Source organism: Brachybacterium sp. 107, assembly GCF_052379725.1.
In the GTDB taxonomy this organism is placed as follows: domain Bacteria; phylum Actinomycetota; class Actinomycetes; order Actinomycetales; family Dermabacteraceae; genus Brachybacterium.
On the sequence record NZ_JBQSYW010000002.1, the window covers coordinates 57,672 to 115,342 of the forward strand.

The following is a 57,671-nucleotide window of genomic DNA, read 5'->3' on the forward strand; positions in this document are numbered from 1 at the left end:
TGTCTCCATGTCCACCACCGTCGGAGGCTGCCGACGCGTCGGATGTCTGAGCGATGTCAGATCCGCTGTCGGTGCAGCCGGCAAGAGCTGTCCCACCGGTGAGGATGACGGCTGCGAGTCCAACGAAAGAACGGCGAGTCTGCATCATCTCTCCTAGTCAGAGGCTGTTTACGACCAGCCTAGGACCCGCATGTCAAGGCCTCCTCAAGATCAGATCTGGACGTCACGAACACTGTGCGGGACTGACGTTCCGCGCTGTCGTGACTGGACGCCGAGCCGTTGCACGAGGTCGGACATGATCGTTCTCTCTCCGTGGTCCCGGTGATCCGCGACGGTGCGAGCAGACCGGCACGGACCCTGGTGGGACGCCTCACAGAGAGGGAGGTCGGGAGTGAGTCCGATGGCGGGACGGCGCCGCATCGGGCCGTGACCAGCGGCGCGCTGCCGGCGCAGGGTCTGGTCTGCGCAGGGGATCTGCGCTCACACATCGAGCTCGGAGCGCTCCGATGTGGGCGGTTCTGCACGCATCGCGGCAGGTCATCGGTCACTGAAGGGGTACCGGGTGCGGGACTCGAACCCGCACGCCCAAAGGACAGCGCATTTTGAGTGCGCCGCGTCTACCATTCCGCCAACCCGGCTCGCACCCACGGAGGAGCGCTGGACTAGGATAACGCTGATGACCACCGGCCTCGACCGTGCGGGTGCACAGCACCCCGCGTCAGGCACTTCCCGAGATACAGGGCGACATGACTGACGACACCACCCCCCTTCCCGACGATCAGCAGGACTTCTCCACCGCGGAGGAGGAGACCCCGCGGCGCACAGCCGTCGTGGCCGAGGACGAGAGCCTCATCCGTATGGACATCGTGGAGACCCTCACCGAGGCAGGCTTCGAGGTCGTCGCCGCGGTCGGTGACGGCGAGAGCGCCGTGACCAAGGCCCGAGAGCTGCGACCCGACGTGGTCGTGATGGACGTGAAGATGCCCCAGGTCGACGGCGTGACCGCCGCCGAGCGCATCGGCGAGGACAACCTCGCCCCCGTGGTGATGCTCACGGCGTTCTCGCAGGCCGAGCTCGTCGAGCGCGCCCGCGATGCCGGCGCGATGGCCTACGTCGTCAAGCCCTTCACGCCGGCGGATCTGCTGCCCGCGATCGAGATCGCGATCTCCCGGTTCCAGCAGATCACCCAGCTCGAGTCCGAGATCGCCGACCTCGGTGAGCGTTTCGAGACTCGCAAGCGCGTGGATCGTGCCAAGGGCCTGCTGCAGACCAACATGGGCCTGTCCGAGCCGGAGGCCTTCCGCTGGATCCAGAAGACGTCGATGGATCGCCGCCTCACGATGCGTGAGGTCGCCGACGCCGTCGTCGACCAGCTCGGCGGGTCCGGCAAGGACTGACCGGAGACACCGGTCCGGCGTGGCATATGCCGGACCAGAGGGGATGCGCGGGCTCGATGTCGATCACACGGCGGTCGCTGGTGCGCGGGCTCGCCCCGGCGATCGTCGGTGCCGCGGCAGGTGCCGGTGTGCTGACCTCCTGCAGCCGCGACGCTGATCCCGGCACCTCGGGCGGGGACGCCGGGACGCTCGGCGCTGCGCCGCCCACGCCGGACACGCCGCTCGTCCTCGGATCGATCGGGGCCTCCTACGGCCGGGCCGCGGCCTTCGAGACGCCGATCTCGATCGCGATCACCGAGGCGATGATCGATCTCAACGCCCGCTGGGGCGGCGTTCTCGGCCACGAGGTGACGATGCACCAGCGGCACGTCGCCGCCGCTGCGGGGGAGGACCTCTCCGCGGTGATCGCGACGATGGCCGATGCCGGGGTGAGCGCCGTGATCACCTCCCTGGACGAGGAGTCGCTCGTGGCGGTGATCCCCGCCCTCGTCGACGCGCAGATCGCCGTGATCGATGTCCTCACCTCCGGGATGAGCGTGCGGGAGCCCGAGGTGGCCAGTGCCAACATGCTGATACGGCTCGCACCCGACGACGTCGCGATCGCGACCCTCTACGCCGAGCAGGCGTGGACGTCTGGATCGGACGGGAGCGGGCCTCCCGGCACGGTCGCCTACGTCTCGGAGGACACAGCGCAGGGGCGCAGCCTGGTGGGCGAGCTCACGCGCATCCTGGCCCCTCGGGGCGGGAAGATCCTCACACAGCAGTTCTATCCCGCCGGGGACGCGCCGGACCTCGACGCCGTGATCGAGGCCGTCCTGGCGGAGCCTCCTGCCCTGCTCGTCGTGAACGGCGGTCCGGAGGTGGGACCTCTCCTGTCCGCCCTGCACGACGCCACGCGGGACGGATCGCAGCAGCCCGCCGTGACGATCCCCTCCCGGCTGGGCCCGGCGGCGAGCGTGGACTACTCCGAGGACGCACTGACGCCGGAGTGCCTCGCCTCCGCCACGGGATATCTGCCCGGCGACGCGCTGGACGACACGCACGTCAACATGATGCTCAACGTCGACTCGACCCTGCTGGCCACCGGGTTCGGGTATTCGCAGCAGGCCTACGACGCGGTCCTGCTCGCCGGTCTCGCGGCGGAGGACGCCGTGTCTGTCGGTGGCGTGGACATCGCCGGCTCGCTGGAAAGGGTGCTCTCGGGAACCCAGGAGTGCGCCGAGTTCGGGGACTGCTCGGCGCTGCTCCGCGACGCACGCGCTGCCGGGCAGCGCACCACGATCTCCTTCACCGGGCGGTCCGGCCCGCTCGAGCTGGGCTCGGACAACGATCTCCGGACGGGGAAGATCCGCAGCCGGACCTGGGATGCTGAGAATTCGCTCGACTCGGAGCCGGCCATCGGGTCCGCTCCCACCACGGTGTTCGACACCGGCGGCTGAGGCGCTGGCGGCCGAGGCGCCGCCATCGGGGGTGCGTCAGCGCGGCGGGAGGAGCATCGTCTGGACGGTGATGGTGCTCAGCAGCGTCCCGTCCTCGTCGTGCACGTCCACGAGATAGCTCGCGATCTGCCGTCCCGCGTGCCGGATCGTGCAGGTGGCCGTGACGATCCCGGAACGGGCCGAGCGGTGGTGGAGCGCCGAGACCGAGGTGCCGACCGCCTGGGCGCCGTCGCCGTGGACCTCCCGGGCGTGGACGATCGCGGCGAAGGAGGCGACGGACTCGGCCAGGGCGATCGTCGCGCCGCCGTGCAGGAGTCCTGCCGGCTGCGTGTTCCCCGCCACCGGCATCGTCATGAGACCGCCGTCGGCGGACAGGCTCAGCAGCTCCATCCCGCATCGTTCCACGAGGGTCCCGCGGATCATGGGGGCGATGAGCTCCCGCAGCTCCTCCCCGGACAGCGGGGCGTGGACGGTCTCACTGCGCTCAGGTGCATCACTCATGCCCTGAGGGTGCCACAGGCGGAGCCTTCGGCGCCTCTGGCGGGACCGTCTGCACGGCGGTCGACGGCGCGGCATGCGAGACTTCTCCTCATGAGTGCCAGCGACACCGGTGACCAGCGAATCCTCCTCATCGACGGGCACGCCATGGCGTTCCGCGCGTTCTTCGCGCTGCCTGCCGACGGGTTCAGCGACGGGCGGGGGCAGGCGACCAATGCCGTCTACGGCTTCACGCGGATGATCATCAACGTCGTCGCCTCCGAGAAGCCGACCCATGTGGCCGTCGCCTTTGACCTGCCCGGCGGCACCTTCCGCGACCGCATCTACGACCAGTACAAGGGCGGTCGCGACGAGACCCCGCCCGAGTTCGTGGGCCAGATCGACCTGATCATGCAGGTCCTGGATGCGCTCGGGGTGCGCTGGCTGACGGTCGAGGACTACGAGGCCGACGACATCATCGCCACCCTCGCCCACCGCACCGCGACCGAGGGCGGCGAGGCGCTGATCGTCACGAGCGACCGTGACGCCATCCAGCTGGTGGGGGAGAACGTGACCCTGCTGCAGCCCGTCAAGGGCGTCACCGAGATGCGCCGTATGACTCCCACCGCCATCGAGGAGAAGTACGGGATCCCGCCCGAGCGCTACTCGGACCTCGCCGCGCTCGTCGGGGAGTCGGCGGACAACCTCCCCGGGGTCCCCGGCGTCGGCCCGAAGACCGCCGCGAAGTGGATCGTGCAGTACGGCGACCTGCCCGGGATCATCGCCCACGCCGACGAGATCAAGGGCAAGGCCGGGCAGTCCCTGCGCGACCACATCGCGGACGTCGAGCGCAACCGCCTGATGAACGCCGCCGTCCTCGACCTCGAGCTGCCCACGGACCCCGAGCACTACACCCTGGGCCGCGGCGACGGGACCGCGCTCAACGCGCTCTTCGACGAGCTCGCCTTCGGCCCCACGATCCGCAAGGACGTCCCCGCGGACTTCCTCGCCGGCGGCGTGGACGTGCCCCAGGCGCCCGCTCGCGAGCTGCCCCCGCTGCAGCGTCCCTCCTCCGCCGAGCTCCCCGAGCTGCTGGCCTCCGCCTTCGGCGAGGGCGCCGCGCTCGCGAGCGAGGGGAGCTGGGCGCTCGGGCAGGGAGACCTGCGTCGTCTCGCGCTGGCCACCGATGACGCGCTCGCGGTGCTCACGCTTGCCGACCTCGACGACACTGCGGAGCGCGCCCTCGCCACGTGGCTCGAGGACCCCGAGATCCCCAAGGTCGCGCACGACACCAAGAACCTCTCCCATCAGGCTCGTGGCCGCGGGCTGAGCATCGCCGGCTGGCGCACCGACCTCGCGATCGCGGAGTTCCTGTGCCGCCCCGATCAGCGGCCCACCGACCTCGCCGGGCTGACCCTGCGCCACCTGCAGGAGGACCTCCAGGTGGAGGCCGCCGCGGCCCAGCAGGAGCTGGGTCTCGGGGCCGACGACGACACGGACGCCGAGGCCGAGCAGCTCGGCCTCGCCGCCGATGCGGTGCTGCGACTGGAGCGGCTGCTGCGCACGGAGCTCGAAGAGCACGCCGCGCTGTCCTTGCACGACGACCTCGAGCTGCCGCTGTCCGCCGTGATCGGGGAGCTGGAGGCCACCGGCATCGCAGTCTCCGACGAGGTGCTCGGAGGCCTGGACCAGGAGCATGCGACCAAGCAGACCGAGGTCGCCGAGTCGGCGTTCTCCCACATCGACGGCGATCGCATCAACCTCGGCTCGCCCAAGCAGCTCCAGGAGGTCCTCTACGAGCGCCTGGGCCTCCCCAAGGGCCGTCGGACGAAGACCGGCTACAGCACGAACGCCGAGACCCTCGTGGACCTGTTCGAGAAGACCCAGCACCCCTTCCTCGCGGATCTGCTCGCGCACCGCGACGTGACGAAGATGCGGCAGATCATCGAGACCCTGCGGCGCTTCATCTCCCCGGAGGGGCGCATCCACACCACCTTCCACCAGAACATCGCCGCGACCGGACGGCTCTCCTCGAACAACCCGAACCTGCAGAACATCCCGACCCGCACCGAGGAGGGTCGCCGGATCCGGTCCGCCTTCGTCACGTCCACCGGCTACCGCTCGCTGCTCACCGCCGACTACTCGCAGATCGAGATGCGCATCATGGCGCACCTCTCGGAGGACGCCGGCCTGATCGAGGCGTTCCGCTCGGGAGAGGACCTGCACCGCTTCGTGGCCTCGCGCGTCTTCGACGTCGAGCCGGAGGAGGTCGACGGCGCGATGCGGTCCAAGACCAAGGCCATCAGCTACGGGCTGGCCTACGGGCTGAGCGCCTTCGGCCTTGCCCGCCAGCTGCACATCTCCCAGGGGGAGGCGACCGCCCTGCGCGACGGCTACTTCGAGCGGTTCGGCGGGGTGCAGGACTACCTCCGCGAGAGCGTCGAGAAGGCCCGGTCGACGGGGTACACCGAGACCATCCTCGGTCGCCGCCGCTACCTGCCGGATCTGACCTCCGACAACCGCCAGCGCCGCGAGAACGCCGAGCGGGTAGCGCTGAACTCGCCGATCCAGGGCAGTGCGGCGGACATCATCAAGCTCGCGATGCTCCGGGTCGACGACCTGCTGCGCGCGAAGGAGCTGACCTCGCGGGTCCTGCTCCAGGTCCATGACGAACTGGTGATGGACGTCGCCGAGGGCGAGGAGCAGCAGGTGCGCGAGGCCGTCACCGAGGGCATGGGCTCCGCCTTCGAGCTGTCGGTGCCCCTCGAGGTCGGCATCGGCGTCGGCGCGAACTGGCTCGAGGCCGCACACTGACCCGGGGCCGCCCACTGACACGGGGCCGCCCACCGAGCCGACGGCGGGCCGATGTGCAGGCGGCGGGCCGCAGAGGGACTGAACTCACATCGGCGCGCGACGTCGGAGCCGGGTTCTCCCTCGCGCAGGAATCCTCAGGCTGGTAACCTGGTCAAGGTCTGCGCGCGGGCCCGCCCCTCGGGGGATGCATGCGGTGAACACCCATGGATCCTCGAACGTGGTCGGGTGCGTGCGGATGTGCCCCTGAGCAGGGGCACTGCACGTCCATCGTTCCTACTCAAACCTGTCCCGACGGAGTCCTTACCTACATGACCGACACCACGACCCCCCAGATCGCCATCAACGACATCGGCGGCGCCGACGAACTCATGGCAGCCATCGATGCGACCATCAAGTACTTCAACGATGGCGACATCGTCGAAGGCACTGTGGTGAAGGTCGATCACGATGAGGTCCTCCTGGACATCGGCTACAAGACCGAGGGCGTCATCCCCTCGCGCGAGCTGTCCATCAAGCACGACGTCGACCCCGGTGAGGTCGTCGAGGTCGGCGACGAGATCGAGGCCCTGGTCCTCCAGAAGGAGGACAAGGAAGGCCGTCTGATCCTGTCCAAGAAGCGCGCACAGTACGAGCGCGCCTGGGGCACGATCGAGCAGATCAAGGAAGACGAGGGCGTCGTCACCGGCCGCGTCATCGAGGTCGTCAAGGGCGGCCTCATCGTCGACATCGGCCTGCGCGGCTTCCTCCCCGCCTCCCTCGTCGAGATGCGTCGCGTCCGCGACCTGCAGCCGTACGTCGGCCAGGAGATCGAGGCGAAGATCATCGAGCTCGACAAGAACCGCAACAACGTGGTCCTGTCGCGCCGTGCCTACCTCGAGGAGACCCAGTCCGCGGTCCGCTCGGACTTCCTGCAGACCCTGCAGAAGGGCCAGGTCCGCGAGGGCGCAGTGTCCTCCATCGTCAACTTCGGCGCCTTCGTCGATCTCGGCGGCGTCGACGGCCTGGTGCACGTCTCCGAGCTGTCCTGGAAGCACATCGATCACCCGTCCGAGGTCGTCGAGGTCGGCCAGAAGGTCTCCGTCGAGGTTCTCGACGTGGACATGGATCGCGAGCGCGTCTCCCTGTCGCTGAAGGCGACGCAGGAGGATCCGTGGCAGCTCTTCGCCCGCACCCACGCCATCGGCGAGGTCGTTCCGGGCAAGGTCACCAAGCTGGTTCCCTTCGGTGCGTTCGTGCGCGTCGAGGACGGCATCGAGGGCCTCGTGCACATCTCCGAGCTGGCTCAGCGCCACGTGGACCTGCCCGAGCAGGTCGTCACCGTCGACCAGGACGTCTTCGTCAAGGTCATCGACATCGACCTCGAGCGTCGCCGGATCTCGCTGTCGCTCAAGCAGGCCAACGAGGGCGTCGACCCCGAGGGTGACGACACCACCTTCGACCCGGCCCTGTACGGCATGGCGGCGGAGTACGACGCCAACGGCGAGTACAAGTACCCCGAGGGCTTCGACCCGGAGACCAACGAGTGGCTCGAGGGCTACGACGCCCAGCGCGAGGTGTGGGAGGCCCAGTACGGCGCCGCCTACGAGCGCTGGACCGCTCACAAGGCTCAGGTCGCCGAGGCCATCAAGGCCGACGAGGAGTCCGCGAACGCACCGGCCACCGAGACGTCCACCTCGACGCCGTCGGCCGCTCCGGCCACGCAGGCTTCCTCCTACCAGTCGAGCACCACGGACGAGGGCACGCTGGCCTCCGACGAGGCACTGGCCGCCCTGCGCGCCAAGCTCACCGGCAACTGATCCTCGGATCGTTCTGCGGAACGCCCCGGTCCCCTCACGGGGGCCGGGGCGTTCCGGCGTCCGGGGGACGCGCACGGGGGATCCGCGGAGAAGTGATCTGCAGGTCATCGGGATGGCCTCCTGCAGGCGAGGGCGTTCTCGGTGCACACTGGAGGCATGACCACCGCGCTCGATGACCATCCGATCCACTCCTGGCTGACCGATATGGACGGCGTGCTCGTCCATGAGCAGTCCGCTCTGCCCGGCGCCGCCGACTTCATCGCGGCCCTGCAGCGTTTCGGCCGTCCGTTCCTGGTTCTCACGAACAACTCGATCTTCACGCCCCGGGACCTGCGAGCCCGCCTCTCGCGCAGCGGCATCGACATCCCCGAGGAGTCGATCTGGACGAGCGCGATGGCCACGGCACGCTTCCTCGCGGAGCAGGCACCCGGCTCGTCGGCCTACGTGATCGGTGAGGCGGGCCTGACCAGCGCGATGCACGAGGAGGGGTTCATCCTCGCCGACTCCGATGTGGAGTTCGTGGTGCTGGGGGAGACCCGCACCTACTCCTTCGAGTCGATCACCCGGGCGATCCGCCTGATCACCAAGGGCGCGAAGTTCATCGCCACCAATCCGGACGTCAGCGGCCCCAGCGCGGAGGGCCCGCTGCCCGCCACCGGGTCCGTCGCGGCCATGATCACCGCGGCCACCGGGATCCAGCCGTACTACATCGGCAAGCCGAACCCGCTCATGATGCGCACCGCGCTGAACCGCATCGGCGCACATTCCGAGACGTCCGTGATGATCGGTGACCGGATGGACACCGACGTGAAGTCGGGCCTCGAGGCCGGCATGCGGTCCGTGCTGGTGCTGACCGGATCCACCACGGAGGACGAGATCCCTCTGTACCCGTTCCGGCCCACCGCGATCATGGACGGCATCGCGGATGTCGTCCCCCTGGTGGAGGAGCTGATGCCGTCCGAGGCGGTGGAGCTGGGGGAGGACTGAACCGGAGCGCACTGCGCGAGGTGACGAGGACCTCCAGGATCGTCGTCCGTGCGGCGCGGACGACCGTCCGTGCGCCCAGCGCATCATGAGAGGATCAGCGGTATGTTGCGCTGGCTCACGGCCGGGGAATCCCATGGCCCTTCCCTCATCTCCCTGCTCGACGGCGTTCCCGCCGGGATCGAGCTGACCAGTGACGATCTGAAGACGGCTCTCGCCCGTCGGCGGCTCGGCCACGGCCGCGGCAGTCGGCAGAAGTTCGAGCAGGACGTCCTGACGGTCCACAGCGGGCTCCGGCACGGGCTCACCCTCGGCTCGCCGCTCGCGATCGAGATCGCGAACTCCGAGTGGCCGAAGTGGGAGAAGGTCATGAGCGCCGATCCCGTGCAGCCTGAGGACCTCCTCGTCGATGCCGGGACCGGTGACCAGCGGGAGATCGCCCGCAATCGCCCGCTGACCCGCCCGCGACCCGGGCACGCCGATCTCTCCGGGATGCTCAAGTACGGGTTCGACGAAGCACGCCCGATCCTCGAGCGGGCCAGCGCCCGCGAGACCGCCGCCCGGGTGGTGGCGGGCCGCGTCGCCGCCGCGATCCTGGAGCAGACCGCCGGTATCCGGCTGGTCTCCCACACCCTGTCCGTCGGCCCGGTGCGCGTCCCGGAGGACGCCCCCCTGCCGACGCCGGACGACGATCAGGCTCTGGACGCCGATCCGCTGCGCTGCTTCCACCCGGAGACCTCCGCCGCGATGGTCGCCGAGGTCGATTCCGCGAAGGCGGACGGCGACACCCTCGGCGGCGTCGTCGAGGTCCTCGCCTACGGCCTCCCGGTCGGTCTGGGATCCCACACGCAGTGGGATCGGAAGCTCGACGGTCGCCTCGCCCAGGCGATCATGTCGATCCAGGCGATGAAGGCCGTGGAGATCGGTGACGGGTTCGCGACCGCCGCCCGGCGCGGTTCCGCCGCCCATGACGAGATCCTCGCGGCCGGTGAGGCCGACAGCCGCACGGCCATCCCGCGCGCCAGCAACCGCGCGGGCGGGCTCGAGGGCGGCATGACCAACGGCCAGGTGCTGCGCGTGCGCGGCGCCCTGAAGCCGATCTCGACGGTGCCGCGCGCCCTGCGCACGATCGATGTCGCCACCGGTGAGCAGTCCAGCGCCAACCACCAGCGCTCCGACACCTGTGCGGTCGCGCCCGCCGCGGTGATCGCGGAGGCCGTCGTCGCGCTGACCCTCGTGGACGCCCTGCTGGAGAAGACCGGCGGCGACAGCGTCGAGGAGATCCGGGCGCACCTGGCAGGGACGGTCGAGCTGCAGTCCCGCATCGTGGGCGGTGGCTCGGGCGCCGCCTCGTGAGCGGACCCGCTGTCATCCTGCTGGGCCCGATGGGTGCCGGCAAGACCAGCGTCGGGCGGGAGCTCGCGACCCGTCTGGACGTGCCCTTCGACGACCTGGACGCGATGATCGTCGCCGAGGCGGGACGCCCGATCCCGGCCATCTTCGAGACCGAGGGCGAAGCAGGCTTCCGGGAGCTCGAGGCCGCGGTGCTGGAGCGGGCCCTCGCCTCCTGCCGCGGTGTGCTCTCTCTCGGCGGGGGCGCGCCCCTGCACCCCGCCTCGCGCGAGCGGCTGCGGGGCGGGCCCGTCGTGCTGCTCGAGATCGATGAGCGCACGGCGACCAGCCGCATCGGCCGGGGCCATGGGCGCCCGATGCTCGCCGGCGGCGCGGACCCCATGGTCCGTTGGCGCGAGCTCGCCCGTGCCCGAGGGCCCGTCTACCGCGAGCTCGCCCGCTGGAGCGTCGACACCGGCCGCGGCAGCGCCGCCTCCGTGGCGCGCGCCATCACCGACATGATGGGCAGGGACCTGCTGTCCCTGCCCGAGGAGGAGAATCCATGAGCACCACCGTGATCCCCGTGACCACCCCCGTCGGCAGCTACGACGTCCTCGTCGGCCGCGGCATCATGCACGACGTCGGCGACCTGATCCCGGGGCGCACCCGCCGCGTCGTCATCGTCCATCAGCCCAGTCTCCGCGATGTCGCCGAGGAGATCCGCGCGACCATCGCCGGCACCGGTCGCGACGCCTTCGCCGCAGAGATCCCCGACGGGGAGGAGGCCAAGACCGCCCAGGTCGCCGGCTTCCTCTGGGGCGTGTGCGGGCAGGCGGAGATCGGCCGTGGCGACCTCATCATCGGCCTCGGCGGCGGCGCCGCGACGGATCTCGCCGGCTTCGTCGCCGCCTCCTGGCTGCGCGGCATCGACGTGCTGCAGATCCCCACCACGGTCGCGGGCATGGTCGATGCCGCCGTGGGCGGGAAGACCGGGATCAACACCACGGAGGGCAAGAACCTCGTCGGCGCCTTCCATCCGCCGATCGCGGTGCTCGCCGACCTCGACGTCCTCGAGTCCCTCGGTGCCCACGACATCGCCGCCGGGCTCGCCGAGGTCGTCAAGGGAGGGTTCATCGCCGATGAGCGCATCCTGGAGATCATCGAGGCGGACCCCGCCGCGGTGCTCGACGTGACCACCGACGCCTTCCGCGAAGTCGTCGAGCGCAAGATCCGCATCAAGGCCGACGTCGTCTCCGAGGACCTCACCGAGCAGGGACGCCGCGAGATCCTCAACTACGGCCACACCCTCGCCCACGCCATCGAGCGCAACGAGCGCTACCAGTGGCGCCATGGCGCGGCGGTCTCCGTCGGCATGATGTTCGCCGCCGAGCTCTCGCACCTTGCGGGCAAGCTCTCCGAGGCCGACGTCGACCGTCATCGCAGCATCCTCACCTCGCTGGGCCTGCCCACGACGTACCGGGACCGGCAGTGGCCCAAGCTCGAGGACGCCATGAAGCGTGACAAGAAGACCCGGGCGGGTCTCCTGCGCTTCGTGGTCCTGGACCGGGTCGGCTCGGTGTCCCGCCTGGAAGGTCCCGACCCCGCCCTGCTGCTGTCCGCCTACGCAGCCATCACCGCAGAATGACGGAGGACACCATGACCGACAGCACCCCGACCGACCCCAGCGCGACCGGCAGCGCCCCGACCGGCCCCGCCGGCATCGAGACCCCGGGCGCCGAGACCACGGGAACCACGATCACTGCGACGGTGCGCGGCATCGAGCTCGGCCGTGCACGGCCCGAGATCATCGTCCCGCTGGTGGGCGACGATCACGACGCCGTGCTCGCCCAGGCCGACGCCGCGCTGAAGACCCCGGCACGCATCATCGAATGGCGCATCGATCGTTTCCGCCCGGACCTGGAGGATTCCGAGGACCACCGCGACGTTGTGCTCGCAACCCTCCCGGCGCTGCGCGCCAAGCTGGGACCCGACAAGGCGCTGCTGGCGACCGTGCGCACCGCAGCGGAGGGCGGAGAGCGGCGGATCCGCGACCTCGATCTCGCCGTGCTGCTGGAGGCGCTCATGGGCTCCCGGCGAGCCGGCACCCAGTCCCAGGTCGACATGATCGACATCGAGACGTCGCGGTCGCCTGAGATCGTCGCGCGCGTGATCACGACCGCGCACCGCAACGGCGTGGTCGTGATCGGCTCCTTCCACGACCTCGAGGGCACACCGGACGAGGCGGAGATCGCCGAGCTGCTGCGCTCCCAGCGCCGCCTCGGCGTCGACGTCCCCAAGATCGCCGTGACCCCGAGGACCGCCCGAGACGTGCTGACGCTGCTCTCCGCGAGCCTGACGGTGGCCTCCGAGCGCACGGGGCCCCACATCGCGATCAGCATGGGAACCCTCGGCGTGGCCAGCCGGGTCTCGGCAGAGTCCTTCGGCAGCGCCGCGACGTTCGCCACGGCCGGGGCGGCCTCCGCCCCGGGCCAGCTCGGGGCCGACGACGTCGCCAGGATGCTCGAGCTCCTGCGCCCCTGAGCCCGGCTGCGTCCCTGAGCCGGTTGCGACCTGGGGACCTGACGTGCGGATCCCTGCTGCCCGCTGAGCGGGTCCGCTCAGCGGGGGTCGTCCGGGTCGTCGCCGAGGTCATCCGCGTCCGAGCTGTCCGCGCTGCCTGCGCGGCGTGCTTCACGAGGGGGGACGTCTCCGGCCCCCTGTTCGTGTCCGTGCCCCCCGTCGAGCCCCGGCTCCGGGAAGCGGATGGCGTCCCCGTCGTGGTCGGCGAACGCCCGTTCGGCGTACTGACCGGCATCGGCGTCCAGGAAGCTGATGTCGTCGGCGAGATCGTCGACCGAGGCGTCGACCACGGGGATCGCACCGGTCTCCATCGCGACCCGCTCGCGCTCGGAGCGCCGCGTGCGCCGCACGAGGGCCTTGACCTGGGAGGCGGACATCGTCACCTGCCACTCGCCATGCGCGGGCAGCGACCAGCGCCGCCAGGCCGCGAGCCCGGCGAGGAGCGCGCCGAGGGCGACGGCCACCAGCACATACGGGGACTGCAGACCCAGGGCGGTCACGCCCCAGGTGCCTATCGCGGTGACCAGGGCGCCCGTCGCATACAGCGGCCCGCCGCCGAAGATCGCGGGGATCCTGCCCACGAGGACATCGCGGATCACGCCGCCGCCCACGGCGCTGGTCACCCCGAGCAGGATCGCCGGCAGCGGATCCAGGCCGTAGCCGATCGACTTCGCCGTGCCGGTCGCCGCCCACAGCGCCATCGCCGCGATGTCCAGCACGGTGACCAGGCCCCGCCACCAGGGCCCGTCGGCCGCGATCACGAAGGTGAACAGCGACCCGGCGAGCGCACAGGTCAGGTACCAGGGGCCGTCGAAGGCGGCCGGCGTGCCGTAATCGAGGATCAGGTCGCGCACGAGGCCCCCGCCGAGACCGGCGACGATGCCGATGATCGCGAAGCCGACGGCATCGAAGTTCAGCCGCGACGCGAGGGCACCTGCGGCAACACCCATCACGAAGACCCCGATGAGGTCCAGCACGCGGAGGAAGTCATTGGTGACGAGCAGTTGGAGAGGGTCCACGCCACGACGGTAGCCCGCCCCGACGCCGCGTGAGGATCCGGCACGACGTGAGAGGGCACCCACCTGCCGACCGAACAGTCGGGGGGCAGGTGCCCCGTACGATCGGCGCATGACGATCTCAGCTCGTGCCACCCTTCCTCGCATCGGCCTGACCGGCGGCATCGGCTCCGGGAAGTCGACGGTCGCGGCGTTCTGGCGGGACGCAGGACACCGCGTGATCGACCTCGATGCGCACTCCCGGGCGGTGCTCGACATCCCCGGTGACGGGGTCGAGGAGGCCGTGGCGCGATTCGGGGAACACTTCCGCACCTCCGGCGGGACGATCGACCGGGCGGCGCTGGCAGGCCTCGTCTTCGCCGATGCCGAGGCCCGGGCCGATCTGGAGGCGATCGTGCTCACCCGCGTCGACCGCGCGGTCGCCGAGGAGGAGCGGGAGGCGGCCGCGGCGGGCGAGGCGCTCGTCGTGCATGACAGCCCCCTGCTGCTGGAGAAGGATCGCGACGCGGAGTACGCCGCCGTCGTCGCCGTGCTCGCCCGCCGGGAGGACCGCATCCGGCGGGTCGTCCGCGACCGCGCCAAGGACCGTGCCTACGTCGAGTCGATCATGGCCGCCCAGGTCACCGACCTCGAACGGATCCGACGGGCGGATCGCCTCGTGCTCAACACGACGGATCGGGAGGCCCTCGCGCAGCGCGCGCAGCACGCCCTGGCCGTCCTCGTCGGCGCCCTCTGACCTCGCGCATCCCCCGCGAGGGGCGGAGGATGCCGGAGGACGCCGGGGGCACGCACGATTCCGCCGTGCGCTGACGCACAGGCCGTCATCTGTCGGGTGTCCGACCCGGGACGTAGGCTCGACCCATGCGTCCCATCACTGATCTGGTCCGCGCCGAGCACCCTTTCGAGGTCGTCTCCGACTACTCGCCCTCGGGCGATCAGCCGAGGGCGATCGCGGACCTCACGCGTCGTATCAACGACGGCGAGCAGGACGTGGTGCTGCTGGGCGCCACCGGTACCGGCAAGTCCGCGACCACGGCCTGGCTGATCGAGCAGGTGCAGCGCCCCACCCTGGTGATGGCCCACAACAAGACCCTCGCCGCGCAGCTGGCCAGCGAGTTCCGGGATCTGCTGCCCAACAACGCGGTGGAGTACTTCGTCTCGTACTACGACTACTACCAGCCCGAGGCGTACGTCCCGCAGTCGGACACCTTCATCGAGAAGGACTCCTCCGTGAACGCCGAGGTGGAGCGGCTGCGGCACAGCGCCACCAACTCCCTGCTCACGCGTCGTGATGTCGTCGTGGTCTCCTCCGTGTCCTGCATCTACGGCCTGGGCACCCCGCAGGAGTACGTGGACCGGATGGTGCAGCTGAAGGTGGGCCAGCAGCTGGACCGCGATGAGCTGCTGCACCGCTTCGTGGACATGCAGTACGACCGCAACGACGTCGCCTTCGAGCGCGGCACCTTCCGCGTGCGCGGCGACACCGTCGAGATCATCCCGATGTACGAGGAGCTCGCGATCCGCATCGAGTTCTTCGGTGACGAGGTCGACGCGCTGTACACGCTGCACCCGATGACGGGTGAGGTCATCCGCGCCGAGGACCACATCCACATCTTCCCCGCCTCCCACTACGTCGCCGGCCCCGAGCGGCTCTCCCGCGCGATCGGCACCATCGAGGTCGAGCTCGCCGAACGGCTCGAGGAGCTCGAGCACCAGAACAAGCTCCTCGAGGCCCAGCGGCTGCGGATGCGCACCACGCACGACCTCGAGATGCTCCGCCAGGTCGGTTCGACCAACGGCGTGGAGAACTACTCCCGGCACCTCGACGGCCGTGACCCCGGCACCGCCCCGAACACCCTCATGGACTACTTCCCCGAGGACTTCCTGCTGGTCATCGACGAGTCCCATGTGACCGTGCCGCAGATCGGTGCGATGTTCGAAGGCGACCGCTCCCGCAAGCGCACGCTCGTCGACTTCGGGTTCCGCCTGCCCAGCGCGTTGGACAACCGGCCGCTCACCTTCTCGGAGTTCACCGAGCGCACGGGCCAGACGGTCTACCTCTCCGCGACCCCCGCGGACTATGAGCTCGGCAAGGCGAACGGCGTGGTCGAACAGATCATCCGGCCGACGGGCCTGGTCGATCCCGAGGTGATCGTGAAGCCGGTCAAGGGCCAGATCGACGATCTGCGCGAGGAGATCGAGAAGCGGGTCCAGCGCGATGAGCGCGTCCTGGTGACCACCTTGACCAAGCGCATGGCCGAGGACCTCACGGACTTCCTGCTCGAGAACGGGGTGCGGGTGCAGTACCTGCATTCGGACGTCGACACCCTGCGCCGCATCGAGCTGCTGCGCCAGCTGCGCAAGGGTGAGTTCGATGTGCTGGTGGGCATCAACCTGCTGCGTGAGGGGCTCGATCTCCCGGAGGTGTCGCTCGTCGCGATCCTCGACGCGGACAAGGAGGGCTTCCTCCGCTCGCGCACCTCGCTCATCCAGACCATCGGCCGCGCCGCCCGCAACGTCTCCGGCCAGGTGCACATGTACGCCGACCGGATCACCGACTCGATGCAGTCCGCGATCGACGAGACCAACCGTCGCCGAGAGATCCAGGTCGCCTACAACACCGAGAACGGCATCGACCCGACGCCGCTGCGCAAGCGCATCGCGGACGTCACCGACATGCTCGCCCGCGAGGACATCGACACCGACACCCTGATGGCCACCGACTACCGCTCCGGCAAGGAGCGGGTCACCCGCGACCGCGCCCGGGCCAATGCGGTCGACGCCGTCAACGGCCGCACGGTCGACCTCGGCGATGATCCCGTCGGCTCCCTGACCGGCATGATCGACGAGATGACGGTGCAGATGCACCAGGCCGCCGAGAACCTCCAGTTCGAGCAGGCCGCACGCCTGCGTGACGAGGTCCAGGAGCTCAAGAAGGAGCTGCGGGCGGTCCAGCGCTCCTAGGCTCCGCCCCCTGGAGCGGTCTCCCCGTTCGGCCCCATCGAGCTGGGTGACGTGGGACGATCGACGAGGCCGCCGGTGGAGGCGACCGGGTCGACGTCGACAGGGGAGTGCCAGTGCGGACCATCGCATGGATCTCTCGGCGCGCCCTGGCTGCTGCTCCGGTCATGGTCGTCTCCACGACGTTGGTGGCGCTCGTGCTCGCCGCGGTTCCTGCGCTGCAGGTGCTTCTCATCGCCGAGCTGATCGCTGCTCTCGGCGACGCGGAGCATCTTCGCGACGTGGCGGGACTACTCCTCGCCATGATCCTGGTGGTCGGACTGACGCCGTCGGCATCTTCGATGTGCGGGATCTTCCAGCACCGCGCTGCACAGCGACTGCAGGCCGATCTGAACTCTGCTCTCGTCCGCGAAGCCTCGAGGATCGCACCGGACGAACTGGTGAACTCCTCCGTCGCCTCACAGGTGGAACGCCACTCCCGCGCCATCGGTGAAGGCATCGCGTGGTCCTTCAAGCAGTTCATGGAAGCGCTGATGGCTCTGCTGTCCTCGATCGGAGTGATCGCAGCCGTCTTCACCTTCAGCCCTCTTGCCGGCGTGCTCACCCTCATCGCACTCATCCCGCCGCTGATCTACTCCAGGTATCTCTCGCGCGTCTGGGAATCTCAGTGGGAGCAGGTCAGCCCGCACTACGACCGGGAACGCTATCTGCGAGAGCTCATCGTCCGGCAACGCTCGGCGACCGAGCTCGCTGGTCTGGGAACCTCGGAGAGAATCGGGGAGATGGTCGCTGATCGGTGGAGGACAGTCGACTCCATCTTGGCCCGAGCCATGCGTCCACAGATCACCGGGAACGTCCTCAGCGGGCTCGTCGCTGCACTGCTCCTCGGAGGCGCAGTCATGTCCGTCGTCGTCGGCGCGCAGTTCGAGTCACCCGCCGTGGCCGGCATCTACGGGGTCATGGCAGCGATGACAGCGTCCGCCGGGGCCGGGTTGAACGCCGGGCTCGCCATAGAGACTCTTCCCCTTGCACGGGGGCTCCATCAGTTCCTCGCCGCCGAGAGACCGAGCAGGAAGCATACGGTTGCTCCTGCGGTTCGTGAGATGCGGGGGGAACATCTCTCGCATCGATACAGCGGACGAGGGGAGAACGCGATCACCGACGTGAGCATCGAGGCTCGACTCGGCGAGGTGGTCGCGCTGGTCGGGGTGAACGGTGCCGGGAAGACGACGACTGTCAACGCACTGCTAGGACTCGTGACACCACAGGAAGGTCGGGTCCTCCTGGACGGGTCGAGCTGCTCGGACCTCAGCGAGGCCGCTCGGCTCGCGAGGTTCGGGTTGCTGACCCAGGAGTTCGGACGTTTCGAGCTGACGGTGCGCGACGCAGTGCGTCTCGGGTCGCCGCGAGAGGACGTGACCGACGAGGAGGTCTGGAACGCGCTGCGATCGGCTCACGCGGAAGGCATGGTCGAGGCCATGCCCGACGGCCTGGATCAGCAGCTCGGTGAGCAGTGGGGAGGGGTGGGCATCTCCGGAGGCCAATGGCAGCGGCTGGCGCTGGCACGCATCTATCTCCGGGATGCCCCGGTCTGGGTGCTGGACGAGCCGACCTCGGCGATCGACGCGGAGGCCGAGCAGGAGATCTTCCACGAGCTGCAGCGGACGAAGCACCACAGGATCACGGTCGTCGTCTCCCACCGTGCCTGGACGCTCAAGGAGATGGACCGGATCTACGTCATCGATGAGGGCCGGGTCGCCGAGCAGGGGACCTACGAGGAGCTGCTCGCCCTCGACGGCAGGTTCGCCGCGATCTTCGCCGAACAGCGGTGACGGACCACGTGCCGAGGGATCATTCCTCGTAGGTGATCGCGTACGTCGTCCCGCCGTCCATGGTCGGGGTCGTGATCTCCAGGGTCTCGCCGACGGCGACGGTGAAGGTCCTCTGCTCCGTGGTCAGGTCGATCCCACCGGTCTCGGAGCGTTCGGACATCGGCCGGCTCGTGCGCAGCGTGAGTTCCTCGTCGTCGACCTCCTTCACCGTGAAGGTGAGCTCGCCGCCGTCGCCCTCACGCGAGAACTCGGATCCCTTCGTGACACTCTCCGTCGCGGATTCCGGCGCGGGCTGATCCGTGCTCCAGCCGGTCCAGCCGCTCGAGACCACGGTGAGCGTGACGGTCGGGGACGGGTCCACAGCCTCGAGGAGCCCGCACCCCGCGATCAGGGTCGTCACCGGCAGGAGGAACAGCACGCCGCGGCGCGTGCTCAGGGTGCTGGGGCTGCGGCGTCCGGTCGCCCGGGTGGTCGTCGTGGTGCTCGTGCTCGTGCTCATGGGTCCTCCTCCTGCTGTGGAATGCCTGTGCTCGGAGGCTATGCGGATCGTGCGCGGAAGCCGATGGGGAAGACTCCCCAGCGCCGCGTCATCTGCCGGCGCGCTCCCAGGACTCGACATCACCCGGCACCTCCACGAACAGCGGATGCAGCTCGGGCCCCGTCCGGGCGGACTCCCGCGCCCATCGCTCGGGATCCCGCGCTGACAGCTTCAGCAGCAGATGATCCCACTCCAGCGCGATCTGTCCCTCGGACACAGGGATGCGTCCGACGGTGGGCTGTTCGCCGAGCCCTGTCGGGTCGACGTCGCCAGATACGACGTCGTCAGGCACCCCATCGCCAGGTGCGCCGTCGGCCGGTCGTCGGTCGATGCGGGTGCGGTCGAAGCGATATCCCCGCTCGGTGGCCTCCGCGGCGAGTGCTTCGAGGTAGACCCCGACCGCGGCGAGCGGATCGACCTGGGCACGGAACCGCTCGAGCTGCGGGTGCGAGCGGTATCCCGTCGTCCGCCCGGCGAGCACCGCCTGCGCGAGCAACGACTCCCGCCAGCAGCCGGTCAGGCCGGGGCGATCGAGGTGACGGGGGTGCAGGGACCACAGACGCATGGACCAAGCATGCGGCATGCGTCATCTGGCTGACGAGGTGATCGGGCGTCGCGGACCAGTATTCGATGGACGTGCCTCGCGGTGACACCGCATGATCGCTGGATGGAGATCACCGTGCAGCCCCTGTCGGTCGAGGACGCCGAGGCCCTGGTCGCGGCGGAGGACGAGGAGACGGTGCGCTGGTTCTCCGGCGGCCGGAGCACCGTCGACGGCACGCGCCGTTACGTCCGGCTCCTGGAGGAGCGCGCGGCCGCCGGCAGCACCAAGCGTGCCTTCACGATCCGGGCCGACGGGCGCTGCGTCGGTTCCATCGACCACGACGCCGATCCGCAGGACGGCGTCGGCCCCGGAGACGTGAACATCGCCTATGCCCTCGCCCCGTGGATGCGAGGACACGGGATCACGGCGCACGCGGTGAACCTGCTGTGCGCGCAGCTCAGCGCACAAGGGGCGGGGGAGCGCGCCGTGATCCGCTGCGAGGCCGAGAACGTCGCCTCCGTGCGCGTCGCGGAGAAGGCGGGATTCACCATGTCGCATGAGGTGCCGAGCAGCAACGAGCAGGGCGAACCCGTGTCCATGCAGGTGTACGTCCGCGAGCTGTGAGGGCGACGATCCACTCCGGGGGCCCCCTTCGGTGGGTGAGGAGATCCAGCCGATCGTCGGGGTCGTGACGCCGTCCCCTTCGATACCGTCGATCATCACAGCGATGACGACGGCGTGGGATGACGACGGCGCGGATGGCGCAGACATCCCGACGCGGAGGACCACCTCGCAGAAGACAGCACCGCGACGGCGTCGTCCCACGGAACCGACCCCAGGAGTGACCCGAGCGATGCGCGCACCACGACAGACCCAGATCCTTCCCCTCGCCGTCGGAGGTGTGGCGGCGGCGGCACTGGGCACCATCCCGCTCCACCGGTTGCCGCGCCCCCTCCGGATCGCCTATTGCGTCATCCCCGGTGCGCTGACCGCGGTCCTGACCCACGTCGCCTACGGGGCGTCTGACCAGCCTGCGGCCAGCGCTGCTGGCACCGCCCCGTTCGCGGCGGAGGGTGCCGGCGAGGGGGAGGATGCCGCGACGGTGGGGGAGACGGCTGGGGTGAGGGAGACGGTTGGGGTGGGGGAACCGGCAGGACCCACTCGCGGGGACGAGGACGGGGACGGGGAACCCGCCTCGCAGAGCTTCCGGCTCGTGCTGTCCCTCGGCCTCGGCGTTCTCATCGCGGGAGCGAGCGCCGCCGGGATCTGGATGGACCATCGGATCGAGGATGCCCTGCGCTCCCGGGGCGTCCCGGCGCCGCGACTGCTCATGGGGTTGGGCACCGGGCTGATCACCGTCGCGATCACGGCATCGGACACCGACGAGACCGAGCACGCCACGCACGTCGGCAGCTGATCGGCCGGATCGGGCGGCCCACGGGCGTTGCAGATAGTGCGGGGTCACCCGGGGTTCCCCGGGGCGCAGAATTCCTGCGAACCGTCCGCGGAGAGGACGGGGCAGCTCTGCGAAGGACGCGGCCCGTCACTTCGCGGGGGAGCGCTCGGTGATCGTGAGGTCCAACGGGAAGTCGACCGGGCTGCCGGGGAACAGCAGGCGACCAGCGGCATCGGCCGCCTCTCGGATCGCGGTGGCTGCGGCGTCGGCCTGGTGGGCCGGGGCGTGCACGATCACCTCGTCGTGGAGGAAGAACGCGAGGTGTGCGCGGCGGGCGAACACCGGGCCCGACGCGTGCGCCGCGGCCGCGGGGGCCACCGGCTCGAAACGGGCCAGGGCCAGGCGCAGCGCCGCCAGCCACGACAGAGCCCATTCCGCTGCGGTGCCCTGCACGACGAAGTTGCGGGTGAAGCGTCCGCGATCCCGGGCAGAGCGCCTCGCGCGCTCCTGCTCACCGGCCGCCGAATCGGGGAGGTAGGCACTGGTCTGCGCCTGTGTCCACGCGGTCTCGGGTGCGGGGGAGGAGCGTCCCAGCCAGGTCGACACGGTCCCGCCGCGCTCGCCGGTCGCGGCGGCCCCGTCGACGAGGGCCATCGCGTCGGGGAAGTTCTGCCGCAGCCGCGGCACGACGCGGCCGCTGTCCCCGGTGGTGCCGCCGTACAGCGCGCCGAGGACCCCCACCTTCGCCTCCTGCCGAGAAGCGACGATCCCCGCCTCGACGATGCCGGAGTACAGGTCCTTGCCGGCGCCGGCGGTGGCCATCGCCGCGTCGGCGGCCATCGCCGCGAGCGCTCGCGGCTCCAGCTGGGCCACGTCGGCGCTGACCAGACGCCAGCCCTCGTCGGCCCGCAGCGCCGGCCGCAGCTGACGGGGGATCTGCAGGGCCCCGCCGCCGCTGCTGGCCCAGCGCCCGGTGACCACCCCGCCCGGCACGTACACCGGTCGATAACGGCCCTCGTGCACCCATTCGTCGATCCACGCCCAGCCGTTCGCGGTGAGCAGGCGCGACTGCTTCTTGTAGCGCAGCAGCGGCTCGATCGCGGGATGGTCGTAGCGCGTCAGCTCCCACTTCGAGGTGGACTCGACGTCGATCTCCGCCCGATGCAGAGCGCGCAGCAGGCGGGGCGGCGAGTCCAGCGCCAGCTGAGGGTCGCCCAGCGCGGCGCGCACCTCGGCGGCGGAGGCGACCATCTTCGAGGGCGGATGGCCGGGTGCGGGACGCGGCCCCAAGGACTCGGTGAGGATCCGGTCGTGCTCGGCGACGTCCCAGGGGATCCCGGCCGCATGCAGCTCGGCCGCGATCAGACCTCCCGCGGATTCGGCGGCGACCAGCAGTCGCAGTCGGGAAGCAGCCGTGGCGGCGTCGATCGCGGCGAGCTGCCGGGCCAGCTCCGCGAGCGCCGCGTCGATATCGTGCGGGACCCCTCCGCGCCGGGCCGACGACGCATCCAGGTCGAAGAGGGTCGCTCCGACCGTGCGGTCCTCGAGCGGGAGATCGAGGGGAGCGTCCCATGCGGTCGCATCACGGATCTCCTCGGCGTCGCGGACCAGCTGCGAGTGGCGCAGGATCACGTGGATCAGGCGCAGGTCGTGACAGCGGGCGACCGTCACTCCCGCGGCGAGGAGACGGGCGTACCAGGTGGGTGTATCGCTCCAGACCCAGCGGGGGGAGTGCTCGGCCTCGCACCGGGAGACGGCGTCGGCCAGCTGCGCGGGCTCGACCTCGCGGGAGCCCATCCGCTCTCCCTGCGCGTCGAGGTCGACGAGGGCGGTGCGCCCGCCGGTGCCCCGGCCGACGACGCACCAGACGGGGGACGGCTCCGTGCTCACCAGCCCCGCTCGCGCCACTGGGGGAGCGCGGGACGCTGCTCACCGAGCGTGGTGTCGTCGCCATGGCCGGGGTAGACCCAGGTGGAGTCCGGGAGCTCCGCGAAGATCCGCTGTTCGACGTCGTCGAGCAGCTGGGTGAAGCGCTGCGGATCATCACCCGTGTTGCCCACTCCTCCGGGGAAGAGGGAGTCCCCGGTGAAGAGGTGGTGGCTGGGGTCCCCGGCGTCGTCGACCCCGCTCCACAGCACGGCGACCGAGCCCGGGGTGTGGCCCCGCAGGGCGATGATCCGCACCGACTGCTCACCGAACTCGAGCACCTGGCCGTGGGTGAGCGGCAGGTCGATCTTCGCGACGATCTCCTTCGCGTCCTCCGCCCCCGCGGCGGTGCGGGCCCCGGTGGCGGCGGCCAGCTCCTCGAGCGCGCCCACGTGATCGTGATGGCTGTGCGTGGTGACGATGAGATCGAGCCAGTTGTGCTCCGCGCCCTCGGCGACCAGGCGTCGCAGGCGGTCGGGCTCCGCCGCGGCGTCGATCAGGAGCTGCGCCCCCGTCGACCGACAGGTCAGCAGATAGGCGTTGTTGTCCATCGGTCCCACCGACGCCTTGCGGATCTGGAGGCCCTTCAGCGTGCGTACGCCGCTCTCACCATGGGGTTCGACGTGTCCGGTGTATTCGCTCTCGTCCATGGCCCCAGTATGTCGCGTTCGTCTCCGGCGAACAGCTGTTCGAACGTCGTGTCCCGCTCGTAGGATGATCCGGTGACTGAATCCCTCGTCGTCCGCGGTGCGCGCGAGCACAACCTCAAGAACATCGACATCGATATCCCCCGGAACCGGCTGGTGGTCTTCTCCGGGCTCTCCGGCTCGGGCAAGAGCTCCCTGGCGTTCGACACGATCTTCGCCGAAGGTCAGCGTCGGTACGTGGAGTCGCTGTCCGCCTATGCCCGGCAGTTCCTGGGCCAGATGGACAAGCCCTCCGTCGACCTCATCGAAGGCCTGTCCCCGGCGGTCTCGATCGACCAGAAGTCGACCAACCGCAACCCGCGCTCCACCGTCGGCACGATCACCGAGATCTACGACTACCTGCGCCTGCTGTTCTCCCGCACCGGCGTGCAGCACTGTCCGGTGTGCGGCGAGGCCGTCAGCTCCTCTTCGGCGGAGCAGATCGTGGACACGCTGCTCGAGCAGAGCGAGGGCACCCGCTTCCAGCTGCTGGCACCCGTCGTCCAGGGCCGCAAGGGCGAGCACGCGGATCTGCTGAGCTCGCTGCGCTCCCAGGGGTATGCCCGCGCGCGGATCGACGGGACGACGCGTCGGCTCGACGAGGAGATCTCGCTCGACAAGAAGTTCAAGCACACCATCGAGGTCGTCGTGGACCGTCTGGCGGCCAAGCCCGACGCGCGTCGCCGCCTCACGGACTCCGTCGAGACCTCGCTCCGCCTCGCCGAGGGCGTGGTCCTGGTCGACTACGTGGACCTCGAGGAGGAGGACGCGGAGCGCACCCGTCGCTTCTCCGAGAAGCGGGCCTGCCCCAACCTCCACCCCCTCGCGATCGACGACATCGAGCCGCGCACCTTCTCCTTCAACGCCCCCTACGGCGCCTGCCCCGAGTGCACCGGCATCGGCATGCGCCTCGAGGTCGACCCCGAGCTCGTGATCCCCGACGAGGACCTCACCCTCGCGGAGGGCGCCATCGCCCCCTGGACGATGGGCTCCTCCGAGCACCACCAGGAGGTCATGGCGGCGCTCGCCGAGGAGCTCAGCTTCTCGATGGACGTGCCCTGGCGGGCCCTCCCGGAGCGCGCCACCGAGGCGCTGCTGCACGGCAAGGACCACAAGGTCCACGTGAAGTACCGCAATCGCTTCGGCCGCGAGCGCACCTACTCGACCGGCTTCGAGGGCATCATGCACTTCCTCGAGCGCCGTCACTCGGACACCGAGTCGGACTGGGCCAAGGAGCGCTACGAGCAGTTCATGCGCGAGGTTCCCTGCCCCGCCTGCAAGGGGGCGCGGCTGCGCCCCGAGGTCCTCGCGGTCACCGTGGGCGGCCGCTCCATCGCCGAGGTCTGCGCGATGTCGCTGCGCGACGCGCTCACCTTCCACGAGGGGCTCCGGCTCGGCGTGCGCGAGGCCGCGATCGCCGACGAGGTGCTGCGGGAGATCCGCTCGCGCCTGGGCTTCCTGCTCGACGTGGGCCTGGACTACCTCAGCCTCGAGCGCGCCGCCGCGACCCTCTCCGGCGGCGAGGCCCAGCGCATCCGCCTGGCCACCCAGATCGGCTCGGGACTCGTCGGTGTGCTGTACGTGCTCGACGAGCCTTCGATCGGTCTGCACCAGCGTGACAACGCCCGCCTCATCATCACCCTGAACCGGCTCCGCGACCTGGGCAACACCCTCATCGTCGTCGAGCACGACGAGGACACGCTCAACGCCGCCGACTGGGTCGTGGACATCGGTCCTCTGGCCGGTGAGCACGGCGGCAGGGTGGTCCACTCCGGCAGCGTCGAGGACCTCAAGAAGAACCCCGAGAGCCTGACCGGTCGTTACCTCTCCGGCGACCTCGAGATCCCGCTCCCGCTCACGCGGCGGCCGGTCGACAAGGACCGCATGATCAAGGTCATCGGCCCGCGCGCCAACAACCTCAAGGGACAGGACGTCAGCTTCCCGCTGGGCGTGCTGACCGCCATCACCGGAGTCTCCGGCTCCGGCAAGTCGTCCCTGGTCAACGACATCCTCTACTCGGTGCTCGCCAAGGAGCTCAACCGGGCCCGGATCGTCCCCGGCCGGCACAAGCGCGTCACCGGCCTCGAGCATCTCGACAAGGTGGTCCACGTCGACCAGTCGCCGATCGGGCGCACACCGCGCTCGAACCCCGCGACCTACACGGGCGTGTGGGACCGCGTGCGCACCCTGTTCGCCCAGACCAATGAGGCGAAGGTGCGCGGTTACACCGCCGGGCGCTTCTCCTTCAACGTCAAGGGCGGCCGCTGCGAGGCCTGCTCGGGCGACGGCACCTTGAAGATCGAGATGAACTTCCTGCCCGACGTCTACGTCCAGTGCGAGGTCTGCCACGGTCAGCGCTACAACCGCGAGACGCTCGAGGTCAAGTTCAAGGACAAGAACGTCGCCGAGGTGCTGAACCTGTCGATCTCCGAGGCGCTCGAGTTCTTCGACGCGGTCCCCCCGATCCGTCGTCAGATGCAGACCCTCGTGGACGTGGGCCTGGGCTACGTGAAGCTCGGGCAGTCCGCGACGACGCTCTCGGGCGGCGAGGCGCAGCGGGTGAAGCTCTCCTCCGAGCTGCACAAGCGCTCCAACGGTCGCAGCATCTACGTGCTGGACGAGCCCACCACCGGCCTCCACTTCGAGGACGTGCGCAAGCTGCTCGAGGTGCTCGGCGGCCTGGTCGACAAGGGCAACACCGTGCTCGTCATCGAGCACAACCTCGACGTCATCAAGACGGCGGACCATGTCATCGATCTCGGCCCCGAGGGAGGCGCCGGCGGCGGCGAGATCGTCGCCAAGGGCACCCCGGAGCAGGTCGCCGCCGTGGCCGGGTCCTACACGGGGCAGTTCCTCGCCCCGCTGCTCGAGGTCGGGCGCGCGGGCCGGGGCGTGTGAGCGCGAGCCATGGCTGATCCGTCGACCTACCGTCCCGAGCGGGGCACCATCCCCGTCCGCCCGGGGGTGTACCGCTTCCGGGACGAGCACGGGCGCGTCATCTACGTCGGCAAGGCGAAGAACCTCCGCCAGCGGCTCTCGAACTATTTCCAGGACCTCTCGGTGCTCCACGAGCGCACCCGGCGCATGGTCACCACCGCGGCGAGCGTGGAATGGACCGTCGTGGGCACCGAGGTCGAGGCGCTCACCCTCGAGTACACCTGGATCAAGGAGTTCGACCCGCGGTTCAACGTCAAGTTCCGCGACGACAAGTCCTATCCCTACCTGGCTCTCACGATGGGGGAGAAGGTGCCGCGGGTGCACATCACCCGTCGGCCGCGCGCCAAGGGCGATCGCACCTTCGGGCCCTACCCGCAGGTCGGCGCCATCCGCGAGACGCTCGACCTGATGCTGCGGGTGTTCCCGATCCGCTCCTGCACCGCCGGCGTGTACCGGCGGGCGGAGCGGTCCGGCCGGCCGTGCCTGCTGGGGTTCATCGGAAAGTGCTCCGCGCCGTGCGTCGGCGACATCACGCAGGAGGAGCATCGCCGCCTCGCGGAGCAGTTCGCGGACTTCATGGCCGGCAACACTGCGACCTACACCCGGCGCATCGAGAAGCAGATGCGCGACGCGGCCGCCGCCATGGACTACGAGACCGCCGCCGGGCTGCGCGATGACCTCGCGGCGCTGGACAAGGTCATGGAGAAGAACTCGGTGGTGCTCTCCGACGCCACCGACGCGGACCTCATCGGCCTCGCGCAGGATGAGCTCGAGGCGTCCGTGCAGGTCTTCCACGTGCGTGGGGGCCGGATCCGCGGCCAGCGCGGCTGGACCGCGGAGATCCTCGACGAGTCCAGCGCCCCGGACCTCATCGAGCGCGCCCTGACCACGCTGTACACCGAGGGCACCGCGCCGCGGGAGGTGCTGGTCCCGATCCAGCCCACCAACGTCGACCAGGTGCTCGCACTGATCGGGAAGCAGGTGGACCTGCGCATCCCGCAGCGGGGGGAGAAGAAGGACCTCCTGGCCACCGTCACCGACAACGCCGTCGACGCCCTGCGGCTCCACCGCCTCAAGCGCACCGGCGACATCACCGCCCGCACCAAGGCTCTCGAGGATCTGGGGGAGGCGCTCGATCTCGCGGAGCCGCCGCTGCGCATCGAGTGCTACGACATCTCCCACTCCCACGGGACCAACGTCGTCGGCTCGCAGGTCGTCTTCGAGGACGGTCTGCCCAAGAAGAGCGAGTACCGCCGGTACTCGGTCAGCGGCGAGGCGGCGCGCGATGACACCGCGTCGATGTACGACGTCATCTCGAGGCGTCTGAAGCACCACCTGGATCCGCCGGAGAAGTCCGAGGAGGAGTCGCGCCGCTTCGCGTATCCGCCCTCCCTGATCCTCGTCGACGGCGGGGCGCCGCAGGTGGCGGCCGCTCAGCGCGCCTTCGACGATCTCGGGGTCACCGATATCGCCCTGGCCGGCATCGCGAAGCGCCTGGAGGAGATCTGGCTCCCCGGTGACGAGTACCCGGTGATCCTGCCGCGCACCAGCGAGGCGCTCTTCCTCGTGCAGCGGCTGCGGGACGAGGCGCATCGCTTCGCGATCACGTACCACCGCTCCAAGCGCGGCCGGGCGATGCAGTCCAGCGCGCTGGACGGCATCCCGGGGCTCGGCCCGGCGCGTCGGCGCGCCCTGCTCGATCGTTTCGTGACGGTCTCCGCGATCCGCGAGGCGAGCGAGGAGGAGCTGCAGGAGGTCGACGGGGTCGGGCCCGCGTTGGCCGCGCAGATCATGGTCGCGCTACGATCCGAGCAGGCGACCGACACGGACGCCGTGACGGATACTCCACCGGGCGATGAATCGCTCGACGTCGCGGTCGACATGGCCACGGGCGAGATCCTCGACCGCTGACCCGCCCGTCCGCGTCGCCGCGACCCTGGAAGGAGCGTCTCGTGCACGACGAGTCCCCGCTGACCCCTCGCTCCGACACGACGGGCGACGTCGTGATCATCACCGGTCTCGCAGGTGCCGGCCGTGAGACGGCCGCCCATGCCCTCGAGGACATGGGCTGGTACGTGGTGTACAACATCGCGCCCCAGCTGATCGGGACCCTCTACGAGCTCCGTGCGTCGGCCGTGGGACGGGAGAACCGCTTCGCGGTCGTGGTCGATCCCCGCTCCGGACCCTTCTTCTCCGAGCTCGCCGATGTGGTCGCCGAGCTGCGGCGCGCGGACCTCCGGCTGCGCCTGCTGTTCCTCACCGCCGACGAGTCCACGCTCGTGCGGCGCTTCGACTCCGTGCGCCGTCCCCATCCGCTGCAGGGTGAGGAGGGCGTGCTCGAGGGGATCCGTCGCGAGCGCGAGATGCTCGCTCCCTACCGGGCGATGGCCGACCTGGTCGTCGACACCTCCCCGCTGAACGTGCACCAGCTGACGATGAAGATGCGCGCCGTCTTCGGGACCAGCGAGGAGCAGCAGCTGACCGTGACGATGCTGTCCTTCGGGTTCAAGTACGGGATCCCGCTCGAGGCCGATCACGTCAGCGATGTGCGCTTCATCCCCAATCCGTACTGGGTGCCCGAGCTGAAGCCCAAGCGCGGCACGGATCAGGAGGTCGCCGATTTTGTGCTCGGCGATGCCAACGCCGCCGAGTTCGTGGACAAGTACCTCGAGATGATCACGCCGGTGCTGCGCGGCTACAGCGCGGAGAACAAGCACTTCACGACCCTGGCCATCGGGTGCACCGGGGGCAAGCATCGCTCCGTGGCGGTCGCCGAGCGGATCGGCGACCGACTCCGCGGCTCCGGCCATGCGGTACGGATCCGTCACCGTGATCTGGGGCGCGAATGAGCACCATCGCCTCCCGCTCCGGCGGGCATCGCCTGCGCACCGCCGATCGGTCCGGCAGCGCCCGTCGCGGCCGGCGCGGCGACCCGCAGCGGCCCCTGCGCGTGGTCGCCCTGGGCGGCGGCCACGGGCTCGCCGCGAACCTGCGTGCCCTGCGTCTGCTGGCCGACGACATCACCGCCGTGGTCACCGTGGCGGACAACGGCGGCTCCTCCGGCCGGATCCGCACCGAGATGCCGGTGCTGCCGCCCGGCGACCTGAGGATGGCGCTGGCCGCGCTGTGCGAGGACTCCGACTGGGGATCCATCTGGGGCGACGTGATCCAGCACCGCTTCGCGACCGACGGCGAGCTCGACGGCCACGCGCTGGGCAACCTCATGATCGTCTCCCTGTGGCAGATCCTCGGCGACCCGATCGAGGGCCTGGACCAGATGGCCGAGCTGCTCGGGGCACGCGGCCGGGTGCTCCCGATGGCGCTCGAGCCCCTCGACATCGAGGCCGACGTGCGCGGCACCGACGGTCAGCTGCGCACCGTCGCCGGACAGTGGCAGGTCGCGACCGCCGAGGGACGGGTCGAGCAGGTGAGGCTGGACCCGCCGCGGCCGCGTGTGCCCGAGGCCGTGCTCGAGGCGATCGGACGTGCCGACTGGATCATCGTGGGGCCGGGCTCCTGGTACACCTCGGTGCTCCCGCACCTGATGATCCCGGAGATCGCCGAGGCGATCCGCACCAGCCCCGCCCGCCGCTGCATCACCACCAACCTGTCCGTCGGCTCCCAGGAGGCCGAGGGGATGACGAGCCTGGACATGCTGGAGGTCCTGCTCGAGCAGGCCGGGGACTGCCGGTTCGATGCTCTCCTGGCGGACCCCACCACCCTCGACGATGCGCTCGAGCTCTCCGAGGCCGCCGAAGCGCGGGGGATCCACACCCTGCTGCGCCAGGTGAGCGTCGGGGACGGCCAGCCCCACCACGACCCCGTGCGCCTGGCCGCCGCCTATCGTGATCTCTTCGACGACGCCTACGGTGATGTCGAGCCGAATCCGAGCACCCGGGGCGACGCGGCCAGCGCCACCCCGTACAGTGCGACGATGGCGGACGCACCATCGAACGAGGAGGACCTGCATGGCACTGACGGGTGATGCCAAGGAGGAGCTGAGCCACCTCGAGGTGACCCGGCCCTCCGCCCGCAAGGCGGAGGCCGCGGCGATGCTCCGCTTCGCCGGAGGTCTGCACCTGGTCGCCGGTCGGGTCGTGGTCGAGGCGGAGCTGGATTCCGCGGCCGTCGCCCGCCGCCTGCACGCGATCATCGGCGACATGTACGGCCATCGCGCCGATCTCGCGGTGCTCGCCCCGTCGGGAATCCGTCGCACCACGCGCTACATCGTGCGGGTGGACCGGGAGGGCGGGATGCTCGCGCGGCAGACCGGGTTGCTCGACGCCCGGGGCCGGCCCGTGCGCGGCATGCCCCCGTTCGTGGTCGGCGGCGCCGCGGTCGACGCGGAGGCCGCCTGGCGCGGAGCCTTCCTCGCCCGGGGAACGCTCACCGAGCCCGGCAGGTCCTCTGCCCTCGAGCTGTCCTGCCCCGGACCGGAGGTCGCTCTGGCCATGGTCGGCGCAGCCCGCCGCCTCGGAGTCGCCTCCAAGGCCCGTGAGGCACGGGGCGCGGACCGGGTGGTGCTGCGCGACGGCGACGCGATCTCGACGCTCCTGACCCGTATGGGGGCCCAGCAGACCGTGGTGACGTGGGAGGACCGCCGCACCAAGCGCGAGGTGAAGGCGACCGCGCACCGGCTGGCGAACTTCGACGACGCGAACCTCCGACGCAGCGCGCGAGCCGCCGTGGCCGCCGGGCAGCGCGTCCAGCGCGCGCTGGAGATCCTCGGCGACGACGTGCCCGAGCACCTGCAGGCCGCCGGCCAGCTGCGCCTCGAGCATCGCCAGGCCAGCCTCGAGGAGCTCGGACGCCTCGCGGACCCGCAGCTCACGAAGGATGCGGTCGCCGGACGGATCCGTCGGCTGCTCGCCATGGCGGACAAGAAGGCTGACGATCTGGGAATGCCGGGCACCGAGGACGGGGTCAACGAGGAGCAGCTTCCGCCCTCTCCTGATCCGGTCTCCTGATCCCGGGGGATGAACGTCCTGCAGAAGCACTCTGTGACATTGATAGTATCGACGCGGTCGTCGGTCACAGCCGGCGCCGTCCGAGCGTACGAGGGCGTGCGCGCCACTGTCCATATTTCGCAGATCCCCTGCGAATCTAGGAGGAACCGTGACCATTAAGGTCGGAATCAACGGATTCGGTCGTATCGGCCGCAATTTCCTGCGCGCCGCGCTCGAGCAGAAGGCTGACATCCAGATCGTCGGGGTCAACGACCTCACGAGCAATGCCACGCTCGCGAATCTCATCAAGTACGACTCGATCGGTGGCGTGCTCCCGTACGACGTCTCCTTCGACGACGACACCATCACCGTCGGCGAGACCACGATCAAGGCGTTCGCCGAGCGCGATCCCAAGAACATCCCGTGGGGCGAGATCGGCGCGGACGTCGTCATCGAGTCCACCGGCATCTTCACCGACGCCGAGAAGGCCAAGGCCCACCTCGAGGCCGGCGCCAAGAAGGTCATCATCTCCGCTCCGGCGAAGAACGAGGACGCGACCTTCGTGATCGGTGTCAACGAGGGCGACTACGACCCGGAGAAGCACCACATCGTCTCCAACGCGTCCTGCACCACCAACAGCCTCGCTCCCGTGGCCAAGGTGCTGAACGACGAGTTCGGGATCGTCAAGGGCCTCATGACGACCATCCACGCCTACACCTCCGACCAGGTGCTGCAGGATGGCCCCCACAGCGACCCGCGTCGTGCACGCGCCGCCGCCCTGAACATCATCCCGACCACCACGGGCGCGGCCAAGGCCGTCGCACTGGTGCTCCCGGAGCTCAAGGGCAGGCTCGACGGCTACTCGCTGCGCGTGCCGGTCCCGACCGGCTCGATCACCGACCTGACCTTCGAGGCGTCCCGCGAGGTCACCGCCGAAGAGGTCAACGCCGCGGTGAAGAAGGCAGCAGAGGGCCCCCTCAAGGGCATCCTGCGCTACACCGAGGATCCCATCGTGTCCAAGGACATCGAGGGCGACCCGCACAGCTCGATCTTCGACGCGCAGCTGACCAAGGTCAACGGCAACCTGGTGAAGATCTTCTCCTGGTACGACAACGAGTGGGGCTTCTCGAACCGCCTCGTCGAGCTCTCGCAGCTCGTGGGCAAGTCTCTCTGACTTCCCTCTGATCCTCGAGTCGTCCCCGGACGACCAGGACATCTCCGGAGCCCGCCGGTCGCCACCCCGAGGGGTCGGCCTCCGGCGGGCTCCGCTCGTCCCACGGCCATCGCGGCGCCCCGGCGCCGCACGGCCTCGAACCGAAGGAGCACCTATCGTGCTGAAGACCATCGATTCGCTCGGAGAGCTGCGCGGCAAGCGCGTGCTCGTCCGAGCCGATCTCAACGTCCCGCTGGACGGCACCACGATCACCGACGACGGCCGCATCCGCGCCGCTCTGCCCACCCTCACCCGCCTCGTCGAGGCCGGTGCCCGGGTCGTGGTCATCTCCCACCTCGGTCGCCCGAAGGGTGCCCCCGAGGACAAGTACTCCCTCAAGCCCGTCGTGGGTCGCCTCGGCGAGCTGCTGGGCCAGGAGGTCGCCTTCGCGACGGACACCATCGGCGATTCTGCCCTTGGGGTCGTCGCCGCGCTTCAGGACGGCCAGGTCGCCGTGCTCGAGAACCTCCGCTTCAACCCGGGGGAGACGGCGAAGCAGGAGGGTGAGCGCCTCGTGTTCGCCCAGGCCCTCGCCGCCCTCGGCGACGCTTTCGTCTCCGACGGCTTCGGCGTCGTGCACCGCAAGCAGGCGTCCGTCTACGAGCTCGCCTCGCTGCTGCCCTCGGCGGCCGGCGAGCTGGTGCTGCGCGAGGTCGAGTCGCTGCGCAAGGTCACCGACTCGCCCGAGCGTCCGTTCGTCGTGATCCTCGGCGGCGCGAAGATCGCCGACAAGCTCGGGGTCATCGACTCGCTGCTGGGCAAGGCGGACCGCATCCTCATCGGCGGCGGCATGGCCTACACCTTCCAGAAGGCGCTCGGTTACGAGGTCGGTCTGTCGCTCCTTGACGAGAGCAAGCTCGATGTGGTCCGTGAGTACATGGACCGGGCCGAGAAGAACGGCGTCGAGCTGGTGCTGCCGGTCGACACCGTCGTCGCGCCCGAGTTCTCCGCCGACGCCCCGGCCACCGTGGTCAAGGCCAGCGAGATCCCGGCCGACCAGGAGGGCATGGACATCGGCCCGGAGACCGCGAAGCTGTTCGCCGAGAAGGTCTCCGACGCCGCGACCGTGTTCTGGAACGGGCCCATGGGCGTGTTCGAGTTCGAGGCCTTCGCCGAGGGCACCAAGTCCGTCGCCGACGTCCTCGGCACGGCGGACGGCTACACCGTGGTCGGCGGTGGCGATTCCGCCGCAGCCGTCCGCATCCTCGGATTCGACGAATCCGCGTACTCGCACATCTCCACCGGCGGTGGAGCGAGCCTCGAACTCATCGAGGGCAAGGACCTGCCGGGCATTTCGATCCTCGAGGAGGGCACCAAGTGAGCACCCGTACCCCGCTGATGGCGGGCAACTGGAAGATGAACCTCGACTGGAAGCAGGGCCTGGCCCTCGTCGAGGAGCTGGGCGATCAGCTCAAGGGCTTCAACACCGACGCGGTCGAGACCGTCGTGCTTCCCCCGTTCGTCGACCTGCGCACCGTCCAGGTCGCCGTCGACGCCGGCAAGCTGCCGATCGCCTATGGCGCGCAGGACATCTCCGCCTTCGAGTCCGGTGCCTACACCGGTGAGGTCTCCGGCTCCATGCTGGCGGCGCTCGGCGCGACCTATGTCGCGGTGGGCCACTCGGAGCGTCGCCAGTACCACGGCGAGGACGAGCAGGTCACGAACGCCAAGGTGAAGGCCGCCCTCGCGGCGGGCCTCACCCCGATCCTGTGCGTCGGCGAGCCGCTCGAGGAGCGCAAGGCCGGCAACCACGTCGCGTACACCCTGGCCCAGCTGACGGGCGGCCTGGAGGGCCTGGACGCCGAGCAGGCCAAGCAGGTCGTCATCGCCTATGAGCCCGTCTGGGCCATCGGCACCGGCGAGGTCGCCAGCGCGGACGATGCGCAGGAGGTCTGCCAGGCCATCCGCGAGGCGCTGCGCGAGCTCCACGGCGATGTCGTCGCCGATGCCGTGCGCGTCCTGTACGGCGGCAGCGTGAAGTCCTCGAACGTCGTCGAGCTGATGGGCAAGGCCGACGTCGACGGCGCCCTCGTCGGCGGTGCCTCGCTCAAGGCCGAGGAGTTCGCGAAGATCGTGGGCTTCCAGGGCTGACAGCCCTGAGCGCGGCTCCGCCCCGGCGAGAGCCGCGCCACGCGGGCCGGACCTCCTCGGGGTCCGGCCCGTGCCGTATGCTGGATCGGTCCGTCCGACCTCGTGGAAGGTGCTCGCCCTCGTGGATCTGCCCCTCCTGAAGCTCATCCTTCAGATCTCGCTGGCTGTTCTCAGCCTGCTCGCCATCATGTTCGTGCTCCTGCACAAGGGGCGCGGCGGCGGCCTGTCCGACATGTTCGGGGGCGGCGTCTCCTCCTCCGCCAGCGCCTCCGGCGTGGCCGAGCGGAACCTCAACCGGCTGACCGTGACGGTCGCCGTGCTGTGGGGCGCGGCCTGCGTCGGCCTCGGCGTGGTCGAACGCTTCCTCTGAGCGCTCGCTCCTCACACTCCCGCGAAGGGCCGGTCACCGTGAGGTGACCGGCCCTTCGTGCTGTCCCGAGCGTTCGCTGTCCGCGGCGCGGCGCGGCGCGGCGCGTGATCGGGGTCGGGAGCTGGGGGTCTGCTCCGCTCAGACGCGGGCTGTGACCGTCAGGGTGGTGCGGGCGCGATGGGTGAGCTCGGTGGGCAGCTGCCCGCCGGTGAGGTCCGCGCCGGTGGGCACTGCCGTGTAGTAGAGGGAGTAGACGCCGGGGGCCAGCGCGGCGATCGCCTCGGCGTCGTCTGCGTCATCGACCCTCAGCGTGACCTCATTGCGCCCGCCCGGTGCCCCGGAGTTCACGAACTGCGGGGAGTCGTTGACCGAGAGCTGCACGACATGGGCCGACGAGTCGACGGTGACATCGGCGACGAGATCCGTCGCCTCACCCTCGGTCGAGGTCAGGCTCGTGATCCCGCTCAGCGTCGGCATCGCCGCGCGATAGGCCTCGTCCTGGGCCTTCTGGGCGGGGGTCTGCGAGAAGCGCACGTGATCCACGATCATCGACGCGCCGTCCGCGGCGAGATGATCCCCGGCGTCACCGGCCCAGTTGCCTCCGGTGGCGAGGTTCAGCTGCAGATAGGCGGGGCGATCGAGCCCGGCCTTCGCAGCATCCAGGCGGGCCTGGTCGGCCGGGTCCTCGGCGGTGAAGGACATCGTATGGAAGACGACGTCGTCGAGCAGCCATTCGATCTTGGCCGGCGTACGGTTCACGGCGTAGACGTGGAAGACATCCGCCAGATCGGCGGCGGCGGTGGTGGTTCCGCCGAGGCCGGTGGGGGAGTAGCTCCCGTCGCCGTCGGCATCTCCCTGGGAGTACCAGAAGTGCGGTGTGCCGTGCACGACGCGGTTGCTGGTGCCCTCCTTCGCGACCTCGCCCTCGGCGGCGCGCTCGGCGGTGGGAGCGCCGATCATCTCGACGATGTCGATCTCGCCGGTGGCAGGCCAGCCATAGCCCTGGGATGCCGCGATGCGTCCGTCCAGGGGGAAGTCATGGCCGAGGGTCCAGATGGCGGGGAAGGCGCCCTTGCCCCGCGGCAGCTTCGCCCGGACCTCGATCTTCCTGTACAGGAAATCTCGCGCGGCGTGCGTGCGGGCGCTGCCGGAGTTGTACGTGACCACGCGCGCCGCGTCGCCCCACCGCTCGGTGTTGCGGTACTGGTCGGCCTCGGGGCGGTCGGTGACCTGGATGACCAGCTTCCCGTCCTGGACCCGGATGTTCTCCGACGCCGAGGAGTAGTGCTGCTGCTCGTTGCCGCGGATGTTGCCGAGCTCGAGCTCCCAGCTGCGCGGATCCAGCCTCGACCCGGCGAAACCGTCCTCCCGGACCAGGGAGAAGTCGGAACCTCCCGTGTCATCGGTGGGGCCTGAGGAGGCTCGTGCCGCGGCGGGAAGCATCGGCGGTGCGGCGAGACCGGTGGCCGCGGCCGCGGCGGTGGCGAGGCCGAGAACGGTGCGGCGGCTCGGAGCATGGGTCTGTGCCTGTGCCTGTGAACGAGCGTGGGCCGGTGCGGGTGACGTCATCGTCGAAGTCCTGGGTGGGGGTACGGGGACCCGTGAGGGGTCCGCCCGAGGTACGGAGGTGACGATCAGGTGTCAATGTTCATGACACTTGCGGGAAGCGCCGGGTACGGAACGTGTCGAGGCTGCGGGAGATCACCGTCGCGCGGACGGAGGCGTCCTGCCGCAGGCAGAGCAGCCCGGCGTCGAGCACCGTGGCGGAGCGGCGGGAGCCCGTCGCGTTCTCGACCCGCAGGTCGTCCACCGCGAGGGGGAGGGCTCGGTCCGTCAGCGCCCGACGCACCGCGTCGAGGAACGGCTCGCCCGCCGGAGAGAGCATCCCGCCGATCACCAGTGTCGTCGGCTCCAGCAGATTGCACACCGCTACCAGGGCCTCGCCGATCCGTCGGCCGTACGTCCCCAGCAGCTCCACGGATCCGGCATGACCCTCCTGCACGGCGCTGAACAGGTCCGGGACGTCGGTCCCCGCCCCGAGCACCGCCTCGATGTCGGCGATCAGGGCGCTGCGGCCCACGTACTGCATGAGGCAGCCACGACCTGCGCAGGAACAGGGACGGCCCTCCAGATCGATGCTGGTGTGCCCGAGCTCGCCGGCTCCTCTGCGCGAGCCCCCGAGGATCCTGCCGTCCACCACGAGGCCCATGGCGACGCCGTAGCTGAGCTGCACGTAGACGAGGTCGCTGACCTCGGGCCGCTCCAGCTGCTCCGCCAGGGCGAGCAGGCGCACGGTGTTCTCCAGACGCACCGGGCAGCCGAGATCCTCCTCGAGCAGCACCTTGGGGTTGGTCCCGGACCAGGAGGCCGACGCGATCCCGCCCAGCACCTCACCGGTGCGCCGATCGGCCTGGGTGTTGACGGCGAGCTGGGTGTGCACGAGTTCTCCTCCGTCGCCGGACTCCTCGATCAGCTCGCGCACCACGGTGGCCGCGCGGCGCAGCCTCTCCTCGCCGCGGGCCTGGGGGTCGGCCGGGAGGACGCGTGAGGCGAGCAGTCGCCCGTCTAGGGTGCCGATCCCGATGATGGTCTCGGTGAAGTCGACGATGACGGTCCCGATCAGTCCGAACTGCGGGCTCAGGCACACACGGTCCTTGAGGACGGCGCCCTCGGCGCTCCGTCGGAGCGTCACGACCAGTCCGCTGTCCAGGAGGAGATCGACCGCGTTCGTCACGGCGGTGCGGGAGACGGAGAGCTTGCGTGCGAGATCCGCCCGGTGCGCCGGCCCGTCCTGGATCAGGGAGGCGGTGATCCGGGAGGGAGTGGTGGCCAGCATGGTCCGATCCTCCCAGATCGTGGCTGGGATCGGGACCCTTCCCCCGCCGCGACGACGGACCGGCCGCCGCCGATCGAGGATCTGCGGCGGCCGGTCCGGGCTGTCAGCGGGTCAGGCGTCCAGCGAGTCGTGCGACCAGCAGGTCAGCCGTCCAGCCGGGAGGCCGCCGCGGTGTCGAGGAACCAGGTCGTCGACTCCAGGCCGCGCACGGCGGAGGCCGGCACGGGCCACGGGTTGATCTCCCCGTGGGCCGCCGCCACGGCCTCGGCCTTCTCCTCGCCGGCGACCAGCAGGGCCACGTGGCGGGCGGAGTTCAGGACCGGCCAGGTGAGCGAGATCCGCTCCGGCGGCGGCTTCGGCGAGTTCGTCACCGCGATGGCGCTCGCGCTGACCGCCCGCTGATCCGGATGCTCCGGGAACAGGGAGGCGATGTGCCCGTCAGGTCCGACGCCCAGCAGGAGCACGTCGAAGAACGCCCGTCCACGGGTGCGGAAGGGCTCGTCGCCTCCCGAGAGGTCGAGCTGCTGTCCGTACCAGGCCGCAGCATCGTCCAAGGACATGCCGTCGGCGGGCGAGGGCATGACGTGGATGTTGCGCGCGGGCAGTCCGGCCTCCTGGAGGGGCTCCAGCAGGCAGGCGCGCACGCCGACCTCGTTGCGATCGCTCGAGTCGGGGTCGACGAAGCGCTCGTCCCCCCACCAGATGTGCAGGCGGGAGACATCGACGCCGGCGGCGGAGAGCGCGGACGGCAGAGCCTTCGCGGTCGCCGTGCCGACGGTGCCGCCGGTGACCACGAGGTGCGCGGAGGAGCGCTCCTCGAGGGCCGTGGCGAGCTGAGCCGCGGTGGCCTCGGCGGCATCCGCCGCGACGGCCTCCGCGTCGGCGCTGACCGAATCGGTCGGGTCCGGCTTCCCGCTCGCGTAGGTGCTCATGTCGTCGATCCCGCTGAAGGCGGTGGCGAGGACCTCGCCGTAGACCTCATCGGGATCCAGCCGACGCAGCTCCTCGGCGAGCAGCTCGTTCAGGGTGCGTCGCGGCATCGTCACGTGCTGACCGGAATCATCGGTCGGCAGCGTCAGCACGATGGCCTCGTCGCTCACGCGCGTGAGGTCGATCGTGCCGTCCTCGCGGGTCAGTCGCACACCGTGCACTCCGGCGTAGTCGGGGGCATCCTCCGACGGGTCGACGATCTGTGCGTCGACGCCGAGGCTGTGCGAGAGCCAGGCCGCCATGAGCACGACGGACGGGTTCGTCTCGGAGCCGGCGACCTCGACCTTCGAGGGCACCGAGACCGGCGGCACCTCGTAGGCGCTCGCGACCAGCCCGCGCCAGCGGGTCAGGCGCGACCAGGCCAGGTCCGAGTCGCCGTGGGCGTACCCTCGGCGCAGGCGCTTCAGGGTCGCGATGGGGCCGGAGCAGGCCGCGGAATCCGTGATGCGCCGCTGCGACATGGACCCCAGCACGTCATGGACCGGTGAGGACGGAGCGGACTCCGGCCACCAGGTGACGATCGGGGCGTCGGGCAGCAGGAGCGCCATGACCAGCGTGTCCAGGGACGACATGATGTTTCCGCGGGCCCGCAGGATGATGATCTCGCCGGCTCCGGCGTCGCGACCCACGCGGATCTCGGCATCCAGCCCGGAGGTCTCGGCGTCCGGATCGGCATGGACCACGAGGACCCGTGCAGGGTGCTCATGGCTCGCGCTGATCGCGGCGCCCAGGGGCTCCTCGATGTCGCCGGTGGCGATGATGATGAGGGTCAGGACACGGCCGATGGTGTTCGCACCGAAGGTCTCCCGCATCTCGAACATCGTCTTGTCGATGGCCGATGCGGTGGTGTCGGTCAGGGTGGTGATCACGGTCGCCTCCAGGTACGTCCGTCACGGGCGAGCATCTCGTGCGCGGTGTCGGGGCCCCAGGTGCCGGGGCGGTACGGGGCGGGCTTCATGTGCTCGGCCCAGTAGTCGGTGATGGGGTCGAGGATCTTCCAGGAGAGCTCGACCTCCTTCTGGCGGGGGAACAGCGGCGGGTCGCCGAGCAGCATGTCCAGGATCAGGCGCTCGTAGGCCTCCGGCGACTCCTCGGTGAAGTTCATGCCATAGGCGAAGTCCATGGTCACGTCCCGCACCTCCATCTGCGTGCCGGGCACCTTGGAGCCGAAGCGGATGGTCACGCCCTCGTCGGGCTGGACACGGATGACGATCGCGTTCTGGCCGAGATCCGCGGTGTCGGTGGAGCGGAAGGGCAGGAACGGTGCGCGCTTGAACACCAGGGCGATCTCGGTGACCCGTCGACCCAGGCGCTTGCCGGCGCGGAGGTAGAACGGGACGCCCGCCCAGCGGCGCGTCGCGATGTCCAGGCGCATGGCCGCGAACGTCTCGGTGGTGGAATCGGCGGGGATGCCGTCCTCCTCCATGTAGGGACGCACCTCCTCGCCGCCCTGCCAGCCGCCCACGTACTGACCGCGGGCGGTGTGCTCCCCGAGGTCCTCGGGCAGCTCGATCGCGGAGAGCACCTTCTCCTTCTCCGCCCGGAGGTCCGAGGCGCGGAAGGAGACCGGCTCCTCCATCGCTGTCAGGGCGAGCAGCTGCAGCAGGTGGTTCTGGATGACGTCGCGGGCCGTGCCGATGCCGTCGTAATAGCCTGCGCGCGAGCCGATGCCGATGTCCTCGGCCATGGTGATCTGCACGTGATCGACATAGCCGGCGTTCCACACCGGCTCGTAGAGCTGGTTGGCGAAGCGCAGCGCGAGGATGTTCTGCACCGTCTCCTTGCCGAGGTAGTGGTCGATCCGGAAGACGTCCTCGGGGCGGAAGACCTTCTCGACGACGTCGTTGAGCTCGCGGGCGGAGGCGAGGTCGTGACCGAAGGGCTTCTCGATGACGACTCGGCGCCAGGAGCCGTCCCGCGGGGTGTTGAGGCCGGACTCGGCGAGCTGGCCGCACACCTTGGGGAAAGCATCCGGCGGGATCGACAGGTAGAAGGCGTGGTTGCCGCCCGTGCCGCGGGTGCGGTCGAGCTCGCCGACGACCTCGGTGAGCTTCTCGAAGGCGGCGGACTCGTCGAAGGTGCCGGTGACGAAGCGGAGCCCGCCGCGCAGCTGCTCGAACACGCTCTCCGAGAAGCCGGTCCGGGAGTGCTCGGAGACGGACTTCCGCACGTAGTCGGCGAAGTCGTCGTCGGACCAGTCACGACGACCGAAGCCGACGAGACCGAAGCTGGGGGGAAGCAGACCGCGATGCGTCAGGTCGTAGATCGCCGGGAGGAGCTTCTTCCGGGCGAGATCGCCGGTGACACCGAACATCACCATGGAGCTGGGCCCGGCGATGAGGGGGAGTCGGCGATCGCGGGGATCGCGCAGAGGGTTGAGGCGATCCTCGGCGTCGGTCCCGGCAGAGGGAGTGGATGTATCGGTCACGATGGTCCTTTCTCGGACACGGACGGCAAGAGCACGGTCCGCCCCGAGGGGCAGGACCGTGCTCGTGGGGAACTCAGGCGCGGGCGGTGTCCATCGACTCCGACACGGTCGCGAGGAGCTCCTCCCAGGCCTTCTCGAACTTCTCGACACCCTCGCGCTCCAGGAGCGCGAAGACGTCGTCCAGGTCCACCCCTGCACCGGCGACGCGCTCGAGCACGCCCTCGGCGGAGGTGGCGATCTCGGCGTTCAGCGAGGCGGCGGGCTCGGAGTGGTCGGCCGCGGCGTCGAGGGTCTTCTCGGGCATCGTGTTCACGCTCGGATCGGCGACGAGGTTGTCGACGTAGAGGGTGTCGGAGTACTCGGGGTTCTTCACGCCGGTCGACGCCCACAGGGCCCGCTGCACGTTCGCGCCCTTCGCGGACAGCGCCGAGAAGCGCTCCGAGCCGAAGGCCTCGAGGTACTTGCCGAAGGCCACCTGCGCGTTGGCCACACCGGCTGCGCCCTGCAGGGACACGGCCTCTTCGCCCAGATCGGCCAGGCGCTTGTCGATCTCCGCGTCGACGCGGGAGACGAAGAAGGAGGCGACCGAGTGGATCGTCGAGAGGTCCTTGCCGGCCTCGGCGGCCTGCTCGAGACCGGTGAGGTAGGCGTCGATGACCTCGACGTAGCGGGCCACCGAGAAGATGAGCGTCACGTTGACGCTGATGCCCTCGGCGATGGCGGCCGTGATGGCCGGCAGGCCCTCGACGGTCGCAGGGATCTTGATCATGACGTTCTCGCGGCCGACGACCTCGTGCAGGTGCTTGGCCTGCGCGATGGTCTTCTCGGTCTCGTGGGCGAGGCGGGGATCGACCTCGATGCTCACGCGGCCGTCGAAGCCGTGGGAGGTCGTGTACACGTCCGCGAAGAGGTCCGCGGCATGGCGCACGTCATCGGTCGTGACGGTCTCGACGACCGCGTCGACGTCCTTGCCCTCGCCGGCGAGGCGGGTGATGTCGGCGTCGTACTCGGAGCGGCCGGAGATGGCCGCCTGGAAGATCGACGGGTTCGTCGTGACGCCCACGATGTTGCGGGTGTCGATGAGCTCCTGCAGGTTGCCGGAGTCCATGCGCTGGCGCGAGAGGTCGTCGAGCCAGATGGAGACGCCGGCATCGGAGAGGGTCTGGGTGCGGGGGTTCTGAGTCATGTGCGTTCCTTCCGGGCGCTGCGCGCCCTGTGTCGAACTGCTGGTGTCCTGCTCAACGAGATCCGGGACGACACCCTTCCCACCTGTGGCGGACGGACCGACGAGCGATGGGGCGGGCCGGACGGGGGAGCGGCGCGGGGCGGGGCCCGGAGGCCCCGCCCCGCGGTCGATCAGGCTCCTGCTGCGGAGAGCGAGTCCTTCGCGGCGGCCACGACGGCCTCCGGCGTGAAGCCGTATTCGCGGAACAGGGTCTTCGCGTCGGCCGAGGCACCGTAGTGCTCGAGCGACACGGCGCGGCCGTGGGTGCCGAGGAAGCGGTACCACGGCATGGCGATGCCGGCCTCGACGGAGACGCGGGCGGTGACCGAGGAGGGGAGGACGGACTCCTTGTACTCCTCGTCCTGCTCGTCGAACCACTCGACGGACGGCATCGAGACCAGGCGGGTGGGGGTGCCCTCGGCCTCGAGCTGCTTCTGCGCCTCGGCGGCGTACTGCACCTCGGAGCCGGTGGCGATGAGGATGACCTCCGGAGAGCCCGTCGAGGCGTCCTTCATGACGTACCCGCCCTTGGCGAGGTTCTCGGCGCCGGCGTACTCGCTGCGGTCGAAGGTGGGCATCGCCTGGCGGCTGAGGATCAGGCCGACGGGGCCGTTGTCCCGCTCGAGCAGGATCTTCCAGGCCTGAGCCGTCTCGTTGGCGTCGGCCGGACGCACGATCGAGAGGTTCGGGATCGCCCGGTACGCGGCCAGGTGCTCGACCGGCTGGTGGGTCGGGCCGTCCTCGCCGAGGCCGACGGAGTCGTGGGTCCACACGTAGGTGGCCGGGACCTTCATCAGCGAGGCGAGGCGCACCGCGCCGCGCATGTAGTCGGCGAACTGGAAGAAGGTGCCGCCGTACGGACGGGTCAGCCCGTGCAGCGAGATGCCCGAGAGGATCGCGCCCATCGCGTGCTCGCGGATGCCGAAGTGCAGCGTGCGGCCGTACTCGTCACCGGCGAACTCGGAGGAGCTGTACTCCTTGGGGAGGAACGACGGCTCGCCCTTCATGGTGGTGTTGTTCGAGCCGGCGAGGTCGGCGGAGCCGCCCCACAGCTCGGGCATCACGCCGGCGAGCTCGTTCAGGATCTTGCCGGAGGCGGCGCGGGTCGCGATGCCCTTCTCGTCGGCCTCGAAGGCCGGGAAGGCCTCGGCGAAGCCCTCGGGGAGCTCGCGGGCGACGAGACGGTCCAGCAGGGCAGCGGCGTCAGCATTCGCGGAGCGCCAGGCCTGGTAGCCCGTGTCCCACTCGGCCTTGTCGGCGGCGGCGCGCTCGGCGAGGGACCGGGTGTGGGCCAGCACGTCCTCGTCGACCTGGAACTGCTGGTCCGGGTCGAAGCCGATGGCCTTCTTCAGCCCGGCGACGCCCTCGGCGCCGAGCTTGGCACCGTGCACGGTGTGGCTGCCGGCGAGCTCGGGGATGGGCCAGCCGATGACGGTGCGCAGCTGGATGAAGGTCGGCTTGTCGGTGACCTTCTGGGCCTCGAGGATCTCGGCCTTCAGGGCGGCGACGTCCTCAACGTATCCCGTGCCCCCGTTGGTCCAGTCCACGGTGCGGACGTCCCACCCGTAGGCGGCGTAGCGGGCTGCGGTGTCCTCGGTGAACGCGATCGACGTGTCGCCCTCGATCGAGATCTCGTTGTCGTCCCACAGGACGATGAGGTTGCCCAGCTGCTGGGTCCCCGCGAGCGAGCTGGCCTCGCTGCTGACGCCCTCCTCGAGGTCGCCGTCGGAGGCGATCACGTAGGTGAAGTGGTCGAAGGGGCTGGTGCCCGGGGCCGCTCCGGGGTCGAGGAGACCGCGCTCGCGGCGCTGGGCCATGGCGAAGCCGACGGCCGAGGAGATGCCCTGGCCGAGGGGGCCGGTCGTGATCTCGACGCCCTGGGTGTGGAAGTTCTCGGGGTGGCCCGGGGTCTTGGAGCCCCAGGTGCGCAGCTCCTCGATGTCCTTCTTCTCGAGGCCGAAGCCGCCGAGGTAGAGCTGGATGTACTGGGTGAGGCTGGAGTGCCCGGCCGACAGCACGAAGCGGTCGCGGCCCAGCCAGCTCGGATCGGTCGGATCGTGACGCATCACGTCCTGGTAGAGGAGGTACGCGGCAGGTGCGAGGCTCACGGCGGTGCCGGGGTGGCCGTTGCCGACCTTCTCGACCGCATCCGCGGCCAGGACGCGGACGGTGTCCACTGCGCGCTTGTCGAGCTCGGTCCAGCCCTCGGGGGCCTTGAACGTTTCGGTCACGTCGATTGCTTCCTTTCACCGGAGTGCGGCCGCTGTGGCCGCTGGGACGACAGCTTCGGCAGATCAGCCCCGACGGGGTCCGTCGCGGTGGGCGTCCACTCGAAGCGATGGCTCTACCTTAGTAGTGCCGGGGCCCGATCACGGCTCGCGTCCAGCCTGTTGCCCCGCCGAGCCCCTGTGACGTGCCCGGCAGATGCCCGGACGGTGCCGGGACTCACCCCGTGAACACTGGGTTCGCACAGCCCGAGAGCCTAGACTGAACGGGTTCACGCGACGGAAGCGTCGCGCTCAGGAGGAAGGACGGTGGGCGGTGACCGCCACCCAGGGAGCTTCGATCCGGCACGCAGGGCAGGGCGGTGACCACACCCCGCAACGCACTGCGCGGTCCGTGATCCGTGCGTACGTCGCCCTCACCAAGCCGCGGATCATCGAACTGCTGCTGATCACCACGATCCCGACGATGTTCCTCGCCGCGGGTGGGTTCCCGTCGTGGTGGCTGATCGTCGCGACGCTGGTGGGCGGCTATCTCGCCGCCGGCGGCGCCAACACGCTGAACATGTACCTCGATCGCGACATCGACGCGAAGATGAAGCGCACGCGGAACCGTCCGCTCGTCACGGGTGAGGTCTCCCCGCGCGCGGCGATGGTGTTCGGCGTCGGGCTCTCGATCGGTTCCACCCTCTGGCTGGGCCTCCTGGTCAACTGGATGTCGGCGGCCCTCGCACTGGGCGCGATCCTGCTGTACGTCGTCTTCTACACGATGATCCTCAAGCGGCGCACCAGCCAGAACATCGTCTGGGGCGGCGTGGCCGGCTGCATGCCGGTGCTGATCGGCTGGTCCGCGGTGACGGGCACGGTCTCCTGGACGGCGGTGCTGCTGTTCCTGGTGATCTTCTTCTGGACGCCCCCGCATTACTGGCCCCTGGCTGAGAAGTTCTCCCAGGACTACGCCGACGCGGGTGTGCCCATGCTCCCCGTGGTGGCCACGCGCATGAGCGTCGCCGGGCAGATGATCATGCACACCTTCCTCATGATCGCTGCGAGCCTCGCGATCATCCCGCTGGGGGAGACGGGGTGGGTCTACGGCGTCAGCGCCGTCGCCGTCGGCGCCTGGTTCGCCTTCCTCGTGATCCGGTACGCGGTGCGGGTGCACCGGGGCCTGAGCGGCAAGAAGCTCGGCCCGATGACCGTCTTCCACGGATCGATCACCTACCTGACGTTGCTGTTCGTGGCCCTCGCGATCGATCCCTTCGTCACGCTGTGAGTCCGGCCCTGTGACGACCGGGGGTGAACGGCGACAGTCCCGGGAGCAGGTCGTCCTGCGCCCCGGGGACAGTCGGATCCTCGAGCAGTACCTGAGCCATCTGCGTATCGAGCGCGGCCTCTCGGCGAACACCCTCGCCGCCTATCGTCGTGACCTGGATCGCTATCTCGCCCATCTGGCCCGTGCCGGAATCGACCCGGCCGCGGTGGATCCGCAGGATCTGGCGACCTGGCTGCAGTCGCTCCGCACGGGGGCCGACGGCGGCTCCGCGCTGTCCGCGGCCTCTGCGGCACGATCTCTCGCCGCCGTGCGCGGGCTGCACAGCTTCCTCGATGCCGAGCGGGTCTCGACCACCGGGGATCCTGCTCGCCTGGTGCCCCCGCCGTCACTTCCCTCCCGCCTGCCCCACCCTCTGGCCATCGACCAGGTGGAGGCGCTGCTGGAGGCGGCCGGTCGGCCCGGCACCGGACGGGACTCCGCCGAGCGGGCCCTGCGCGACCGGGCGCTCCTGGAGCTGCTCTACGGGATCGGGGCCCGGATCTCCGAGGCGACCGGCCTGGACCTCGATGACGTGGACCGTGAACAGCGCTCGGCGCTCCTGCGGGGCAAGGGGGACAAGCAGCGGGTGGTGCCCGTAGGCCGATTCGCGCTCGAGGCGCTGGATGCCTATCTGACCCGTGGCCGCCCGTCGCTGGCGGCCCGGGGAGCCGGGACACCTGCCGTCTTCCTGGGATCCCGCGGCACGCGGTTGACGCGTCAGGCGGCCTGGCAGGTGGTCCGGCGCGCGGCGGAGGCCGCGGAGCTGGCGCTCGCGGAGCCCATCAGCCCGCACACGCTGCGCCATTCCTATGCGACGCATCTGCTGCACGGCGGCGCCGATGTGCGCAGCGTCCAGGAGCTTCTGGGGCACGCATCGGTCACCACGACGCAGCTCTACACGCAGGTGACGGTCGACTCGCTGCGCGAAACGCATGCGAGCGCCCACCCCCGTGCTCGGCGGGGGGCTTAGACTTGTGCGGCATGGCGACCAGGGAGGACGGGCAGGGCCCGGACCACCCGGGTCGCCGCCCCCACGACCTCGACGACTGCTCGCAGCCGCCGCTCCCCGGGCTGGGACCCGTGGCCCGCCGTCCCCACGGCGGCCCGTCCCTCCCGCGCACAGCCCCTCGACGCCGACGACAGGACAACGACGTGAGCTCGACCTCCAACCAGCAGCTGGACATCGACCTCGGCCCCACCGGCCGACCGATGCCGGAACTGCCGGAGCCAGCCCCCATCGACGGTCACGGACCGGCTCGGATCATCTCGATGGTGAACCAGAAGGGCGGCGTGGGGAAGACCACGAGCGTCATCAACCTCGGTGCCGCCCTCGCAGAGCTGGGACGCAAGGTGCTCCTGGTGGACCTCGACCCGCAGGGCGCGCTCAGCGCCGGGACCGGGGTGAACCCGTACGAGCTCGACGTGACGGTCTACAACCTGCTCATGGATCGTCAGCACGACGTGCGCGACGTCATCCAGACCACCACGACCGAGAACCTCGACGTGCTCCCGGCGAACATCGACCTGTCCGCCGCCGAGGTCCAGCTGGTCAACGAGGTCGCTCGCGAGATGGCGCTCGCCCGTGTGCTGCGCCCGGTCGCCGACGAGTACGACGTGATCATCATCGACTGCCAGCCCTCGCTGGGCCTGCTCACGGTCAACGCGCTCGCGGCCAGCCACGGCGTGATCATCCCGCTCGAGGCCGAGTACTTCGCACTGCGCGGTGTGGCCCTGCTCGTGGAGACCATCGAGAAGGTGCAGGACCGCATCAATCCGCGACTGGAGATCGACGGGATCGTCATCACGATGTTCGACCCGCGGACCCTCCATGCCCGCGAGGTGTGCCAGCGCGTCGTGGAGGCGTTCCCCGACAAGGTCTTCCACACCACGATCAACCGCACCGTGAAGTTCCCCGACGCCTCGGTGGCGGCGGAGCCGATCATCTCCTTCGCCGGCTCCACCAAGGGCGCCGACGCCTACCGGCAGCTGGCCCGGGAGCTCATCTCCCGCGGCGCGGCGGCCTGATGGCCACCCCGAAGGCGGAGGCGGGGCGTCCCGGCGCCTCGGGGCGGGGACCGCGTCGCCGCAGCGCCTTCACCCCGCCGCGCACGGTGAAGCTCCGCGACGACCAGGGGGCGCCGCGTCCGAAGGCCGATCGGTCCGAGGACGGCGACGGGCCGGATCTCCACCAGGAGGGCGCGGAGCGTCTGCAGAAGATTCTGGCGCGCGCCGGGTTCGGTTCCCGACGCGCGTGCGAGACGCTGATCTCCACCGGACGGGTGATGGTCGACGGCGTCGTGGTGAGCGAGCAGGGGATACGCATCGAGGCGTCGGCCCATGTGATCCATGTCGACGGCCGTCGGCTCCAGCTGGATGACGCGAAGGTGACCGTCGTGCTGAACAAGCCGCGCCATGTCGTCTCCGCCATGAGCGATCCGGAGGGCCGTCGTGACCTCTCCGAGTTCACCGCTCCCTTCTCCCAGCGGCTCTACCACGTGGGGCGGCTGGACTACGAGACCGAGGGGCTGCTGCTCCTGACCAACGACGGCGAGCTGGCCCACCGGCTCACCCACCCCAGCTTCGAGGTCGAGAAGACCTACGTGTGCCGCTTCGACGCCCCGGGCGGGCCGCCCCGCGGACTGGTGAAGATCCTGCGGGACGGCGTCGAGCTCGAGGACGGCCCCGCCCATGCCGATCGCGCGCGGGTGCTCGCCCAGGACGGTCGCGAGGCCGTGGTCGAGGTGACGCTGCACGAGGGTCGCAATCGCATCGTGCGTCGGATGTTCGCCTCCCAGGGCTTCGAGCTCACCGCGCTCATGCGCACCCGCATCGGCCCCGTCGTGCTCGGCGATCTCGCCGCGGGGGAGACCCGCGAGCTGACAGGACGCGAGCTCGGCACCCTGATGGCCGAGGTCGGCCTGTGACGACGCTGGTGCCCTCACCCGTGCGCATCATCGGCACGGGCCTCATCGGCGGCTCCCTGGGCATGGCGCTGGGACGAGCAGGGACCGCCGTCCAGGTCGAGGACGTCTCCCCGGGCACCACCGCCCTCGCCGTCGAGCTCGGCGTCGGGTCGCTCCCCGGCGCCGAGGACCCGGCGCCGCAGCTCGTGCTGGTGGCCGCGCCGCCGGACGTCGCCGCGCAGGTCATCGACCGGGCGCTGCGCACCTGGCCACGGGCCGTGGTCGCCGATGTGGCGAGCGTGAAGACCACGGTGCTCGACGGTGTGAGGTCGCTCGCCCGGGCCGAGGACCTCCCGCGCTACATCGGTGCCCATCCGATGGCCGGCCGCGAGGTCTCCGGCGTCATCGCCGCCCGGGGCGACCTCTTCCAGGGCCGGCCCTTCGTGATCGTCCCGCACCCCGGCACGGTCCCCGAGGCGGTGACCGCGCTGAAAGGCCTGGCCACCGAGATCGGGTCGGTCCCCGTGACGATGGACGCCGCCGCGCACGACACCGCGGTCGCCCATGTCTCCCATGTGCCCCAGGTGATGGCGAGCCTCGTGGCGGGCACGCTCCTCGAGCCCACCGAGGCGGCCCTCGGACTGGCCGGGCAGGGCCTGCGCGACACCACCCGCATCGCCGACTCCGATCCGCGCCTGTGGGTCGAGATCCTCGGCGCGAACGCGGCCGCGGTCGCCGACGTGCTCGGCGACGTGCGCGTGCGCCTGGACGACGTGCTGACGGCGCTGGACTCGCTGCGCGGCTCCCCGGACCCGTCCATCGGGTCGCGACGCGCGCTGGCAGGACTCATCGCCGACGGCAACCGCGGGGTGCGACGCATCCCCGGGAAGCACGGCGGCGGCACCGACTCGTTCGCGACGGTCACCGTGCTCGTGCCGGACCGTCCCGGCGAGCTGGCGCGCCTGCTCACCGAGATCGGGCAGATCGGCGTCAACCTCGAGGACCTCCGCCTCGAGCACGAACTGGGCCGCGCGGTGGGCCTCGCGCACGTCGCGATCGACGCCACGCGTGAGGACCTGCTCACGAGATCGCTCGCGGAACGCGGCTGGACCGTCGCCGACGCCTGAACGACCCCTATCCTTGGGGGATGCACACCAGCGCGCCGCACGACCCCTCCGCCCTCGCGAGCCCGGAGCACGGGGCCGGCATCACCATCGCGATCGACGGCCCGGCCGGGTCCGGCAAGTCGACCGTCTCCCGCCTCCTCGCCGACGCGCTCGACGGCGGGATCCTCGACACCGGTGCCATGTACCGCGCCGTCGCCTGGTCCTGTCTCGAGCAGGGCATCGACCTCACGGATCGGGACGCCGTCGCAGCGATCGCCGAGTCCATCGACCTGGATCTCGGCACCGACCCTGCGGGCGCGACGGTCGTCGTCGGCGGCACCGACATCACGACCGAGATCCGCACCGAGCGGATCTCCGAGCAGGTCAGCGCCGTCGCCACGAACACCCTGGTGCGCGCGATCCTCCAGCGCCGCCAGCGCGACGTCCTCTTCAGAACCGCGGCCGAGCGCGGCTTCTGCGTGGCCGAGGGTCGCGACATCACGACGGTGGTCGCTCCCGACGCCCACGTGCGCGTCCTGCTGACCGCCTCCGACGAGGAGCGGATGCGCCGTCGGGCCACCGAGCTCGACCTCGAGGACTCCGAGGAGACCCGCGCCCGCATGGCAGACCAGGTGCTGCGGCGGGACCGCGACGACTCCGCCGTCTCGGAGTTCCTGACCGCCGCCGAGGGTGTGCACGCCGTCGACACCACCGGTCTGGACATCCCGGACGTCGTCGAGCGCGTGCTCATGCTCGTGGCGGAAGCCGAGGAGGCCCAGGAGGAGGCCCTCCATGGCGCGCCCGAGCCCGAGCCCCGCCCGGCGCAGCCCGTCGTCGGCAGCCAGAGCTCGAGGGGTCCGCACGACGCGACGAGCTCGGACGGGCCGTCCGACGACGACGTCGAGTCCGCCCTGCGGGCCGGTCTGTCCGGCTACGACCTGGACGACGAGGACCTGGCCCTGCTCGAGGGCGAGGACGCCGACGACCCGCGTCCCACCGTGCAGCGCAACCTGCCGGTCGTGGCGGTCGTCGGCCGCCCCAACGTCGGCAAGTCCACGCTGGTCAACAGGATCCTCGGGCGCCGCGAGGCCGTGGTCGAGGACCGCCCCGGCGTGACCCGCGACCGTGTGTTCTATGACGCCGAATGGGCCGGCAAGGACTTCTGGCTCGTGGACACCGGCGGCTGGGAGGACCGTGTCCAGGGCATGGCCTATCGCGTCGCCGAGCAGGCCGAGGTGGCCATCTCCCTGGCCGATGTCGTGATGTTCATCGTCGACGCGAACGTGGGCATCACCACGACCGACGAGCAGCTCCTCAAGGTGCTCCGCACGGCGAAGTGCCCGGTGGTGCTGGTCGCGAACAAGGTCGATGACCAGCGCGGGGAGCTCGAGGCCGCGGGATTGTGGAACCTCGGTCTCGGCGAGCCGTTCCCGGTCTCGGCCCTGCACGGGCGTGGGTCCGGCGACCTGCTGGACGCCATGCTCGCGGCGATGCCGGAGGAGGGGCGGGGCGCCCCGGTCGACAACGGACCGCGTCGCGTCGCACTGGTGGGACGGCCCAACGTCGGCAAGTCCTCCCTGCTGAACCGTCTCGCCAAGGAGCAGCGTGTCGTCGTCGACGACGAGGCCGGCACCACCCGTGATCCGGTCGACGAGAGGATCACCCTCGCCGGCAAGGACTGGACGTTCGTGGACACCGCCGGGATCCGCCGCCGGGTCCTGCAGTCGCAGGGGGCGGACTACTACGCCTCGCTGCGCACCCGCGCCGCCCTGGATCGCGCCGAGGTGGCGGTCGTGCTGCTGGAGGCCTCGGAGCCGATCTCCTCCCAGGACCTGAAGATCATCGACATGGTGCTCGAGTCGGGCCGTGCTCTCGTGCTGGCGTTCAACAAGTGGGACCTCATCGATGAGGAACGTCACAAGCAGCTCGAATGGGAGATCGAGAAGGATCTCGCGCATGTGGCCTGGGCCCCGCGCGTGAACATCTCGGCCCAGACGGGCCGTCACGCCGATCGTCTCGTCCCCGCGATCGAGCGCGCCCTGGAGTCGTGGGACATCCGGATCCCCACCGGCCGCCTCAACGCCTTCCTGGGCACCCTCGTCGCGGCGCATCCGCACCCGCTGCGCGGTGGCAAGCAGTCGCGCATCCTGTTCGCGACGCAGGCGAGGACCCGTCCGCCCCGGTTCGTGATCTTCGCGAGCGGATTCCTCGAGCACGGGTACCGGCGGTTCATCGAGCGCCGCCTGCGCGAGGACTTCGAGTTCACCGGGTCGCCGATCGTGATCGGTGTGCGGATCCGCGAGAAGCGCCGCCGCTGAGCGCACGCCGGGCCGGGCGGGCCCGGCGTGCTGAGGTGGCCGGTGAGCCAGTAGTCTGAGGACATGAGCACCCCGAGCGACAACGACCCCTGGACGCCTCAGGGCGACGACCAGGCCCAGCAGGCTGCGCCGACCCCGCAGGCGGGACAGGGGACCCCTGGCCAGGACCCGTGGGCTGCCCCGCAGGATGCTCAGCCCGCACAGGACCCGTGGGCGCAGCCGCAGGACGGTCAGCAGAGCTACCCGCAGTACGGCCAGCAGAACCCCTACGGTGCGCCGGGCGGCGAACAGGGCCATCAGCAGTACGGCCAGCAGAATCCCTACGGCGCCCCGCAGGCCGGACAGTCCGCAGCCCAGCAGCCGTACGGCCAGGCGTCCGGTGCGTCGGCTTCGGACCCCTACGGTCAGGCATCCGGAGGTTCTGCCTCGGACCCCTATGGCCAGGCATCGGCTGCGTCGGCCTCCGATCCTTATGGGCAGGCATCTGGAGCCGGCCAGCAGAACTGGACCCCGGCCGGTGGGCCTGTCCCGTCGGGCGCAGATCCTTTCGGACAGCCGAGTCCCTTCGGACAGCCGGGTGCCGCCGGATACGGCCCGCAGGGCGCTCAGCAGAACGGCCCTCAGGGCGGCCAGCAGGCCCCGATGGGTGCCCCGCACGACCCCCAGGCGCAGAGCCGCCTCGTGGTCGGCCTGCTCGGCATCTTCCTCGGCGCTTTCGGCGTGCACCGCTTCCTGCTCGGCTACACCACCATCGGAATCATCCAGGTCGCTGTGACAGTTCTGAGCTGCTTCCTCCTTTCCCCGCTAGTTCAGATCTGGGGCCTGATCGAGGGCATCATGGTGCTCGCGAAGTCGCCCGCGTTCGAGCGTGATGCCCACGGGCGACCGCTCAACGACTGACCCCTCATCGATCACACCACCCTGGTCATCGGCCACGCCGCCCCCGCCATCGACCACGCCGTCAGAGGAGCACCATGAGCTACCCGCCCCCGGGCTACTCCCCGGACCGAGGATCCATCCAGACCAGCGCGATCTGGCTGATCGTCGTCGGCATCCTCTGCGGAGGGACCATCCCGGCGATCTTCGGGATCATCGCCCTGGTGCAGATGGACAAGGATCCGCAGCAGGCCCGGCAGATGAACAAGGTCGGCTGGATCGTCTTCTGGGTGCTCCTCGGTGTGAGCCTCCTCGTCGTCCTGGTCTATTTCGGTCTCAGCTTCCTGATCGTCGGGATGGCCTTCATCCCGGCCCTCGTCGGCGGCTGATCCGCACAGCATCCGCCCCGCGCAGAAGGAGGACCATGGCTACGCCCGAGTTCGTGCTCGCCCTCCGCGAGCACATCGGCCACGAGGCGCTCTGGCTGTCCGGAGTCACGGCGTTCGTGCTCGACCCCGCACGCACCCGGATGCTGGCGGTGCGCCGCGCCGACACCGGTGCCTGGACCCCCGTCACCGGGATCATCGACCCCGGCGAGGAGCCGGCGACCGCCGCGGTCCGCGAGGTCGCCGAGGAGGCGGGCGTCGACTGCACGCCGCTGCGACTCGTCGATGTGCGCACCCATCCGCCGATCACCTACGCCAACGGTGACGTCGCGCAATACCTCGACCTGTGCTTCCTGTGCGAGCACGACAGGGGAGACCCGTTCCCGGCCGACGGCGAGAACACGCAGGCGCAGTGGTTCCCGATCGATGCACCGCCTCCGATGAACGATCGGTTCCTCGAACAGCTCGAGCTCATCCGGGCCGATCGGCCAGAGGCCCGGTTCCGTCGATGACCCCTCTCTCGCCGCCGCCCCGTGTGCAGAACCGGGGCGGTCCGTCCGACCCCCTGCCCGGCACCCGCGTGACCATCCCGCTGACGGACGCCCCGGGAGACCTGGCCGTCGTCCGCGTGATCGCCGCGCCCCGCCGGGACATGGTGCGTGCCGGACGCGTGGGGACGCCGCTGCTGCCCTTCGCCGACTCCCTGCTGGTCGATGTCTCGGTCGCCGACCGGCTCGTGCTCCCCGGCGCCTGGGTGCAGCGCGAGGTGCTCGAGCGGGGTGCATCCATCGCCCCGGCCCGCGTCGGCGCCGCGGACCTCCGCCCGCCGGCGGTGATCGCCGGCGACGGCGAGAGGGCCCAGCTGCAGTGGGGCGAGACCGTCTGGCCCCTCGACCTCGGCGGAGTGGTTGCGATCCCGGCGTCGGCCCGCGCCTCCGCGCATCCGCTGTCCCGCCTGCGACGCCTGGTGCTCGTCGCGGCGGGACGCCGCGCCGATATCGCGCTCACGCTGTGGCAGGACCCGGGCTTCGAACTGCCCTGGCACGATGTGCGTCTGCTGCCGCACGCCGCCCGCTGGTTCGAGCTCGCGGGGGTGCCGGCCGGGATGCGGTATTCCGATGCTGAGCAGGCGCACGGTGTGGGACGGGCCCGCCAGCGCCCCTGACCGAGCGGTCGTCCGCACCGTGGCGGCGAACTTGTGATGTGCGCCGCAACGTATAGGGTCTCTGCTCGTGATCGACCACGACGAAGAGGTCCCCGTGCCCCCAGGGCCGCCCCATCCGCCACAGACCGACAGGCGTACGTTCCTGCGCTTCACCGCAGGCGCTGCCGCCGTTCTCCCGCTCACCGCCCTTGCCGGATGCTCCGGGAGCTCGCGCGACCCGGACACGATCCGGATCGCCTTCCAGCAGTTCGGCTCCGGCACGATCAAGCAGGAATGGATCACCACCGCCGCGCAGGAGTTCTCCGCCGAGAACCCCGAGCTCGCGGTCGAGCTGGTCCCGATCGTCGCCTCCGAGAACGACTACTTCACCAAGAACGAGCTGCTCATGAGCTCGCCCCGCACCAGCCCCGACCTCGTGTACGAGGATTCCTTCATCCTGCTCTCCGACGTCGGCGCGGACTATCTGCAGCCGATCACCGATCTCGTCGAGGGCTTCGAGCACTGGGACGACATCGCCGATGCCTCCAAGAAGGCGGTCACCAGCGAGGACGGCGAGGTCTACGGGGTCCCGATCACCACGGACACCCGCGCGATCTGGTTCCACCGCGACGTCTTCGAGCAGGCGGGTCTGCCGCCGGACTGGCAGCCGGAGAGCTGGGAGGACATCCTCGAGGCGGCGCGCGCGATCCGCGACTCCGACAGCGAGGCGATCCCCTTCTTCCTCTTCGCCGGCACCCCGCAGGGGGAGAAGGCCTCGATGCAGGGCTTCGAGATGCTCCTGTACGGGACCGGGGACGGCACTGGTCTGTACGACGCCGAGAGCAAGAAGTGGATCCTGGGCAGTCCCGGCTTCGTGGACTCCCTGACCTTCCTCAAGACCCTCTTCGACGAGGATCTCACCGCGACCCTCGGCCAGCACCTGGACCCCAACATCTCCGAGACCATCTACTCCTCGCTGCTGCCCGACGGCAAGCTCGGGATGCTCGTGGACGGCTCCTGGATCTCCCAGAACTGGACGGACTCCGCTGCCCGCCCCTGGCCCGAATGGCCCGACGTGATCGGCTTGGCGGACATGCCCACGCAGGACGGCGGCGGGACCGGCACGATCACGCTGGCCGGCGGCTGGGGACTGTCGATCCCCGAGTACGTCACCGACCGGGACATCGCCTACCGCTTCCTCGAGAAGCTCGTCTCCACGCAGACCCTCGTGCAGTACGCGATCGCCGACAACCACATCACGGTGCGCTCCGACGTCGCCGAGAAGGAGGAGTACCTCAGCTACTCCCCGGCGGTCGAGTACTTCACGAAGTTGCTGGAGACCGCGTACTACCGTCCGGCGCTGCCGGCCTATCCCGAGGTGTCCTCCGCGATCCAGGAGGCGATGGAGGCGGTCATGACCGGCACCAGCCCGGAATCCGCCGCGGCCGCCTACGACGCCACCGTCACCGACATCGTCGGCCCCGAGAACGTGCAGGAGGCCACCGCATGACCACCGACGCCCCACCTGCCCCCGGGCGCACCGCCCCGGCCCCGCGCCGACGTCACGGCAAGCTGGGTGACGGGCTCACCCTCTCCCGGGCCCTGCCGATGGTTCCGGCCGGAGTGCTGCTGATCGGGTTCATGCTCGGCCCGATCATCTACTCGCTGTATCTCGCGTTCACCGACAGCGCCATCCGTGGCGACGGCGCCTCCGAGACCAGCTTCGTGGGCTTCGACAACTTCCTCGACGCCTTCACCGACGCCGACTTCTGGAACTCCGTCGCCCTGACCCTGATCTTCACCGTGGTCTCCGCCGTGATCGGCCAGAACGTGATGGGCATGCTGCTGGCGCAGCTCATGGAACGCGCCAACCGGATCATCACCTTCGTGGTCACCTCGGTGGTGATCGCCGCCTGGATCCTCCCCGAGGTCGTGGCCGGCTACCTGCTGTACACGTTCTTCGCGTCCGAGGGCAGCCTCAACACGATCCTCACCTCCATCGGACTGCCCGGCCAGGACATGCTGTTCACCGCCCCGATCATCGCGGTCTCCTTCGCGAACATCTGGCGGGGCACCGCGTTCTCGATGCTGGTGTACTCCGCGGCGCTGAGCTCGGTGCCCGGCGACATCTACGAATCCGCGGCCCTGGACGGCGCCGGCCCCGTGCGCCGCTTCGTCTCCGTGACCCTGCCGCTGATGCGCCCGGCGATCGCGACCAACCTGATGCTGACCACCCTCCAGACGCTCTCCGTCTTCGGGCTCATCTTCATCATGACCGGCGGTGGTCCGGCCCGTCAGAGCCAGACCCTGCCCCTGTACATGTACGAGCAGGCGTTCTCCTACGGACAGCTCGGGTACGGCACCGCTGTGGCCCTCCTGCTGCTCCTGATCGGGGCCGTGGCCTCGCTGGTGTACCTGCGCCTGCTGCCCGAGGAGGACAAGCGATGAGCGCGACCACCCGTACCCGCCCGCAGGGCGATGCGCCCACCGCGAAGGCGTCGAAGCAGGGCTCCCGGGCCCGCAGCGCCCATGTCGCCAGCACCCTGGTGATGATCGTCATCGGTCTCGCGTTCCTGGTCCCGCTGCTGTGGGTCGTGCTGGCCTCCTTCGACACCGAGGCCTCGCTGTCCGTGGCCTGGCCGGACCGCTG

At 70.2% G+C, this 57,671-nt stretch carries 48 protein-coding genes, 1 tRNA gene and 1 pseudogene (2 of these 50 cut by a window edge); 36 read left to right on the forward strand and 14 right to left on the reverse strand.

Going from position 1 to position 57,671, the window contains the following annotated elements; translation table 11 throughout:
- Both ACT3UL_RS02750 and ACT3UL_RS02755 read right to left on the reverse strand, forming a co-directional pair.
- Positions 1–145 (reverse strand): annotated as a pseudogene (locus tag ACT3UL_RS02750) (DUF1541 domain-containing protein); its annotated part reaches 422 nt to the left of the window's first position; the annotation flags it as partial.
- 411 nt (positions 146–556) lie between these two features.
- A tRNA-Leu gene (locus tag ACT3UL_RS02755) sits at positions 557–638 on the reverse strand.
- Between the two features lie 108 nt (positions 639–746).
- On the opposite strand from ACT3UL_RS02755, the gene ACT3UL_RS02760 reads away from it, so the two are divergent.
- Entirely contained in the window at positions 747–1,397 is a 651-nt protein-coding gene (locus tag ACT3UL_RS02760; protein WP_444576597.1) for an ANTAR domain-containing response regulator, read from the forward strand.
- Between the two features lie 56 nt (positions 1,398–1,453).
- A complete protein-coding gene (locus tag ACT3UL_RS02765; protein ID WP_444576598.1) occupies positions 1,454–2,836 on the forward strand; it encodes an ABC transporter substrate-binding protein in 1,383 nt (460 codons plus the stop codon).
- 36 nt (positions 2,837–2,872) lie between these two features.
- On the opposite strand, the gene ACT3UL_RS02770 is transcribed toward ACT3UL_RS02765, so the two are convergent.
- A complete protein-coding gene (locus ACT3UL_RS02770; protein WP_444576599.1) occupies positions 2,873–3,337 on the reverse strand; it encodes a PaaI family thioesterase in 465 nt (154 codons plus the stop codon).
- A gap of 90 nt (positions 3,338–3,427) precedes the next feature.
- On the opposite strand from ACT3UL_RS02770, the gene polA reads away from it, so the two are divergent.
- The 7 genes from polA (at position 3,428) to aroD (ending at position 12,780) form a co-directional block, all read left to right on the forward strand.
- On the forward strand, positions 3,428–6,127 hold the full coding sequence (gene polA, locus ACT3UL_RS02775) for a DNA polymerase I (protein ID WP_444576600.1): 2,700 nt from the start codon (positions 3,428–3,430) through the stop codon (positions 6,125–6,127).
- 308 nt (positions 6,128–6,435) lie between these two features.
- Positions 6,436–7,923, forward strand: a complete 1,488-nt coding sequence (rpsA, locus tag ACT3UL_RS02780; protein WP_444576601.1) for a 30S ribosomal protein S1 — start codon at positions 6,436–6,438, stop codon at positions 7,921–7,923.
- A gap of 156 nt (positions 7,924–8,079) precedes the next feature.
- Positions 8,080–8,910, forward strand: coding sequence for an HAD-IIA family hydrolase (locus tag ACT3UL_RS02785; protein WP_444576602.1), 831 nt, complete (start codon positions 8,080–8,082; stop codon positions 8,908–8,910).
- A gap of 102 nt (positions 8,911–9,012) precedes the next feature.
- Positions 9,013–10,263: a chorismate synthase gene (gene aroC / locus ACT3UL_RS02790; RefSeq protein ID WP_444576603.1), complete on the forward strand. Its 1,251-nt coding sequence runs from the start codon at positions 9,013–9,015 to the stop codon at positions 10,261–10,263.
- Positions 10,260–10,805, forward strand: coding sequence for a shikimate kinase (locus ACT3UL_RS02795; protein WP_444576604.1), 546 nt, complete (start codon positions 10,260–10,262; stop codon positions 10,803–10,805). Before aroC ends, ACT3UL_RS02795 begins: the two co-directional genes overlap by 4 nt.
- Complete coding sequence (gene aroB / locus ACT3UL_RS02800) at positions 10,802–11,884, forward strand: 3-dehydroquinate synthase (protein ID WP_444576605.1); 1,083 nt, start codon at positions 10,802–10,804, stop codon at positions 11,882–11,884. Before ACT3UL_RS02795 ends, aroB begins: the two co-directional genes overlap by 4 nt.
- 11 nt (positions 11,885–11,895) lie before the next feature.
- On the forward strand, positions 11,896–12,780 hold the full coding sequence (gene aroD, locus ACT3UL_RS02805) for a type I 3-dehydroquinate dehydratase (protein ID WP_444576606.1): 885 nt from the start codon (positions 11,896–11,898) through the stop codon (positions 12,778–12,780).
- Positions 12,781–12,857: 77 nt separating this feature from the next.
- Here the strand turns inward: aroD and ACT3UL_RS02810 are convergent, their stop codons facing one another.
- Entirely contained in the window at positions 12,858–13,838 is a 981-nt protein-coding gene (locus ACT3UL_RS02810) for a trimeric intracellular cation channel family protein (RefSeq protein WP_444576607.1), read from the reverse strand.
- A gap of 109 nt (positions 13,839–13,947) precedes the next feature.
- Here ACT3UL_RS02810 and coaE point away from each other — a divergent pair, with 109 nt between their 5' ends.
- From coaE to ACT3UL_RS02825, 3 genes are all read left to right on the forward strand, one after another.
- Positions 13,948–14,571, forward strand: coding sequence for a dephospho-CoA kinase (coaE, locus tag ACT3UL_RS02815; protein ID WP_444576608.1), 624 nt, complete (start codon positions 13,948–13,950; stop codon positions 14,569–14,571).
- A gap of 125 nt (positions 14,572–14,696) precedes the next feature.
- Positions 14,697–16,799, forward strand: coding sequence for an excinuclease ABC subunit UvrB (gene uvrB, locus ACT3UL_RS02820; protein ID WP_444576609.1), 2,103 nt, complete (start codon positions 14,697–14,699; stop codon positions 16,797–16,799).
- A 113-nt stretch (positions 16,800–16,912) separates the two neighbouring features.
- Entirely contained in the window at positions 16,913–18,628 is a 1,716-nt protein-coding gene (locus ACT3UL_RS02825) for an ABC transporter ATP-binding protein (protein WP_444576610.1), read from the forward strand.
- A 19-nt stretch (positions 18,629–18,647) separates the two neighbouring features.
- On the opposite strand, the gene ACT3UL_RS02830 is transcribed toward ACT3UL_RS02825, so the two are convergent.
- Both ACT3UL_RS02830 and ACT3UL_RS02835 read right to left on the reverse strand, forming a co-directional pair.
- Positions 18,648–19,127: a hypothetical protein gene (locus tag ACT3UL_RS02830; protein WP_444576611.1), complete on the reverse strand. Its 480-nt coding sequence runs from the start codon at positions 19,125–19,127 to the stop codon at positions 18,648–18,650.
- Between the two features lie 88 nt (positions 19,128–19,215).
- Positions 19,216–19,731 (reverse strand): pyrimidine dimer DNA glycosylase/endonuclease V, encoded by a 516-nt coding sequence (locus ACT3UL_RS02835; protein ID WP_444576612.1) that lies wholly within the window; start codon positions 19,729–19,731, stop codon positions 19,216–19,218.
- Positions 19,732–19,833: 102 nt separating this feature from the next.
- On the opposite strand from ACT3UL_RS02835, the gene ACT3UL_RS02840 reads away from it, so the two are divergent.
- Positions 19,834–20,334: a GNAT family N-acetyltransferase gene (locus ACT3UL_RS02840; protein WP_444576613.1), complete on the forward strand. Its 501-nt coding sequence runs from the start codon at positions 19,834–19,836 to the stop codon at positions 20,332–20,334.
- 229 nt (positions 20,335–20,563) lie between these two features.
- Positions 20,564–21,127: a hypothetical protein gene (locus ACT3UL_RS02845; protein WP_444576614.1), complete on the forward strand. Its 564-nt coding sequence runs from the start codon at positions 20,564–20,566 to the stop codon at positions 21,125–21,127.
- A gap of 126 nt (positions 21,128–21,253) precedes the next feature.
- On the opposite strand, the gene ACT3UL_RS02850 is transcribed toward ACT3UL_RS02845, so the two are convergent.
- Positions 21,254–22,996, reverse strand: coding sequence for a bifunctional 3'-5' exonuclease/DNA polymerase (locus ACT3UL_RS02850; RefSeq protein ID WP_444576615.1), 1,743 nt, complete (start codon positions 22,994–22,996; stop codon positions 21,254–21,256).
- Positions 22,993–23,682 (reverse strand): MBL fold metallo-hydrolase, encoded by a 690-nt coding sequence (locus ACT3UL_RS02855; protein ID WP_444576616.1) that lies wholly within the window; start codon positions 23,680–23,682, stop codon positions 22,993–22,995. The genes ACT3UL_RS02850 and ACT3UL_RS02855 overlap by 4 nt, the downstream gene beginning before the upstream one ends.
- A gap of 72 nt (positions 23,683–23,754) precedes the next feature.
- Here ACT3UL_RS02855 and uvrA point away from each other — a divergent pair, with 72 nt between their 5' ends.
- From uvrA to secG, 9 genes are all read left to right on the forward strand, one after another.
- Positions 23,755–26,616 carry an excinuclease ABC subunit UvrA gene (gene uvrA, locus ACT3UL_RS02860; RefSeq protein WP_444576617.1) on the forward strand — a complete coding sequence of 954 codons (2,862 nt, stop codon included), beginning with the start codon at positions 23,755–23,757 and terminating at the stop codon, positions 26,614–26,616.
- A 9-nt stretch (positions 26,617–26,625) separates the two neighbouring features.
- Positions 26,626–28,566: an excinuclease ABC subunit UvrC gene (gene uvrC / locus ACT3UL_RS02865; RefSeq protein WP_444576618.1), complete on the forward strand. Its 1,941-nt coding sequence runs from the start codon at positions 26,626–26,628 to the stop codon at positions 28,564–28,566.
- A gap of 41 nt (positions 28,567–28,607) precedes the next feature.
- On the forward strand, positions 28,608–29,504 hold the full coding sequence (gene rapZ, locus ACT3UL_RS02870; RefSeq protein ID WP_444576619.1) for an RNase adapter RapZ: 897 nt from the start codon (positions 28,608–28,610) through the stop codon (positions 29,502–29,504).
- A complete protein-coding gene (locus tag ACT3UL_RS02875; protein WP_444576620.1) occupies positions 29,501–30,640 on the forward strand; it encodes a gluconeogenesis factor YvcK family protein in 1,140 nt (379 codons plus the stop codon). Before rapZ ends, ACT3UL_RS02875 begins: the two co-directional genes overlap by 4 nt.
- Positions 30,624–31,622, forward strand: a complete 999-nt coding sequence (whiA, locus tag ACT3UL_RS02880) for a DNA-binding protein WhiA (RefSeq protein ID WP_444576621.1) — start codon at positions 30,624–30,626, stop codon at positions 31,620–31,622. Before ACT3UL_RS02875 ends, whiA begins: the two co-directional genes overlap by 17 nt.
- Positions 31,623–31,770: 148 nt before the next feature.
- Positions 31,771–32,775, forward strand: coding sequence for a type I glyceraldehyde-3-phosphate dehydrogenase (gene gap, locus ACT3UL_RS02885; protein ID WP_444576622.1), 1,005 nt, complete (start codon positions 31,771–31,773; stop codon positions 32,773–32,775).
- A 157-nt stretch (positions 32,776–32,932) separates the two neighbouring features.
- Positions 32,933–34,135, forward strand: a complete 1,203-nt coding sequence (locus ACT3UL_RS02890; RefSeq protein ID WP_444576623.1) for a phosphoglycerate kinase — start codon at positions 32,933–32,935, stop codon at positions 34,133–34,135.
- Positions 34,132–34,905 (forward strand): triose-phosphate isomerase, encoded by a 774-nt coding sequence (gene tpiA / locus ACT3UL_RS02895; protein ID WP_444576624.1) that lies wholly within the window; start codon positions 34,132–34,134, stop codon positions 34,903–34,905. Before ACT3UL_RS02890 ends, tpiA begins: the two co-directional genes overlap by 4 nt.
- Before the next feature lie 127 nt (positions 34,906–35,032).
- Complete coding sequence (secG, locus tag ACT3UL_RS02900) at positions 35,033–35,275, forward strand: preprotein translocase subunit SecG (RefSeq protein ID WP_193117338.1); 243 nt, start codon at positions 35,033–35,035, stop codon at positions 35,273–35,275.
- Between the two features lie 138 nt (positions 35,276–35,413).
- Here the strand turns inward: secG and ACT3UL_RS02905 are convergent, their stop codons facing one another.
- From ACT3UL_RS02905 to tkt, 6 genes are all read right to left on the reverse strand, one after another.
- Positions 35,414–36,844, reverse strand: coding sequence for a glycoside hydrolase family 16 protein (locus ACT3UL_RS02905; protein WP_444576625.1), 1,431 nt, complete (start codon positions 36,842–36,844; stop codon positions 35,414–35,416).
- 79 nt (positions 36,845–36,923) lie between these two features.
- Positions 36,924–38,111 carry an ROK family protein gene (locus ACT3UL_RS02910; protein WP_444576626.1) on the reverse strand — a complete coding sequence of 396 codons (1,188 nt, stop codon included), beginning with the start codon at positions 38,109–38,111 and terminating at the stop codon, positions 36,924–36,926.
- A 143-nt stretch (positions 38,112–38,254) separates the two neighbouring features.
- Entirely contained in the window at positions 38,255–39,970 is a 1,716-nt protein-coding gene (pgl, locus tag ACT3UL_RS02915) for a 6-phosphogluconolactonase (protein ID WP_444576627.1), read from the reverse strand.
- Positions 39,967–41,529: a glucose-6-phosphate dehydrogenase gene (gene zwf, locus ACT3UL_RS02920; RefSeq protein WP_444576628.1), complete on the reverse strand. Its 1,563-nt coding sequence runs from the start codon at positions 41,527–41,529 to the stop codon at positions 39,967–39,969. The genes pgl and zwf overlap by 4 nt, the downstream gene beginning before the upstream one ends.
- Before the next feature lie 73 nt (positions 41,530–41,602).
- On the reverse strand, positions 41,603–42,715 hold the full coding sequence (gene tal, locus ACT3UL_RS02925; RefSeq protein WP_444576629.1) for a transaldolase: 1,113 nt from the start codon (positions 42,713–42,715) through the stop codon (positions 41,603–41,605).
- Between the two features lie 170 nt (positions 42,716–42,885).
- On the reverse strand, positions 42,886–44,985 hold the full coding sequence (gene tkt, locus ACT3UL_RS02930) for a transketolase (protein WP_444576630.1): 2,100 nt from the start codon (positions 44,983–44,985) through the stop codon (positions 42,886–42,888).
- Positions 44,986–45,295: 310 nt separating this feature from the next.
- Between tkt and ACT3UL_RS02935 the strand changes: the two genes are divergently transcribed.
- The 13 genes from ACT3UL_RS02935 to ACT3UL_RS02995 form a co-directional block, all read left to right on the forward strand.
- Positions 45,296–46,249, forward strand: a complete 954-nt coding sequence (locus tag ACT3UL_RS02935; protein WP_444576632.1) for a heme o synthase — start codon at positions 45,296–45,298, stop codon at positions 46,247–46,249.
- Between the two features lie 10 nt (positions 46,250–46,259).
- The gene (locus ACT3UL_RS02940; RefSeq protein WP_444576634.1) at positions 46,260–47,258 is read left to right on the forward strand and encodes a tyrosine recombinase; all 999 of its coding nucleotides are present in this window, start codon (positions 46,260–46,262) and stop codon (positions 47,256–47,258) included.
- A gap of 182 nt (positions 47,259–47,440) precedes the next feature.
- On the forward strand, positions 47,441–48,313 hold the full coding sequence (locus ACT3UL_RS02945; protein WP_444576973.1) for a ParA family protein: 873 nt from the start codon (positions 47,441–47,443) through the stop codon (positions 48,311–48,313).
- The gene (locus ACT3UL_RS02950; protein ID WP_444576635.1) at positions 48,313–49,212 is read left to right on the forward strand and encodes a pseudouridine synthase; all 900 of its coding nucleotides are present in this window, start codon (positions 48,313–48,315) and stop codon (positions 49,210–49,212) included. Before ACT3UL_RS02945 ends, ACT3UL_RS02950 begins: the two co-directional genes overlap by 1 nt.
- A complete protein-coding gene (locus ACT3UL_RS02955) occupies positions 49,209–50,318 on the forward strand; it encodes a prephenate dehydrogenase (protein WP_444576636.1) in 1,110 nt (369 codons plus the stop codon). Before ACT3UL_RS02950 ends, ACT3UL_RS02955 begins: the two co-directional genes overlap by 4 nt.
- A gap of 20 nt (positions 50,319–50,338) precedes the next feature.
- Positions 50,339–52,615, forward strand: coding sequence for a bifunctional cytidylate kinase/GTPase Der (gene der, locus ACT3UL_RS02960; protein WP_444576637.1), 2,277 nt, complete (start codon positions 50,339–50,341; stop codon positions 52,613–52,615).
- A 63-nt stretch (positions 52,616–52,678) separates the two neighbouring features.
- Positions 52,679–53,515, forward strand: coding sequence for an NINE protein (locus tag ACT3UL_RS02965; RefSeq protein ID WP_444576639.1), 837 nt, complete (start codon positions 52,679–52,681; stop codon positions 53,513–53,515).
- Between the two features lie 74 nt (positions 53,516–53,589).
- The gene (locus ACT3UL_RS02970) at positions 53,590–53,880 is read left to right on the forward strand and encodes a hypothetical protein (protein WP_444576641.1); all 291 of its coding nucleotides are present in this window, start codon (positions 53,590–53,592) and stop codon (positions 53,878–53,880) included.
- Positions 53,881–53,915: 35 nt separating this feature from the next.
- On the forward strand, positions 53,916–54,389 hold the full coding sequence (locus ACT3UL_RS02975; protein WP_444576642.1) for an NUDIX hydrolase: 474 nt from the start codon (positions 53,916–53,918) through the stop codon (positions 54,387–54,389).
- Positions 54,386–55,042, forward strand: coding sequence for a hypothetical protein (locus ACT3UL_RS02980; protein WP_444576644.1), 657 nt, complete (start codon positions 54,386–54,388; stop codon positions 55,040–55,042). The genes ACT3UL_RS02975 and ACT3UL_RS02980 overlap by 4 nt, the downstream gene beginning before the upstream one ends.
- Positions 55,043–55,112: 70 nt before the next feature.
- Positions 55,113–56,531: a substrate-binding domain-containing protein gene (locus ACT3UL_RS02985; RefSeq protein WP_444576974.1), complete on the forward strand. Its 1,419-nt coding sequence runs from the start codon at positions 55,113–55,115 to the stop codon at positions 56,529–56,531.
- Positions 56,528–57,469 carry a carbohydrate ABC transporter permease gene (locus ACT3UL_RS02990; protein WP_444576646.1) on the forward strand — a complete coding sequence of 314 codons (942 nt, stop codon included), beginning with the start codon at positions 56,528–56,530 and terminating at the stop codon, positions 57,467–57,469. Before ACT3UL_RS02985 ends, ACT3UL_RS02990 begins: the two co-directional genes overlap by 4 nt.
- Positions 57,466–57,671: the start of a carbohydrate ABC transporter permease gene (locus tag ACT3UL_RS02995; protein WP_444576648.1), read on the forward strand. 682 nt of this gene lie beyond the right edge of the window; only the first 206 of its 888 coding nucleotides appear in the window; it begins with the start codon at positions 57,466–57,468; the stop codon falls past the right edge of the window. Before ACT3UL_RS02990 ends, ACT3UL_RS02995 begins: the two co-directional genes overlap by 4 nt.

Bases quoted from the DNA above. Each gene is read 5' to 3' on its own strand.
- ACT3UL_RS02830 (WP_444576611.1), bottom strand. From the start codon at position 19,127: ATGAGCACGAGCACGAGCACCACGACGACCACCCGGGCGACCGGACGC.
- ACT3UL_RS02765 (WP_444576598.1), top strand. From the start codon at position 1,454: ATGTCGATCACACGGCGGTCGCTGGTGCGCGGGCTCGCCCCGGCGATC.
- tal (WP_444576629.1), bottom strand. From the start codon at position 42,715: ATGACTCAGAACCCCCGCACCCAGACCCTCTCCGATGCCGGCGTCTCC.
- ACT3UL_RS02990 (WP_444576646.1), top strand. From the start codon at position 56,528: ATGACCACCGACGCCCCACCTGCCCCCGGGCGCACCGCCCCGGCCCCG.
- whiA (WP_444576621.1), top strand. From the start codon at position 30,624: ATGGCACTGACGGGTGATGCCAAGGAGGAGCTGAGCCACCTCGAGGTG.
- ACT3UL_RS02950 (WP_444576635.1), top strand. From the start codon at position 48,313: ATGGCCACCCCGAAGGCGGAGGCGGGGCGTCCCGGCGCCTCGGGGCGG.
- ACT3UL_RS02835 (WP_444576612.1), bottom strand. From the start codon at position 19,731: ATGCGTCTGTGGTCCCTGCACCCCCGTCACCTCGATCGCCCCGGCCTG.
- ACT3UL_RS02980 (WP_444576644.1), top strand. From the start codon at position 54,386: ATGACCCCTCTCTCGCCGCCGCCCCGTGTGCAGAACCGGGGCGGTCCG.
- ACT3UL_RS02855 (WP_444576616.1), bottom strand. From the start codon at position 23,682: ATGGACGAGAGCGAATACACCGGACACGTCGAACCCCATGGTGAGAGC.
- ACT3UL_RS02965 (WP_444576639.1), top strand. From the start codon at position 52,679: ATGAGCACCCCGAGCGACAACGACCCCTGGACGCCTCAGGGCGACGAC.
- uvrC (WP_444576618.1), top strand. From the start codon at position 26,626: ATGGCTGATCCGTCGACCTACCGTCCCGAGCGGGGCACCATCCCCGTC.
- polA (WP_444576600.1), top strand. From the start codon at position 3,428: ATGAGTGCCAGCGACACCGGTGACCAGCGAATCCTCCTCATCGACGGG.
- ACT3UL_RS02845 (WP_444576614.1), top strand. From the start codon at position 20,564: ATGCGCGCACCACGACAGACCCAGATCCTTCCCCTCGCCGTCGGAGGT.
- ACT3UL_RS02970 (WP_444576641.1), top strand. From the start codon at position 53,590: ATGAGCTACCCGCCCCCGGGCTACTCCCCGGACCGAGGATCCATCCAG.
- ACT3UL_RS02910 (WP_444576626.1), bottom strand. From the start codon at position 38,111: ATGCTGGCCACCACTCCCTCCCGGATCACCGCCTCCCTGATCCAGGAC.
- der (WP_444576637.1), top strand. From the start codon at position 50,339: ATGCACACCAGCGCGCCGCACGACCCCTCCGCCCTCGCGAGCCCGGAG.
- coaE (WP_444576608.1), top strand. From the start codon at position 13,948: ATGACGATCTCAGCTCGTGCCACCCTTCCTCGCATCGGCCTGACCGGC.
- ACT3UL_RS02875 (WP_444576620.1), top strand. From the start codon at position 29,501: ATGAGCACCATCGCCTCCCGCTCCGGCGGGCATCGCCTGCGCACCGCC.
- ACT3UL_RS02905 (WP_444576625.1), bottom strand. From the start codon at position 36,844: ATGACGTCACCCGCACCGGCCCACGCTCGTTCACAGGCACAGGCACAG.
- ACT3UL_RS02975 (WP_444576642.1), top strand. From the start codon at position 53,916: ATGGCTACGCCCGAGTTCGTGCTCGCCCTCCGCGAGCACATCGGCCAC.
- rpsA (WP_444576601.1), top strand. From the start codon at position 6,436: ATGACCGACACCACGACCCCCCAGATCGCCATCAACGACATCGGCGGC.
- uvrB (WP_444576609.1), top strand. From the start codon at position 14,697: ATGCGTCCCATCACTGATCTGGTCCGCGCCGAGCACCCTTTCGAGGTC.
- aroD (WP_444576606.1), top strand. From the start codon at position 11,896: ATGACCGACAGCACCCCGACCGACCCCAGCGCGACCGGCAGCGCCCCG.
- aroC (WP_444576603.1), top strand. From the start codon at position 9,013: ATGTTGCGCTGGCTCACGGCCGGGGAATCCCATGGCCCTTCCCTCATC.
- ACT3UL_RS02770 (WP_444576599.1), bottom strand. From the start codon at position 3,337: ATGAGTGATGCACCTGAGCGCAGTGAGACCGTCCACGCCCCGCTGTCC.
- ACT3UL_RS02785 (WP_444576602.1), top strand. From the start codon at position 8,080: ATGACCACCGCGCTCGATGACCATCCGATCCACTCCTGGCTGACCGAT.
- aroB (WP_444576605.1), top strand. From the start codon at position 10,802: ATGAGCACCACCGTGATCCCCGTGACCACCCCCGTCGGCAGCTACGAC.
- ACT3UL_RS02760 (WP_444576597.1), top strand. From the start codon at position 747: ATGACTGACGACACCACCCCCCTTCCCGACGATCAGCAGGACTTCTCC.
- ACT3UL_RS02840 (WP_444576613.1), top strand. From the start codon at position 19,834: ATGGAGATCACCGTGCAGCCCCTGTCGGTCGAGGACGCCGAGGCCCTG.